The sequence below is a fragment of the Flavobacterium sp. B330r genome (genome assembly GCF_056824325.1).
The window spans coordinates 403,701-461,371 of sequence record NZ_CP124860.1 but is presented as its reverse complement, the minus strand read 5'-3'; the positions used below and the strand labels follow the sequence as shown (position 1 = coordinate 461,371).

Here is a 57,671-nt window from a genome sequence, read left to right as displayed (position 1 = left end):
CCTTTTGGTTCACGAGTTTGTTTAAAATCTCTTTTTTGATGGTATTTAGACAGTGACATAATCTTTCAAAAGAATTAAAGTGGTTAATGAAATAGAGTAAAGCGCCGTTGCCGTGACAGCAAAAATAATATGGGCAAAGAACAGCTGAATATAATAACCTTTAAAATCAATTGGGGGTTGATGATTGGTCATTTTAAATATAATAATCCAGCTGAATATGCCAATTACACCACTGATAACTCCTAATATAAGAGCATTTAGTGGAGAAATTGGTAAAATATTCTTTACCCATACTATATGATATCCCATAACAAATAGAAAACCAATAATGTAATGTATTAGCCATCCCCAAGTTTTCTGAGATTCTTCGGAAAGGCTTGTATTTGTTTTTTTTAGAGCAAAACTCAATAAAACAGGTTCTTTATACAATTCTTTAAAATTTTCCGACATAGCATAACTAAACCATGTCATAGCCGATGTTGCCACAATAGAAATTAAAATTACTTGTATAATGGTGTAAATCATATTGACCTTGTTTTTGAATTAAAAACTCTTTATCAAAGTTACTTTTAAAAAGGCTGTTTTATGTTATAGGATTAAAAAAAGCACTTATATAATTATCAGTAAAATATTGGTTTTCAAATATTTTAAGATTCGAATGTTATAACCGTTAAGTATAAAATTTAACTTGAAAACTAATCTAACTTTGGTTGTCTATTGTTTTGAAAAACCAAAACAATTTTGATATAATTATAAATTTATTTTGACAAGTGAAAATAGCGAAGACAATTATCACCATTTTGTTTATAAAAATATTAGGAAGACATCGTTTCTGGGAAATAGAAATAATACTGTAATAAATTGCAAAAATGGCTTTAGCAAAAGACATCCAATTTTTGTTTTATACGCATTTATATTCAAAAATAGCCCGTGGCTGAAACCACGGGTTATGTTTGAAATAGATATTCATTTTGTATCCTAATGGATGAAAAGATTAGAAACTATTTCTCTAAAATTATTTCAAGACATTCCCTCAAAATAGAAACTGCTTTTTCCATTTCATCTTTCTCTAAATGTCCAAATCCTAAACGGGTCGCGGTAAGATTTTTGGTCTGATATAAAATGGTCTTTGGCAGAAATAAACCCTGTTTGGAACATTCTTTTTGAAACTGAACCAGATTAAAATGATCCAGCCATTCGACCCAGATTGCCAGTCCTCTTGGCGGGATTTTAAACTTAATTCTATCTTTTAGTTTATCGTTAAGAATCGAAACAAAATGATCGCGTCGTTCTTTGTAGATTTTTTTATTTTTCTTAGAAAGACGATGCACTTCCCCCTCGGTAATCCATTCAGTAAGAACCTGTTCTTTTATGACATCTATTCTCGGTTCAAGAATATTTTGATGCTTTTCGAGTTCTTTGATAAATTCCGCAGGCGCGGCCACAAAACCATAACTGAATCCTGATGGCAATGATTTTCCGAAAGAACCGATATAAACCACTTTCTGATTGGAATCAAAAGCGGCTAAAGGCAAAACAGGATTATTATCGTAATGAAACTCAAAATCATAATCGTCTTCCAAAATCACAAATCCGTATTGGTTGGCCAATTCCAAAACTTCGATTCTTTTTTTAGCACTAAGCGAAATCGTGGTTGGATAATGATAATTGGATGTCAAGTATAAAACCCTAATTTTGGTTGTTTCGCAAATTTCTTTTAAACGTTTGGTGTCAATTCCGTCTTCATTTACCGGAATAGAAATTATCTGCGCTCCCGTATTGGTCAGCGTCATGTTTGACATATAATATCCCGGCGAAGCTACAACGACTTTATCGCCTGGAGCAATAAGTACTTTTGTTACCAAATACAAAGCAATTTCGTGACTGCTTGTCGTAAGAAGATTTGAAGTTGAAATACGAATTCCTCGAGTAAGATTCAAATAATTAGAAAAATGAGTTTTAAAATTCGAATGCGAACGCAATTCTATCTGCTCGTAGGTTTTAGATGTTTTTCGTCTTTTTAATTTCGAAACATATAGTCTCGCTAAAACATCGGTTTGGACTAATCTTAAATCAGGCATTCCGTCATTAAATTGATACGGCAGATTACTGATTTCTATTGGGCTTTCAAGAATAGTCGAACGCTGAAAACTAAAGCCAATATTATCTTGAGAGACATTTTGTTCTTTCGAAAGAATAAATTCAGCTTTGTTTTTTTGTTTTTGCTGAGATAAAATAAAAGTTCCTTTGTTCGGAAGTGTTTCAATCCAGCCTTGCGATTCTAAATCCTGAAAGGCTTTGATTAAAGTGTTTCGGTTAACAGAAAGCACTTTACATAAAATTCTGGTACCGGGAAGTTTGGTGCCTTCGGGAAGAAAACCCGTTTGTATGGCTTTGATAAACTCAAAAACAAGCTGCAGATAAATAGCAGTGCTCTCTTCTGGTTTAAGCTGAATAAAGCTTTTAAAAGGAATTTCAACCGGACTATCCATAATTTATAAACTGACACTTTTTATTAGTACGGCAAGATACTGCTTTTCTTAAAATTTTTAGAAAAAAAGAAAAGTGATCTTACCTAAATAAGTGCTAGAACGATGACCAAATCAAACTATTAAGTCCGGCTGAAATATTTTTTATTTAATAAATAAGATGCAATTAATCCGTTGACTGAAATTGAACAAGCATTTAACTACGTCATTTTTTTCTGCGAAGTTTATGCTAAATATTGTGATTATATATTCTCAAAAACAATTCATTCCGTAGGAATGTTTCATCGGTAGAATTTAATTTGGATTGCGGTTATACGTTCCGTAGGAACGTTTGATTGTAAAACAGAACGCTGTTATATAAAATCAGGTGTTCCTCTGGAACACAATGCAAAATGATATATTCTTTTTCTACCGACCAGATATTCCTACGGAATATTAAATTGTAACTCGTTGTGGTAATTCATTATAATATTAATTACACTTTAAAAATCAGTTTCTTTTTGTAGAAAATCCATAAGATAAACGACCAGAAAAGAGCATAAGATAAAGCATAAGCGAGTGATGCATTTAATGGGTTTTCAAAACAAGGAACAATTCCGTGGTTATATATATACGCTTGAAGTCCAATTTCTTCGCCAGCTTTTTCAGGATCGGCTACTTTTATGCCACTTAAAACTCTAGGAATTATTCCGGAAAAGAAAAATACGATCATCGGATTTACACCCCAGATCAGGAATAATTTCGTCCATTTTTTATGTCCTTTAATATCGATTATATAATACAAAAGCGTTAAACATAATGTTGCAATTCCGGCAGTATACAGAACATAAGAACTTGTCCAAAGCGATTTGTTAATAGGGAAGAAGATGTTCCAAATTAAACCTCCAATTACTAAAGCAGTTCCTGCAATGGCGGTCTTTTTTACGATTTCCATTTTATCAACAGACAAGTTTAATAGTTGACCAATGTACATTCCTAAAATTCCGGTTCCAATGGCTGGCAAAGTGCTCAAAATTCCTTCTGGATCCCAAGTTTTAGAAGATGCCCATAAATGTCCGTTCAAAAGCGTATCGTCTATCCAAGCGGCAAGATTGGTTCCTTTATCAAAATTGGCAGGACCAAATCCGGGAACGGGAACAAAAGCCATTACAAGCCAATATCCAACTAAAAGCCCTGCTAAAACCAAAAGCTGTGTCTTTAAATTAGTCTTTAAATACAAAATAGAAGTAAAGAAATACACAATGGCAATTCGCTGTAAAACACCTGGAATTCTCGTGTCTTCAAAATGTTCAAGTCCGCTAAATGATAATGAAATAAGGATTAGAAACATACCAATGGCAAGAATGGTTTTGACTTTCATTGAAAAGTTTCCTAAAAGGGTATACGCAACCGCAAAAGCAATTATTAATCGCAATCCTAATAACGGAATTCCTTCTAAACCAAATAAATGAATTCTGCTGAAAACACTTAAAAACAATCCTAAACAGAAAATACGAAGCGATCGAACTAAAATTTTATTGAAAACACTTCCGTCAAAATGTTTTACAGGCATTGCAAACGGAATAGCCGTTCCCATAATAAAAACAAAAAACGGGAAAACTAGATCAGTAGGCGTGCAACCATGCCATTCAGCATGTTCTAAAGGCGGGTAAATAGATGACCAGCTTCCCGGATTATTGACAATCGTCATTAAGAGAATGGTAAATCCTCTAAAGACATCGAGTGAGGTTAAACGTTCTTTTGTCATTGGGTTGATATTTTAGATAGGGTTAGAATTTTAGATTTTAGATTTTAGATTTTAGAATATAGAATATAGAATATAGATTTTAAGATTTTTTGGTTTTGGATTTTGGAATTTTTATTTCATTATCGCGTCTTGAATGATCTGTTGAATTTCTTCTCTGATTTTTCCTTTGGCTAATTTATTTTCGTCATTCACTACTTCTGGATAGGTTCTGTTGGATAGAAAAACATATACAATTTCGGTTTCTGGATCTGCCCAAGCCATGTTTCCTGTAAATCCTGTGTGGCCGAAACTTGCTTCAGAAACACAGTCGCAGGTTGGTCCGCCTTTGTGCACTCTTTTATCAAATCCTAAACCTCTTAGAACGCCTTGATCTTTGTAATAACACGTATTAAAAGCATCAAAAGTCTGTGGAGAAAAATATTGAATTCCGCCGTAATTTCCTTTTTGCAGATAAAGTTGCATCATTTTGGCAACATCCATCGCATTAGAAAAAATTCCTGCGTGACCTGCAACTCCGCCTTCCATTGCCGCGGCCATGTCGTGTACATAACCTTGAATGACTTGATGTCTGAAATAGTTATCAATTTCAGTTGGAGCAATATTACTTTTGTTAAATTTATCTAGCGGATTATAAAGCGTATTAGTCATTCCTAGAGTGCTGTAGAAATTTTCTTGACTCAGCTCTTCTAATTTTTTATGTGTTTTTCTTTCTAAATATTCTTTTAAAATGATAAAAGTAAAATCGCTGTATTTGTATTCTTTTTTCAGAGCTACAGGACTTTCAGCAATGATTTTCATAATCGTATCATGATAATCGTTTCGAATATAAAGATTGTCGGCAACTTTTGTTGTAAAACCGTTTTCGGCTGCTTTTCGATAGTATTTTTCAGAAGGCTGATTGTTGCTGTCTAACGTCGCTTTGTAAAACGGAATCCAAGCTTGAAGTCCTGCATAATGATTTAGGAGATCTTTGAAAGTGATGTTTTCTTTGTTTGTTTTAGCAAAAAAAGGCAACATATCTTTCAGTTTGGTATCCAGCTCTACTTTATTTTTATCATACAATTGCATCACATTTGGTAGTGTCGAAATCATTTTTGAAATCGAAGCCACGTCGTATAAATCTGAATCGGTTACTTTCTTGCCGTTATCATAAGTCTGGGCTCCGTACGATTTCTGAAAAATTACATTTCCTTTTCTAGCCACCAAAACCTGCATTCCAGGTGCCATTTTTCCATCAATTGCTTTTTGCGCTACGGCGTCAATTTTGGATAGAATTGCCGGATTCATATTTACATTTTCTGGAGCTGTAAAGGCCAGACGATTTAGCTTTTCGGTCGTTAAACCATCATTTACATGGAAAGCATCATTGATTGAAACAGGTAGTTTCCCTTTGGCTTCAATAGCACCAAAAAGCAATCCTGCCGAAACAACCTGACTAATATCTGAGTTTTGATACGAAACCACCAATCCTTCAATATCATCAAAATTGTTGATTGATAATAACGAATATGGTTTTGCAAATATGTCCAAAATCACTTTGTTGTGTTTTGCAATTTCTTTCAGCCAAAGCATTTCTTGTAATGTGAATTCTTGTTTTTCCCAAGCTTTATTTACTTTATGATAGCTGATAATTACCTTGTCAAATTTTCTCAATTCTTTATTTAGACTGTCAAGATTCGTGTCTTTCACTTCTGTAATTTCAGTATATTTTTTTAGCGTAGAAATAAAAGCGCTGTTCGTGTCTTCGCCTAGTTTTACGTAAGCAATTTTTTCACTTAAATCTTTTATCGGAAGAATTTCTTTTTCGTTTTTTAAAACCGTAATCGCATTTTCATACAACTTATAATGCAAAGCATCATTTTGCGACGGATTCAAATCATTGTATAAATTGTTTAAATCGATTGGTTTGTATTTGTTCAGTCCTGCTTTGTATTTAAAATGAAGAATTTTTTTAACCGAATGCGCCAATCGTTCTTCTGTAATTACTTTTTCATTGTAAGCAACTTCCAGTTTCTGAAAAGCAACAGGTACATTTTCTGGACAAAGCAAAATATCGTTTCCTGCTAAAATAACAGCGATTTCTAGATCTCCAGGACCTTTAAAATTGGCAGCGCCTTTCATCGCCAAACCATCTGTAAAAATTAATCCGTTGAAACCTAATTCTTTTTGAAGCAGATTGGTAACCACATTATAAGAAGCCGAAGAAGGACAATTTGGCTGCGATTCTAAACTCGGAATATTAAGGTGCGCCACCATAACAGAAGCCAGGCCTTCGTCAAACAGTTTCTTGTACGGATATAGTTCGACCAATTCCATACGTTCTTTAGAAAAATTAACGGTAGGCAAGGCGTGGTGCGAATCGGTTGAAGTATCGCCATGTCCAGGAAAGTGTTTTCCGGTGCAGAAAACGCCATTTCCTTGTATGCCTTTCATTAAAGCAAGAGCTTTTTCGGTTACATTGACTTTATCTTCGCCAAAAGAACGGTTTCCGATAATTGGATTTTTCGGATTGGTATTAATATCCAAAACAGGAGCAAAGTTAAAATGAACGCCGATTCGTTTGTTTTCGGCTGCCATATTTCTTCCCACATTTTCGATTAAACTTAAATCTTGAATAGCGCCCAGAGTCATATTCCAAGGATAACGATACGTTGAATCTAATCGCATGGCTAATCCCCATTCGGCATCAATTCCGATCATCAAAGGAACTTTAGCTTTCGATTGATATAAGTTGGTTAATTTCGCCTGACGAACTGGCCCGCCTTGAAAGAAAATAACGTTTCCTATTTTATAATCTTCAATTAATTTGCTGATCTGATTAACATGTACAGAATCTTTATTGGAATAGGCAGAAACCATAAACAATTGCCCGATTTTTTCCTGTACGGTCATTTTACTGTAAATGCTGTCAACCCAAGCCGTTTCTTTATCAGAATCTTTAAAGAAGGTTTTTTTCTCTGAAGTATTTTTGGGTACGTAAACAACAGTGTCTTGTAAAGGAATATTCTTTTTATCATCTGTTGCGCCATTATTTTTTTTGGATGCGCAATTGGTAATTAAAAATATAAAAGCGGCGTATAAACTGATTTTTATGAATGAATTTTTCATATAATTTTTTTTTAAAATCAATTTGAGTTTAATACACTCAGACTCAAATTGATTCATCAATATTGATGTACTGAATTAGAAACTTATTTCTTTCTCACTGCGCGTACTAGTAACAAATAAACCTAAATAAGTAATTAATCCGTTTAGTATAATTAATTCATTATCAAAAACATATCCTGCAAATAAAACTTTAGAATATTCATTGATAAAATAAGTAAACAATGGAGAAAGCAAACAGATAAACGGAACCAGTTTGTCGTTTACATGTCTTGATTTTTGGAATAAACCAAAAGCGTATAATCCTAATAATGGACCGTAAGTGTACGAAGCAACTTTAAAGATCATTCCTACGACTGAACTATCATTGATTGAGTTGAAAATTAGGATGATAAAAAAGATTAAAATAGAAAAACTGATATGCACTAAATGTCTAATTTTTACGGTGTTTTTCTTATGGCTGTTTTCCGCTTTGTCCATTCCTAAAAAGTCAACACAAAAAGAAGTCGTTAAGGCTGTTAGGGCAGAATCTGTAGTAGCAAATGTTGCTGCAATAATTCCTAATAAAAACACGATTGCAGGAATAAGTGCTAAATGATTTAAAGCAATTTCAGGGAAAAGCAAATCGGTTCTTGGTTTTCCGGTAACTAAATCGGTTGGAACTGCAATTCCGTTTTTGTTTGCATAGATGTATAAAAGTGCTCCGACGCTCAAAAAGAAAATATTGATTACAACAAAGATTCCTGTAAAAGTGAACATGTTTTTTTGTGCTTCGCCAATGTTTTTACAGCTTAAGTTTTTTTGCATTAAGTCCTGATCCAAACCTGTCATGGCAATGGTTACGAACATTCCGCCCAGAATTTGTTTTACAAAATGAAATTTACTTCCAAAGAAATCATCAAAGAAAAAGATCTTAGAATAATTACTGTTTTTCACTTCTTCAAAAGCGCTAATGGCACTCAAATCCATACGATCGCAAATGAAATAAATAGTAAGGAAAACAGAAGTTACAAGGAAAAACGTTTGTAAAGTATCGGTAATAATAATTGTTTTTAATCCGCCTTTATAGGTATAAGAAAAGATAAGCAGCAACGAAATTAAAACAGTAAAGGCAAAAGGAACATGATAAAAATCGAATACAAAACGTTGTAAAACAATTACCACCAAATACAATCTGAAAGCAGAACTTATTGTGCGGCTAATTAAGAAAATAGAAGCGGCTGTTTTATAGCTGAAAAAGCCCATTCTTTGCTCAATATACCCATAAATCGAAGTCAGATTCATTCTATAATACAAAGGCAGCAATAATTTGGTAATGACAATAAACCCAAGAGCATTTCCTAAAACAAACTGAAAATATTTAAATTGTTCACCGCTTGGTGCGCCAACTTCTCCAGGAACAGAAATAAAGGTTACTCCAGAAAGAGCCGTTCCGATCATTCCGAAAGCTACTAAATACCATTTTGAATTTTTATTGGCAGTAAAAAAAGCTTCATTTCCACTGTCTTTTCTGCTGACTCTGTGCGATATATAGAATAATGTTCCGAAATAAATGATAATAAGGAGAAGGATGGTACTTGGTGTCATTTTATAGTTTTGGTGTTTTTTTTGGTTTTTATAAATAATTCAAATCAGAAATTTTTTAATTGACCTAACAGATTTTACTCTGTTAGGTCGGTGTTAAAAACTCCAAAAAATGAATTTATTCAGCTTTTGAATTTGTATAAATCTATAAAAAGATTTTGATAGTGTGGTTTTAGTTTTCCTGATTTTTGTTGTGAGCTGAAAGTACAGCTCTAACGCTTTTATGTGTGTGCAGTAATTCTTCGGCAACATCGTATTCAATGCCAAGTTCTTCCATGATCATCTTGATACCGCGTTTAACCAATTTTTCGTTAGACAGCTGCATATCAACCATTTTATTGCCTTTTACTTTTCCTAATTTGATCATTACCGAAGTAGAAATCATATTCAAAGTTAATTTTTGAGCCGTTCCTGCTTTCATTCTTGTACTTCCTGTTAAGAATTCAGGCCCTACAATTAATTCAATCGGATAATCGGCTTCTTGAGCAATAAGTCCGTTACTGATGCAAGAAATACTTCCTGTTTTAATATTGTGTTCTTTAGCTTTTTTAAGAGCTCCTAAAACGTAAGGCGTATTACCAGACGCAGCAATTCCGATAATCATATCTAAGCTCGAAATTTCGAATTTTGCTAAATCCTTCCATGCTTGTTCGGTGTCGTCTTCAGCATTTTCTACCGCTTTTCTAATGGCAGTGTCCCCACCAGCAATGATTCCGATAATCATATCATGCGGAACACCAAAAGTTGGCGGACATTCAGATGCATCTAAAATTCCGATTCTCCCAGAAGTTCCAGCTCCAATATAAAATAATCTTCCGCCCAGCTGCATTTTTTTTACAATGGCCTTAACCAGTTTTTCTATTTTAGGAATCTGTTCTTCAATAATATGCGGAACTTTTTTGTCTTCTGTATTAATGTTTGTAAGAAGTTCTTTCACGCTCATTTGATCCAAGTCTTTGTACAAAGATTCTTGTTCAGTTTCAGGATTTTTATTTTTCATTTTTCTTTTTTTTGATTTTTGAAACCGAGATTTTTCTACTATCAGGCTTCTCTATTTTACATTAATAGTTTGATATTTTTATCTAGAATAGAATTTAATTTTAAAAACATAGAAACACAGGTTTTGATTTTTGTTTAAAAAGGTAACCAATCTTTAAAAAGCAAACCAAAGAGAACTACATTTCTGCATAGCAATATATATGTGTGTGTTTATGCTAATGAAACGCTTTTGTGTAAGTCTATCAAAGTCTATGTTTCTATTGTTTAAAAAATTAAGTCTAAAGGAACTGAATTAGAAATATTATTTATAAATCAGGTATTTTGTTCGCATTTTTTTGAAAGCTTCAAGATCTTTCTGCCAAGTCTTTCTTATCTGAACTTCAGAAACACCGCTTTCAATTTGCTGCTGTAGTTTTTTTGTTCCAGCCAGTTTGGTAAAAAATGCGTTGAAGAATTTTGTTTTGTCGCTGGTATTGTGGTACGCTTTAATAAGCCATTTCAATTCTAATTGCTTCAATTTTGGATATGCAGTTAAATCTTCACCAAAACATTCTTTTCCATTGTATAAAGGATCTTTTGCGCCAAAATTGGGTTTCGGAGTAAAACTGAAATTGCTTTTGGTTAAATATGGAGAACCGTAGATTTGAAATTGTTTCTCAGTTCCGCGTCCCATACTCACATTTGTTCCTTCAAAAAGACATAAACTTGCGTATAAATTTATAGACTGGTCATTTGGCAAATTCGGAGACGGTTTTACCAATAAACTATAAGGCATTGTTCTGTTGTAATCTACACAAGGAATTATGGTTAGTTTGCATTGAGCGCCATCTTTTAACCATTTTTCACCATTTACCATTTGCGCATATTCACCAATTGTCATTCCGTGAAGGAGCGGAATAGGGTGCATGCCGACAAAACTGGTAAATTCTTTTTCTAAAAGCGGTCCGTCAACAATAGAACCATTTGGATTTGGACGATCAAAAACAATAAGCTGAATATTGTTTTCTGCACAAGCTTCCATCACATAATGCAAAGAAGAAATATAGGTATAGAAGCGTGCGCCTACATCTTGCAAGTCAAAAATCATGACATCAATTCCAGATAACTGCGCTGGTTTTGGTTTTTTGTTGTCGCCGTAGAGTGAGATAATTGGCAGACCTGTTTTCGGATCTTTTCCGTCAACGATATGTTCGCCGGCATCGGCTGTTCCTCTAAATCCGTGCTCGGGAGCAAAAATATTCTGAACAGTAATTTTTTTCTCCAATAGAAAATCAACCACATGCGTTTTATCAGATAAAATTCCGGTTTGGTTGGTTACAATTCCAACTTTTTTATCTTTTAAAAGCGGTAAATATTTTTCGTAATTGTCTGCACCTGTTTTTATAACAGCGTTGTTAATTTCTGCTGAAATAACGTTTTTATCTGGCTGAATGGATGCAGAATATGACGGGCTATAAAACAGAAATGCTGTAACAAAAGCACTTTTTGCTATAAATTTTATCATTTTAATACAGTTATTAGTTAGAGACAAAATGGACTAATAAAATTAAGATTTTATCGGAGTATATGAATGTTTTAGGCAGATTTGGGGAATCTAAAAACTAACAAGATATAACCTGCATGAATCAGGATTAATTTTTTATTTGGCCTTTTTATTGGTCACAATGTGTTTAAGAGAGTATTTTAAAATACTGCCTCCGAAAAGTCTCACGTCGGAGGCAGTTGTATTAGATGTGGTTTTTCAGTTTTACCGAATTACCACCCTGGATTTTGTTTTAAATCGACACCTTGCGCTTTGTACAAATCAATGTCATTCGTTGGAATGTTCATTAAATAATGCTTAGGTTCGAAAGTTCTTGTGCTTGCTGGGTATATTTTCACATATCCATTTCCGTCCACAACAGTTTGCGATCCAACTGGAGTTCCAATTCTAGCTCCTAGGTTCACATCAGGGTTTTTGCTAGTGTCTAAGTAATCTCCTTTTTTCCAACGATAAATATCAGCTTGTCTTAAAGTAGTCCAGCTCATGAATTCGATTTGACGTTCACGACGAACTTCCCAGATTAACGGATTTACAACACCAGAAAGTTGTTCTAGAGACGAAGTTCTTCTTGGGTCATTAATCTGCACACCATTTGCAGAAGCATTTGTTCCATCTGTTGTTAGAGGAGCAATTCCTGCACGTGCACGAACTTTATTGATCGATAAATCAAGATCGCTGTTGGTTGCTGTTCCTAACTCAGCGCAAGCCTCAGCATAATTTAAATATACTTCGCTTAGAGTAAATAATGGAGCGTCTGTGTAGTTACGTCCTCCAGTAGTTACATCTGGACCAGTTGTAGCAGGGTTGTTGTACAATTCAAATACATATCCTGACATAGAAACCAAAGCTGCAGTACCAAAAGGTTTTCCTTTATAACCATAATTTGCTGGGTTTACTGTTTTTGCAAAACGAGGATCTCTGTTAGCAAATGTTTTAGCAGCCGTATCGTCACCAGTATATTGGCTGTTTCCAGCTTGCTGAATAGGCAATCCGTTTGTGGTTACGTAGCTATCAGCTGCCCATTTTGTTAAACCGTACTGAATCGTTGAAGTATTCGTGTAGTTTTGAAGTGAGTGCATTAATACGTTTGTTAAGTAACGTTTTGCCAATATCACTTCAGTATTTCCAAGTAATTCAACTGAATTGTAAAGTCCTTTCCAATCTGCATTCAATTTGTAGCTTGGATTGTTCATGATCATCAATGAAGCTGCTTTTGCTTTGTTTAAGTAAGCGCTTCCATCTTGACCTAAATGGTATTTTCTGTATGTACCTTCGTAAAGGCAAGCATTGCTTAAAGCAGCGTAAGCAGTATATTTATTTGCTGTAACGTTTTTATCATCGCTAACCAACATTAAATCTGCAGCTTCTTGTAATTCTGCAATTACTTTGTCCATAATTTCGGCTCTTGGTTTTGCAGGAGCGTATACTTCTGCATCAGCTTGAGCTAAATATTGATCAGTATACGGTACATCACCAAATTTTTGCACTAAACGGAAATACGTATAAGCTCTAAAAAATTTAGCAACTCCAATATAGTGGTTCTTTTTCTCCGTAGACATACTTACTGTTGGTACTTTTTCCAGCATCAAGTTACAACGACGGATAAGCGTGTAATACTCATTCCATGAATAAAGATTTGTAGTTGCAGCTGTAACTGGCATTTGATAGAAAGTAAAGGCAGACAAGTTATCATCTACTCTATAATCGCTTCCGTGGTAGTAGAAGAAAGAAAGTCCGATTGTTGTTCCGTTTCCATAACCATAAAAAGTATCGTAGTTAAGCCATGAAAAGGTTTTTACGTTATCTTCTGACTGCCAAAAGTTATCGTTTGTAAATTTATCTGCTGGATCATCAGTAAGATAATCTGAACAGCTAACAGCGCTTCCTGCAAGTAAAGCAGTAGCAAACATTAGCAGAAACTTAGATTTTATATTATATTTTTTCATTGTAAGAGTTTTGAATAGTTAGAGATTAGAAAGAGATATCAACACCAACTGACCATGTTTTTGTGTAAGGATAAGCTCTTCCCCAGAAAACTTCTGTTTCGTCGATTTCAGGATCTACAGGAAGACGTTTGTCTGCCCAGGTCGCAATATTTTCACCAGAAGTATATAATCTTACTTTTTCTAATCCTGCTTTTTTTACAAGAGCTACTGGCAAATTATATCCGATAGTAAAGTTTTTTAGACGGAAATAAGACATGTCTAACAAATATCTTGTTGAAGTAACAAAGTTGTTCTGACCTTGAGTACCTGACCCAAAAGTATTTGCTTCGTTACCATAGTATGGATTTGGAAAATAAGCATCTGTGTTTTCTGGAGTCCAGTAATCTGCTTGGTTGGCGTACATTTGCTGAGGCGCACGGAAGAAAGGCAATACAGCATCTGAAGCAGCCCAGTAATCACGTTTTCCAACTCCTTGGAAGAAAGTAGAAATATCAAATCCGCGGAATTTACCCCCTAATGTGATACCGTATCTGTAACGAGGAGTAGAGTTACCAATTTTTTTCAAATCTCCATGATCATCTGCAGTTCCAGCTCCACGAGTAATAGCTCCATCACCATCTACGTCTACATAATGAACGTCTCCAGCTCCGTACTTAAAGTTTCCACCCATTGTTTTAGAGTAGTCAACACCATTTACCGTTTTTCCGTTATTAGTAATTACGTCATCAGCCTGTAAAAGTCTATCACTAGTTAATCCCCAGATTTGACCAATTTCATAACCATCATAGTAAGGTTTCGTATCTGGAGTAACTAAAGCTAATAATTTAGAAGAGTTGTTCCATTTTGTAATAACCGATTTAGAATCAGATAAAGCAAGATCAACAAAAACAGAAGCCGTTTCGCTTAAATTTTTATTAAAGTTTAATGAAAGCTCCCAACCTTGAGTTCTCATGTTTCCAGAGTTAGTTTGTGCAGAAGTCTGTCCAAATGAACCCGGAAGTGTTATACCAGGAGCAAGCATTCCTTTTGTATCACGCTGATACCAATCAAAAGAAGCACCCAGCATATCAAATATTTTAACATCGATACCCACATCTTTGGTCATTACTTTTTCCCAAGTTAATGCAGGGTCTACGTTTGTTGGTAAGTTTGTAGAAGGAGGAAGAGTAGCACCGCTATTTACCCAAGAAGGATTTTTAGCTGTCATGATCGATAAGAAAGCATTGTTTCCAACGTTTTGGTTACCGATTGATCCGATAGAACCACGCAATTTAAGATCGTTTAACCATCCGCGAGTTCCTTCCATAAATTTCTCGTTCACAATTTTGTATCCTACCGAAGCAGAAGGGAAGAATCCCCATTGTTCGTTGGTTGGGAATCTTGATGAACCGTCATAACGAGCATTTAATTCAACTAAATAAATTCCGTTGTAATCGTAATTCACACGACCAAAGAAACCAGCAATTGAGTATTCTGTTTCCGTCGGATTTAAATCTGTGTTTGCAGCTCCAGAAACAAATTGTTCTCCTACTGCAAGGTTAAATTCTGGTTTAGATTTGTCTAAAAGTGTATTTCTTCTTGCATAGTTGCGAGATAAATTTTGCCATTCTGAGTTGAAACCAGCTAAGAATTTGAAATTATGCTTGTCAAATTGTTTTTTATAGTTACCATAAATGTTTACCACATTTGTAGTTGACTCTTGTTTTGATTGTCCAACAAAATCATTTCCTGTTTCAAGAGTTGCAGGAGTAGCAGTTTGAATCGTAGTTGCATCGTATGGCATTGCAGACCAGCTGTCCCATGCTAAGAATTTACCACCATTTTGTTTTCTGTTGTAGTAATCGTTTACACTGCTAATTTCAGTGATAAGGTTTAAATCTTTTGTAATATCTGCTGTAAATCTAGCGCTTAACCTTGTATTACGTTTATTGTTTTCGTTTCTAGAAGCATTAGATAAATATCCTCCAGCTGTACGGAAATTGTATCCTCTGTAAGTTCCAAAATTTGGGAAATATTGCCCCCAACGAAGCGCATAACCAAAGTAACCTCCGTAACCTGTGTCATCGGTTCCAGAACCTCCATAATAGTTAAAAGGTTGATCATAAGAACTATTGATTGTCATTACTTTGAAATCTCCAGTAAGCCAATCTGCTAATTTTGTTGTAAAACCTAAGTTGATGTTGATTCTTTGTCTTTTTTCCTGATTTACTCTTAACATACCATCTTGGTTGGTCAATCCGAACGAAGCAAAGAATGAACTTTTATCACCTAAATTTCCTTGTGCAGAAACATTATGCGTTGTTTGTAACGCATTACTAGCATACAATTCTTTATTTGCATCCCAAACTCTGTAAAAATAAGGAACACCATTTTTTATTTCCCAATCTTCTCCATAAACCATTTCATTACTGGTACGATTGTTTGCGTATTTTGCTTTCCAATTTTTAATTCCGTCTAATAAAATGCTGTAGTTCTGACCAAAAATCTCTGGAGTAGAACCATCCGTTCTTGTTCCTGCAGCGATCAATCCTGGAATTTCTTCTGTTGGATCTAAGAATTTAAGTGTAGAAATCGGATTTACAAAAGCAGTATTTGCTGAATACGAAAATCTCACTTTTCCTTCACCCGTTTTTCCGCTTTTTGTAGTAATAAGAACAACACCAAACGCAGCACGAGCACCATAAATAGATGCAGAAGCAGCATCTTTAAGTACAGACATCGTTGCGATATCATTTGGGTTAATCAATGATAAGTCGGTAGGAACACCGTCTACTAATATTAAAGGATCGTCTGAACCATTAATTGTACCCGCTCCACGAATGTTGATTTTTGCGGCACGGTTAATATTTCCTGAGTTAAAATTAATGTTTACACCCGGAGTAGTACCTTGTAAAGCTTTACTAACATCAGTTAAAGGTCTGCTTCCAATTGTTTTAGCAACATCAATATTGGCAACAGCTCCTGTTAAGTTCGTTTTTTTCTGAGAAGCAAAACCTACAACAACAACTTCGTCTAGTTTCGAAGTGCTTTCTATAAGACCAACATTTATTTTCTGTTGGCTTTCCACTTTAATTGATTGAGTTTCATAACCCATATAACTAAAGCTTAGAGTTCGTCCCGGCGCTACAGAAATGCTGTAGTTTCCATCAAAGTCAGTGGTTGTGCCATTATTTGTTCCTTGAATAACGACGCTGACTCCTGGAATTGGAATTCCGTCTGCTTTGCTTTTTACTGTTCCAGTAACTGTTTTTGCTTGTCCAAATGCTGCTTGAATGCACAAAAACAACACTGAAATAAAGAGTAACTTTTTCATGATTAATCTGGTTTTTTATGGTTGTTGTTGAAGCAAATATATTTATTTATTGCATATAAATGCGTTATTTTGGATTTTTTTTCTAAAAATAATTTAAAAAACGCAAAATAACGCAATTTTTGATAAAAATAATTATTGATTTTGTTTTTAAAATCTTACTAATGCATGATTTTGCAGTTTTTGGGCTCTTTTCTGATATAGAATGAAATATTTGATATATTTGTGATGAATTTTAACTTTTATAAAAAAATGCTGAAAGCCGAGAGACATAAATACATAATGACTAAACTTATTGAAGACCAAAAAGTTGTTACAACAGATTTAGCTTTGGCTCTCGATTTGTCTGAAGATACCATAAGAAGAGATTTGAATGAATTGGATAGTAGAAAGCAGTTAGAGAAAGTATACGGCGGTGCTGTTCAAGTTAAAGAAAAACCTGCAAATGTATTTGATATTGCCATAACGGCAGAAGAACAGAAAAAGCAAATCGTAACAAAAGCATTGTCTCTTCTTCATGATGATCAGGTTATTATAATGAGTGGAGGAAGCACTAATTTGGTTTTTGCAAAGTTAATTCCGGCCGATTTGAAAGCTACAATATATACTTATAGTTTACCAATCGCCATGCAGTTGTCTCAGCATCCTAATATTGATTTGATTTTTATTGGCGGGAAAATGCAGAAAAACGCAATGGTAACAATAGGTATGGATGTAATTCAGGTGGTTTCTAAAATTAAAGCCGATATTTGTTTCATTGGTGCCAGCAGTATTAATATCAAACAAGGACTTACAGAAGTAGGTTACGAAATCTCAATTGTAAAAAAAGCAATGATAGAAGCTTCTGATAGAGTGGTTTCGATGTTTGCTTCAAATAAATTAAATACCAAAATGCCTCATGGTGTTTGCGATCTTACCCAGCTGGATACTATTGTAACAGAATTAGATCCAGAAGATGAAAAACTAGATGAATATAGAAAATCTGGAGTCTTTATCTTATAACTTTTAAACTTATTTAGTATAGTTTTTGCGTTTTGTTGCGTTATTTGAATTTTATTATGTTAAAAAACGCAAAATAATGTATTTGTATGCTTTTTGTATCTATATTTGTTAAAACTAATTTTATTAGTCAGATATATTTATGAAAATCATTCCTTCGTTTGCTCGCCATTTCTGTGCTGTATTTGAAGAAGTTAGAAGCTTCTAAATAGGAACTTTAATAAATATTGAATTCTAATAAAATTTAGAATGTATTGTTTTTGCCGAATAGCTTTTTAGCAAAACAGGAACAAAACATTTATTAAAGAACCAAAAGCAACAGAACCAATTAAATGTCCGATTCTCTCCAATTACAAGAATTAGAAACTTCACTAGAAGGAACTCTTTTTTATGATGACCTTCATAAAAAAATATATGCCACAGATGCCTCTGCTTATAGAATTATGCCTCTTGCCGTGGCCATTCCAAAATCAGAAAATGATATTGTAAATATTATTCGGTTTGCTTCCAAAAATAAAATTTCCATAACGCCCAGAACAGCAGGAACATCTTTGGCGGGACAGACTATTGGAAGCGGAATCATTGTAGACGTCTCAAAACATTTTAATAAAATTGTTTCTTTTGATCCTAAAAAGAAAACCATAACGGTTCAGCCTGGAGTAATTCGTGATGAACTGAATTTATATTTAAAACCGCACGGACTCTTTTTTGCTCCAACTACATCCACAACCAATAGATGCATGATTGGTGGAATGGTCGGAAACAATTCGTCGGGAACAACTTCAATTCGTTATGGTGTTACCCGAGATAAAATTGTAGAAATAAAAGCCGTTTTAAGTGACGGAACTACTGCAGTATTTAGAGATTTAACTTCGGATGAATTTATCGAGAAAACAAAAGGAGATTCTTTAGAAAATAAAATTTATAAAACGATTTACGACGAACTTTCGAACAAAGAAAATCAGGAAGAAATCTTAAAAGAATTTCCAAAACCAGAAATTCACAGACGAAATACCGGTTATGCAATTGATGTTCTACTGAAATCGAAACTTTTTTCGGGAACTGAAGATACCATCAATTTAGGAAAACTCCTTTGCGGAAGTGAAGGAACTTTGGCCTTTACAACAGAAGTCACTTTGAAAGTGGACGATTTGCCGCCAGTACACAATATTATGGTTGTGGCACATTTTCATACCATTCAAGAAAGTTTAGAAGCCGTTGTCACTGCCATGAAACATCATTTGTACACTTGCGAAATGATGGATGACACGATTTTAGATTGTACAAAAACCAATAGAGAACAGGCTAAAAACCGATTTTTTATTGTAGGCGAACCAAAAGCAGTGATTATGCTCGAAGTTGGATCGCACATTAGTATGGAAGATGCCGAATTGCAAGCCGATGCTTTAATTAAAGATCTTCAAATTAATGGTTTTGGATATGCCTTGCCAAAAATTTACGGAACCGATATTGACAAAGTAAACGAGGTAAGAAAAGCAGGTCTTGGACTTTTAGGAAGTATTGTGGGCGATGATAAAGCAGCCGATTCTATTGAAGATACAGCAGTAGAATTAAGTGATCTTCCCAATTACATTGCCGATTTTGCAGCGATGATGGAAAGACACGGACAAAGTGCCATTTATTATGCGCATGCTGGAGCGGGAGAGCTGCATTTGCGTCCGAAGATAAACTTGAAGACAAAAGAAGGATTGCATCAATTCAGAAATTTATCTACTGAAGTAGCGCATCTGGTAAAAAAATATAGAGGTTCGTTAAGCGGTGAACATGGCGACGGAATCTTAAGAGGCGAGTTTCTGCCTTTTATGATTGGCGATAAAAACTATGAACTGCTAAAACGAGTAAAAAAAGCATTTGATCCCAATACCATTTTGAATGTTGGGAAAATTGTAAATGCTTCTAAAATGGATGAGAACCTTCGTTTTGAAGCAGGAAGAGAAGAACCGGAAATAAAAACAATTCAGGATTTCTCAGATAGTTTGGGGGTTTTACGCGCCGCAGAAAAATGCAACGGTTCGGGCGATTGCAGAAAAATGCCATCAGCAGGCGGAACTTTATGTCCAAGTTATCGTGCTACAAGAAATGAAAAAGATACAACGCGTGCACGTGCCAACGCTTTACGAGAATATCTAACGAATTCGGAAAAAGAAAATAAATTCGATCACGAAGAATTGTATAAGGTTTTTGAATTGTGTGTAAGCTGTAAAGCCTGTGCCAGCGAATGTCCGAGTAACGTAGATGTAGCAACTTTAAAAGCTGAATTTTTATACCAATACCAAAAAGCAAACGGGTTTTCTTTCCGAAATAAAATCTTTGCTTTCAATTCAAAATTGAATGAATTGGGAAGTATTGTGCCATCCGTTACCAATTGGGCATCCAACCATTCTTTCGTTAAAAAGCGTATGGGAATTGCGCCTGAAAGACAAGTGCCGTTACTGGCTCCAAAGACATTTAGAAAATGGTACGAAAAGAACAAAAAACGTAACACAAACAGCTCTTTTGAGAATGGGAATGTTTATCTTTTTTGTGATGAATTTACCAATTATTATGATGTTTCAGTCGGAATCGATGCGTACGAACTTTTAACAGAATTAGGTTACAGGGTAATTGTAATTGATCATGAAGAAAGCGGAAGAGCTTTTATATCAAAAGGTTTTCTGGAAGAAGCACAGGAAATTGCCAATAAAAACATCAATACGTTTAAAAATATAATTTCTGAAAACACGCCTTTAATCGGAATTGAACCTTCGGCAATATTGACTTTTAGAGACGAATATATCCGATTGGCTGCAGATAAGGAAAGCGCGGAGAAATTAGCTAAAAATACCTTTACAGTCGAAGAGTTTTTCAAAAGAGAAATTGGAAACGGAAAAATTCACGAAGATCAGTTTTCTGAAAAAGAGAAAAATATCAAAATTCATGGGCATTGCCATCAAAAGTCATTGAGCAGCGTAGAAGCTTCTTTTGCGATGCTGAATATTCCAAAAAATAATACGGTTACGATTTATAATTCTGGCTGTTGCGGAATGGCGGGTTCATTTGGATATGAAAAAGAACATTACGAAATCAGTATGAAGATGGGAGAAGATACTTTGTTTCCGAAAATCAGGGCAACAGAGTTATCTACAGAAATTGCAGCCGCAGGAACCAGTTGCCGCCATCAGATTTTTGACGGAACGAGCAGAAAGGCCATGCATCCCGTAACTATTTTAAAAGATTGTTTGAAATAATTTTTTGTATTTTCCCAGTGCTTTTCAAAAATATTATTTTATAAAAACATCAATTATGAAAAAAACAATTTACACTTTCTTTCTTCTTTTTATAGCCTTTGCAGTCCAAGCGGCGAAGGTTGACACTTTGCAAGTTTTTAGTCCTTCGATGCAGAAGAACATTAAAACTTGTGTAGTAGTTCCGGACAATTATAAAAAGAGCAAGAAAGCATTTCCAGTTGTTTATCTGCTTCACGGCTATAGCGGAAATTATGCTTCATGGGCAAAAGATTTTAAAGAGCTGGGAAAACAAGTGGATCAATACGGATTTATAGTGGTTGGAGTAGACGGAAATTACTCAAGCTGGTATTTTGACAGTCCAATAGACCCGAGTTTTAAGTATGAAACTTATGTGGTAAAAGAACTGGTTCCGTTTATTGATAAACAGTACAGAACAATTGCAGACCGTAAAGCAAGAGCCATTTCAGGTTTAAGCATGGGTGGGCATGGTGCTTTGTATCTTTCATTTAAACATCAAGATGTATTTGGCGCGGCAGGAAGTATGAGCGGAGGGGTAGATTTTCGTCCGTTTCCTGAAAATTGGGATATCAAAAAACGATTAGGTCCAATTACCGAATTCCCAGAAAACTGGAATCAGAATACCGTGACCAATATGTTAGACTTGGTAAAAGACAATAAACTAAAACTGATTATTGACTGCGGAGTTGATGATTTCTTTATGAAAGTAAACAGAGAACTGCATGCAAAAATGCTGGATCTAAAAATAAATCACGATTATATCGAACGTCCAGGCGAACATAATCTTAAATACTGGGAGAATTCTTTAAAATATCAGCTTTTATTTTTTCATGATTTCTTCAACGAAAACATAAAAACAAAGTAATGTTAAGTGCATTGCGAACTACCGATAATTCGTAATGCATAAATTTTGGTTGGTTATCCTAACAGGTTTTCAAAACCTGTTAGGTATTTTTTGCCACAGATTAAAAGATTAAAAAAGATTTTTTTGTCAAAAATTAAATCTATTAAATCTGCTAAATCTGCGAGAGAAAATAACCGACAAAGAATAAAAAAAGAAAAAACTTTGCGCCTCTGCGCCTTTGCGAGATTAAAAAAAAAAGAAAATAAAACTTTTGCGAACATAGCGTAAACCACTGCGCTCTTTGCGGTTAAAATTTTCTGCCAAAAATATTATACTAACTACCTAAAATAATAATTTATGAAAAGCCTAAAAATTATGATTTTGGTATTGCTGATTCAGACCAAAATTTTCAGTCAGCAGTCTCCAAAAAGAGAAATGCGAGCCGCTTGGATTTCTACCGTAGAAAACATTGACTGGCCTTCTAAACCAGGATTATCAGACAAAGAAATGAAGAACGAAATGATTGCCATTTTGGATAATCTGCGTTCTTATAATATGAATACTGTAATTTTTCAAATTCGCCCAACTGCCGATACGTTTTACAAATCGACAAAAGAACCAGCATCACATTGGATAACAGGAACTCAAGGCGTTGCGCCAGGTTTTGATCCTTTGCAGATGATGATTGACGAAGCAGGAAAACGCGGAATGAACGTTCATGTGTGGCTTAATCCGTATCGTGTTCAGAAAGATACGGTAAGAGATGCGCTTTCAAAAAATCACCTATATTTTAAAAGACCAGACCTTTTCCTGACGTACGGAAAAACCAGATATTTTAATCCAGGTTTGCAAGAAACCAGAAATTTTGTTGCTTCTGTTGTAGGCGAGATTGTTCGTAAATACGATATTCAGGCCGTGCATATGGATGATTATTTTTATCCCTATAAAATTGAAGGGCAGGAATTTCCAGATGAAAAAGCATTCGCTAAAGAACCGCACCAGTTTAAAGACAAAGACGATTGGAGAAGAGACAATGTCGATTTAATCATCAAACAAATCAGAGATACTATTATTGCCAATAAACCTGCAGTCGAATTCGGAATTTCGCCATTTGGAGTTTGGAGAAATATTGCCAAAGATTCGCAAGGTTCTAATACAAAAGCAGGAGCAACCAATTATGATGACTTGTATGCGAATATCTTAAAATGGCAAAAAGAGAATTGGATCGATTATGTAACGCCTCAAATCTATTGGCACATTGGTTTTGACAGAGCTAATTTTGAAGTTCTAGCAAAATGGTGGGCAGAACACAAATATGGAGCAAATGTTTACGTGGGTCATGGCGATTACAAAATTTCAACTACTGCTAAAGAACCGGAATGGAGAAGTCCTGATCAAATTGTAAAGCAGATTGAAATGATTCGCAAAATGCCTCAAATTGATGGTTCAATGCATTTTACTGCTTCGACTTTCCTAAAAAAAGGAGATACGCTTAGAAATCCTCTTCTTCAAAAAGAATACAAATACATCGCTTTAACTCCAGAAGCAAACAGAATTACGAGATTAAAACCAGAACCGCCAACAAATGCAGTAATAGTTAAAAAAGGTGATAAAGCAGTTTTAACTTGGAAAGCGGCTTTCAATGACAAAAAATATGTGATTTACAGATTTCCAAAAGGAAAAATTACCGATTTCTCAAATCCTCAGAATATTTATTATGTGACAACGGCTCTAAAACTAGAAGTGCCAAACCCAGATTTGGAAAACTATGTTTATGCGCTCACCGCTTTGAGTCAGACTCAGACAGAAAGCAGTCCGATTGAATTTTCAACAAAATAAAATATAAAAAGAAATGAGAAAAAGTATTCTTCTATTAGCCGTATTTCTAAGTTCGCTTAGTTTTGTACAAGCCCAAAAATTAGACCTAATTCCGAAACCTGTATCCGTTCAGCAAAGTGCGGGAGAGTTTGTTTTGCCTTCGCCATTAAAAATTGTTGTAGACAAAAAACTTAAAAATAGCGCCGATTATATCACAGCTGGTTTTTCAAAAAATACAGGAATTGCCCCAATTGTTTCCATTGGAAAAAAACACGGAAAAAATACTATTTCATTTCTAGTAGATAAGAAATTGGATCTTCCAGATGAAGGTTATCAATTAGAAATAAATGAAAAAGGAATTTTCGTAAAAGGAAAAACGGATAAAGGTATTCTAAACGGATTTCAGACTTTACTGCAAATTTGTTCTGCAAAAGAAGTTAAAAAAGGAACTGTTCCGTTTGTGAAAATTGAAGATTATCCTCGTTTTGATTGGCGCGGAATGATGCTCGATTGTTCAAGACAATTTTTCGATAAACAAACCGTAAAAAATTATATCGACTGGTTGGCCGCTCATAAAATGAATGTTTTTCATTGGCATTTAACAGATGATAACGGTTGGAGAATCGAAATCAAATCATTGCCAGATTTAACTTTAAAAGGTGCTTGGAGAGGACCAGGAGAAGTTCTATTGCCGTCTTATGGTTCGGGAGATAAACGTTATGGCGGTTTTTATACACAAGAAGATATTAGAGAAGTCGTAGCTTATGCTGCAGATCGTGGTATTTCGGTTATGCCAGAGATTGAAATTCCGGGACATTCGCGTGCGGTAACGGCTTCATATCCAGAAGTGGGTTGTGCGATAACGCAGGAACTTAAAAGTGTTCAGGGAGAAGTAAAAAATGTTTGGTGTGTAGGGCGTGAAGAAAATTATGATCTTTTGGATTCAATAATCAAAGAAGTTTCTGGACTATTTCCTTTTGAATATATCCATATTGCGGGAGACGAAGTGAATCGTGCCAATTGGGAACATTGCCCAAAATGTCAAGCTTTAATGGCAAAAGAAGGATTTACAGATAGTTTTCAGCTTCAGAATTATTTCTTTAGAAGAGTTCAAACGATTGTCGATAAATACCATAAAAAAACAGATGGATGGAATGAAATTCTGAAAGGCGGAGAAATCAATCCAAATACTCTTATTTCTGCTTGGCAGGGAATTAGTTACGGAATTGAATCGGCTAAAAAAGGATACAAAACCATCATGATGCCAGGACAATTTACGTATTATGATATGGCACAATCTGAAACAGAACGCGGCCATCGATGGGCGGCAATTACCGATACAAAAAGAGCGTATTCTTTTGAACCAATTCCTGATGCCGATTTAACACCCGAAGAACAAAAAAATATAATTGGAGTTCAAGGTGCTCTGTGGAGCGAATATCTGGATCGCCCAGCAAGAATCATGGAATACCAAAGTTATCCGAGAATCAGTGCGTTGTCTGAAATTGGATGGTCTAAAAAAGAAGATAAAAACTGGGATGATTTTTATGGAAGATTAACCAATAGCCATTTAAAAAGATTGGCTGATATGGGAATTGCATTTAGAGATTTTCCCCCAACAGCTATTTATAAAAACGGAACGATTACTGTAGCACCACCTTATGAAGGTGCTATTGTACGATTTGATAAAGACGGAAATGAGCCAACAAGACAATCGGCTTTGTACACTGGACCAATTCAGACCAAAGATTACGAGCAGTATATGTTTAGAGTTTTTTTCAATGAAACGTCGGCAAGTCCAGCGGTAAAAGTGGAGAAATTGCCTGTTGCTACTTGGAATACATCTAAAGCAGAAGTTCTGACTATTTCTGAAAATATCTCAGAACATGTGGATAAAAAGGGCATTTGGTATCTGACTTTTAATCCGACAGATGATGGAGCAAACGGAACAATCAAAAATGTTTCGCTTTTTGAAAATGATAAATTAGTTCAGACTCACGCAGACGAAAAAGCTTTAAAATCAAAACCTCGATTGAGATTTCTAATTGAAAATTATAACGAAAAAAATATCTATAGATTAGATTTTACGGTTGAAAATAAAGAAGAGAAAAAGTCTGCTGCAAATGTAAAATTCAATTGTTCGCCTTATCAGGAACCAGAAGTAAAAGTGACTTCGTCGATGGCAGAAAATCCGAAGTTTCCAATTGCGAATCTGCAGGATTATAATGAAGAAACGTACTTGCGTACCGATGTTGCGTGTAAAGACGGCGATTGGATTTTGTATACTTTTACTAATCCTGTAACTTCTTCTAAAATTGATGTTTTAACTGGAATTCCGCATCATCCGAGATTTATCATTAACAACGGTTTTGTTGAGTTTTCATATAATGGAACTGATTTTATAAAAGGCGATAATTTCGATTACGGAAATGCATCCATTTATCCGAAACAGCCTGTAAAAGCAGTTAGAATTCAAATTACAGGAACCAATAATGAGCCTTTGATGGCGGGGCAGGACTTAAAAATTAATCCGTAGTACTATGAAAAATATTGGTGTCAAAATTATAATGGTTTCCTTGATTTTCTTGGGAATAAATGGTTATTCACAGAAAAAGGCAAAGCAATCTTTTGATGTAAAAAGAAATGAAGTTTACATCGATTCGATGATGACAAATGCTCTTGAAAAAGGTTTTTTTCCAGGAGCACAAATTATCGTAGGAACAGGAGATTTTAACTTGATTTACAAAAATTACGGTTATCACGATTATTCCAAAAAGCAATTGGTAAAATCAGATGACGTTTTTGATCTAGCTTCAATGTCTAAAGTTTTAGGCGCAACGCTAGTTACAATGCGTTTGGTTGGAGATGGAAAAATTAAATTGACAGACCAAGTTGGTCAAATTGTTCCGATGTACAAAAATACAGCAATTTCGGATTTGACGCTTTTTGAACTCTTAACGCATACTTCAGGATTAACGCCAAGTATTACTTTTTATCAAGCATTGCTTTCCACGCCAGATAATTCGCCTTTGCTGAGCAATCAAAAATCAGAGCAATATCCTGAGCAGTTTGACAATATGTACGTAAACAAAAACATTGTTTACGATTCTAAATATTTGGTTTTTGAACCAAAAGAAAATTGGGTTCAGATTTATAAAAATATGTGGCTGAATCCAGAATTTTATCCATCAGTTTATGAAAGGATTGCGAAGGCGAATACAAATCCGAGAGGGAAATATTTGTACAGCGATTTAAACTTGCTTTTGGTAAAGCAAATGATTGAAACCAAAACAGGCAAAAAACTTGATCAGTTCACAAATGAAATTTATACCGAATTGGGAATTTCAAAAATTGGATACAATCCGTTAAAATGGACTTCGATAGATAATGTCATGCCAACTGAAGTGGATAATTTTTTCAGAAAAGATACTATTAAAGGTTATGTGCACGATGAAGCAGCGGCAATTTTTGGCGGTGTTTCTGGAAATGCAGGTTTGTTCGCCAACGCAGAATCGATTGCCGTAATCTGCAAAATGCTCATGAACAACGGAAATTATAAAGGCAAACAGATTTTAAAAGCAAATGTTGTCAAAGAGTTTACCGATTCTCCGCTTGCGAAAGAAGGAATTTAGAGGTTTAGGTTTTGATAAAAGAAAACCAGACGAGTTTTTTACAAAAGACGATTTTGGACATACGGGTTTTACAGGAACTTTTTTCTTTATGAATAGAAATACCAATAGATTTTTAATTATTCTTACGAATCGAGTTAATCCAACAAGAACAAACCGATTAATGTACAAAGACGATTTTAGTGCTAAAATCTGGAGGCAAATTAATAATTAAAATTTAGCCCCAGATTAAAAAAATTAAAAAGATTTCTTGTTTCACGCAGATTTTACAGATTTAAACAGATCAAGACAGATTATAAGATTTAAACAAATCTGCTAGAATCTGCAAAATCTGCGTGAAAAACTAAGCACAGCCAAATAAAAAAATCCTTTTTAATTCTTTTATCCCGATAGCTATCGGGAGTGGCAAAAAAACATAAACATTATGAAAAATATAATAATCTGCATACTAATTTCAGCAGTTTCTTTTGCGCAGCAAATAAAAACCGGCGCTGAGAATTCTGAAAAATACTTGCCTTTATTGAAAGGCAAAACCGTAGGAATCGTTACCAATCAAACGGGAATTATCACTAAAGAAAAACACTTAGTCGATTTTTTAGTAGAACAAAAAGTAAAAATCAAAACCATTTTTGCACCAGAACACGGTTTTAGAGGAACGGCGGATGCGGGCGAACATGTATCTGACGAAATCGATTCTAAAACAGGGTTATCCATTACTTCATTATACGGAAAAAACAATAAACCAACACCAGAGCAATTAAAAGGAATCGATATTATGATTTTTGATTTGCAGGATGTTGGAACGCGATTATACACGTATGTTTCTACAATGCACCGCATTATGGAAGCTTGCGCTGAGAACAATGTTCCACTGATTGTACTGGATCGTCCCAATCCGAATATCGCGATTGTTGACGGTCCGGTTTTGGACATTGCTTTTAAAAGCGGTATCGGAATGCACCCAACGCCTTTATTGCACGGAATGACTTTGGGCGAAGAAGCAAAAATGATCAACGGACAGAAATGGCTGAAAGATGGAATTCAATGTAAATTGACCGTAATTCCGTGTTTAAATTATACTAGAAAAAGCACCTATAGTCTTCCCGTTAGGCCTTCGCCAAATTTACCAAACGATCAATCGATTAATTTATATGTGAGTTTATGTCTTTTTGAAGGAACCAATGTGAGCATGGGACGCGGAACCGAAAAGCAATTTCAGATTTATGGTTCACCTTATCTTCCTAAAAGTGATTTTGCTTTTACTCCAAAACCTAATTTTGGCGATAAAGATCCTTTGTATAAAGGCGTGGAATGTAACGGAGAAGATTTATCTGCAATTCCAAAAATAAACAGATTAGAAATAAAATGGTTAATTAAAGCCTATCAGACCACTTCTGATAAATCGAAGTTTTTTGATAAAAGAAAATTTGCCATTCGTGCTGGCAACGAAAAACTGCAACAGCAAATTGAAGCCGGAATTTCGGAAGAAGAAATTAGAAACAGCTGGAAAGAAGGTGTGGCAACATTTAAAAAAATGCGTGCTAAATATTTGATTTATAAGTAATATCTCTCAGATTTGCTTAGATTGTAGCAAAATAGATCATTTATTCATCCGGACTAGTTATAATTATAAAACTGGTATGCTTTATTGGTACGGTAAGAAACTACTTTTGCAAAAAAAATAGTAAACCAAAATGAAAAAGATCTATTTTGCTGTCTTTACAGTAATTTGTACCAATTTTTACGCACAGACAAAGAACGATTCCATCAACCAAATGGATGAAGTTATTATTAATGAAGGCCGTTTTAATACACCAATTTCTAAACAAAACAGAAATGTATATGTTATCTCGAGCGAAACCATTAAAAAACTGCCAGGAAGAACGTTGCAAGAAGTATTGCAATATGCAAACGGTGTAGACATCAGACAAAGAGGACCATTTGGAACTCAAGCCGACATTAGTGTTGACGGTGGAAGTTTTGAGCAAACCGTTGTTTTGCTAAACGGAGCAAAAGTAATCGACTCGCAAACTGCCCATAATATGTTGAATCTGCCTCTTCCGGTTGAAGCAATTGAAAGAATAGAAGTAGTTCGTGGTCCAGCTGCGAGAATTTACGGAATTAACAGTTTAACAGGAGCAATTAATATTATTACCAAAAAACCAACCGATTCTGGTTTTATGGTAAGCACTTATGCAAGTTCTAATTTCGAAAAAGATACGCAAGATACAGGCGATACTTTTTACGGAACAGGAATTCAGGCTGGAGCTGTTTTAGGCAAAGAAAAACAGCAGCATTTACTTTTTGCTTCGCATGATAAAAGCAACGGATACCGCTATAATACAGCATTCGAAAACAACAAAATTTTCTATCAAGGAAATGTTCAGATCAATGATAAAAACGAAATTTTAGGTTCTGCAGGTTATATCAATAACGGATTTGGTGCAAACGGATTTTACGCTGCGCCTGGAGATAAAAACTCAACCGAAATTGTTCAGACTACATTTGCCAACATTCAGTCCAATCATCAAATTACGGACAGTTGGAAAATTATGCCGAGAGTGACGTACAGATACAATTATGATGATTACCGTTATTTAGGAAACTCAAATTTGGCTGTTGGAAGAAGTCAGCACTATACGAATTCCATTGCGGGAGAATTGAACTCTACGGTTAAATTATCTAAAGGAGAAATTGGTTTTGGAGCGGAGTTTAGAAACGAAAACATTCACTCTTCAAACATTGGAGATCACGATCGTGAAAATGTTGGATTGTATGCAGAATACAGAACGAGTTTTACTGAAAAACTAGATGTAAATATCGGAACATATTTAAACTATAATTCCGATTACAAATGGCAGATTTATCCAGGAATCGATGCTAGTTATGCCATTACCGATGCATTTAAGATTATTGGTAATGTAGGAACAAGCCAAAGAATTCCTTCGTTTACCGATTTATACTTGAAACAGACGGGAAATATCGGAAATCCAGAATTAGATTCAGAAAACGCGTTTCAGAGCGAAATCGGGTTTAAGTACAACAAAAGAGCTTTGAGCTTTAATGCGAATTATTTCTACAGAAAAATAGACAACTATATCGACTGGATGCGTAATCTTACAACGCAGCCGTGGCAAAGTCAAAACACAGGAGATTTGAACACCAACGGTATCAATTTGCGTGGAACTTACAGATTCGATTTCTCTAAAGATTCTAGACTGAACATCCTTTTAGGATACACCTATTTAGATTCTGAATTTAAAACAGCGCGTACAGAAACGTATTCGAAGTATTCCATTTCTTCATTAAAACATCAAATCACCAACACGATAGATTATCAGTTTAAAAACTTATCTGTGATGTTTGCAACTCGTTTTAACGAAAGAATTACAGGACCTTCTTACTGGGTAAATGATTTTAGAGTAAGTCAGTCAATTAATAAATTCACCATTTTCTTAGATGGACAAAATATCTTTAATGCAACGTATTATGAAGTAGGAGCAGTGCCGCTGCCTTCTAGATGGTTTACATTGGGAGTGAAATTAGTTACTTTTTAAATTACTTGATTTAGGAAATTAGTTTTTTGTAAAAAAGCCTGTAAATATTACGTTTACAGGCTTTTTTTTATTAAAGGTTATTCTTCTTTAGCCAAAGATTGACATCATCAAACATCTGTTTATTTACGGTATGGCCTTCTTCGTAAGAATGAAAATTTGGATTTAAGTTTTTTGTTTTTAGAAAATCAGAAGCATCTAAGGCATATTGATAATTTAAAACGGCATCTTGTTTTCCGTGCGAAATGAAGATTTTAAGATTTTCAAGACGTTTTTCATCTGCCATAAACGGTTGTATTTCTGGTAAAAGTCTTCCGCTCATTACAGCAATTCCCTTTACTTTTTCTGGAGCAGTAAGCGCAACACTGTAACTCATAATTCCGCCTTGGCTAAATCCCATTAAATAAACTTCATCTGGATTAAAGTTGATTTCAGATTTTAAATCAGTAACAAAATCAATCAGCATTACTCTTGATTTTTCTGCTTGTTCAGCATTTATTTGAGGTTTTCCAGTAGAAAAATCTACCTGAAACCAAGCAAAACTATTTGGGCCGAAAGTTAGCGGGCCACGCGCAGAAACTACGACAAAGTTATCTGGCAATTCGGGAGCAAACGAAAAGAGATTTTGTTCGTTTCCGCCAACGCCATGAAGCAAAATCACCAAAGGCGGATTTGCCGTTTTTATTTTTGGTTCTCTAATTAAATAATGCAGTTTAGTTTTTTCTTTGGTTGAATTCATAATCGTAAAACTGAAAATTGATAAGGTAATAAGGACAGCAAATGCTATCCAAAAAGGCTTTTTTATACTCATGCTTTGTCTATTTTTACAGACATCATATTGAGTGATCCGGCAACAAGTTCGTCATTAAAAACAGTCGCTTTTTCGTCTTTTTCTTGAAGCGATAAAATGTACAATAATGGAAGATAATGTTCTGGTGTTGGAACCGCCAATTCAAATTCTCGTCCTTGTTTATCAAACTGAATAAGCGATTTATGGTCATTGTCCAAAATCATGCTTTTCATTTTTTCATTTGCAATATGCGCCCATTCGAAGGCATAACCAGGAACCATCATTTTGTCCCATGCCGCTAGACGCAAGTTGTGAACCGTATTTCCGCTTCCAACAATAAGAACACCTTTTCGGCGCAAGGCAGCCAATTCTTTCCCCAATTCATAATGATATGAGGCAGGTTGCGTATAATCAATACTCATTTCGATAACTGGAATATCGGCGTTTGGATAAAGAAATTTTACCACCGTCCAGCATCCGTGATCCAATCCCCAGCTATTGTCTAAACCAACCGAAGTTGAAGTAATCAGTTTTTGTGTTTCCAAAGCCAATTCGGGACTTCCAGGCGCAGGATATTGCACATCGAAAAGTGCCTGCGGAAAACCTCCAAAATCATGAATAGTGGGTGGTTTTTGCATCGCTGTTACAAAAGTTCCTTTGGTTTCCCAATGCGCCGAAATACAAAGTATGGCTCTTGGCTTTGGCAATGTTTTGGCTACTTGCTGAAAACCTTGCGTGAAATTATTATCTGCCAATGCATTCATGGGATTTCCGTGTCCAAGAAAAAGTACTGGCATTCGTTCTGTTGGGCCAAAAGTATCTACGGCCGTTTTGAGTGAGCTCAGTTTCATTGCTGCAGCTCCGATAGGTAAAATTGCCATGGTTTTTAGAAAATCTTTACGATTCATTTTTTATAATTAATTGCTTAAAAAGTATCTTTTATTTGTGATACAAAATTGCATTTAATTATAACCAAAGAGGTAACGATTTTCGGAAGAAAGGTTGTGTTTTTAAGAAAGAAGCTTCTTCATTTCTTCTCTAAATTCGGTTGGAGTCATTCCTGCTTTTCGTTTGAAAGCGTGCGTAAAATAGGTTTTTTCATTAAAACCGAGTTCATAACCTATTTCGGCAATGTTTTTATCGGTGGTCATTAATAAGTTTTTGGCTTCAGTCAATTTTCGGGTTTCAATAATTTCCGAAACGCTTTGCTGTAGAATATTCTGGCAGATATTATTTAAGTTGCGCGAAGTCATAAAGAGCTTTTCTGCATAGAAATTAACGTCTTTAGATTCTTTGTAATGCTCTTCTAGTAATCTCAGAAAGTTTTTAAACGTAGAACTTTGAATTTTTTTCGATTCATCATTATTCAAATTCAATTTGCGTCTTTCCGATTCAATAATAGTAAAAAGGGCGCTCAATAATTGTTTGATAACGGCAAGATCAGGAGCTTCTTGTTGGTATTCATCAAAAATAATTTTGCAGATCGTATCTAGTTTTTCAAAACACTGATTGCTCTGCAAACTAATATTTGCTTTGTCATGAAAGGAAGCATAAAGGCTAAAAGTAGTTTCGGCAATAAATTCACTTTTAAATCGTAAAACCCACATATCACAATTACCATCTTTTACAAGAGGTTTTGCGCGATGAATTTTTCCTTGAGTGACAAAACTGATAAAAGGCGCTTCGATTAATTTGGATTGAAAATCTATAAAATGTTCCAGCTGACCTTTATTTCCAATAATAAGTTCTTCAAAATCATGTGCATGAGGTTCGTTTACCGATTGCATAATTTTTTCAGATTCGGCAGTTGTAATTTTAAACATTTTGAAAATCTCAGTCATAGATCAATTTTATAGAATTTTAAAGGTAATTATTATTCTTAGAACATTCTGCTGAAGATAAAAAACAAAGAGGGAAAAAATAATTAAAGCCTTGAAATAGAATCATATAAATTTTATACAAAATCATGTAACAAATTTTCGAGCTATTTTTTTCAATTTTACGAGTCTATGAAAACAAAGTAATAATCATACTTTCAGTTTTTGATGGTATAAAAAGAATTAGAAATGGATACACGAGATGAAAAAAACGATTTATTCCAAGATGGAATTGATCGTACGCAAGAAACCAATTGGGATCCTATTTTAGGATATCAGATGTATTTTCCGAATGATGAAAATAAGCACGAACACCTAAACGAAACAGATTATCCTCTGCACCAGCAAAACACGGGAGATTGGGGAGATGATGCCGATTACGAAGAACTTAGGCATAAAAATAATTTAAATAGAGACATTGCTGAAAATGAAGCAACAAAAACAGACTAAAAATAGAAATAAAGAGCGGAAATTTTCTGCTCTTTTTTTTACTTATCGCAAATTATAAGAAATTAAAAAGTTTGTTATATAATAAGTTAATGAAATTGTGTAAAAAGCGCAAAGGCGGAAATGAGTATTTTTATAGTATTAAAGAAGAAAATATTTATTTAAAAATATTAGGATTATGAAAAGGCAAATAAAAATGAAACTTGCTTTCTTAATTCTTCTTACGGGACTAGCATTTTCTTGTAAAAAGAACGAAAGCACTACAATAGACTCATCCGAAAATGATTCTATTCAAAACACTATTGATACCGTTGGACCAGAAGTGGATACGATTAATATGGATACAACTGTAACAGTTAAAGCCGATACAATTACGAAATAATTATTCGGCAAAAAAATAGTAGAAAGCTGAATCTTAATGATTCAGCTTTTTTGATTTTAGAATCAGATAAAAGAATTGAACGAATGTTAAAAATAAAAACGTTTTTCTCTATATTTGAGAAACAGTTTAACCGTTTCAATGCCTTTTTTTTATTAAACAACTTTAGAAATTACCTTTATTTAGTACGATAATGGAGCTAATAAATAATTTAGACCTTTTTCAAACCGTCTTTAATTCTGCGCCAAATGGAATAGCAGTTTTAAAGTCTTTGTACGATAATAAAGGCAAAATAGAAGATTTTTCAATATTATTGTTTAATACTTATATCATCAACTGGATTGATGATAAAGAATACAAAGAAAAACCATTCAGTAAAGTTTTTTCTAAAATAAATAAAACCAATATTTTAGAACAGTTTATTGAAACTGCAGAAACTGGAGTTACAGCCAATTTTGAACAATGGTATGGAGAAGAAACCAACAAACAATGTTTCAGATTTACTGCTGTAAAACAAGACGATGTTTTGGTGGTAACCATGGAAGATATCACAGAGAAGAAACATGCCGAAACAGCGCTTCATAATGCATTGCTTGATGCAGAAAAACAAAAAAGGCTATACAATTCTATCTTAAACGGAACTCCTGATCTGGTTTACGTATTTAGTCTCGATTATAAATTTACTTACGCAAACAAAGCTTTATTGACGATGTGGGGCAAGTCTGAAGAAGACGCAATCGGACGCGGATTAATTGAAAATGGTTATGAGGACTGGCATGCCGAAATGCATGAAGAAGAAATAGATACTGTAGTGGCTACGAAAAAACCACTTCGAGGAACAGTTTCTTTTCCGCATGCAGAACTGGGAAGAAGAATTTACGATTATATTTTTGTTCCCGTTTTTAATGAAAATGGAGAAGTAGAGTTTGTTGCTGGAACAACACGTGATATTACAGAAAGCAAGCAAGCACAGGAAAAATTGCAGCAAAGTGAGAATCGTTTTCGCAAAATGATTCATCAAACGCCAGCTCCGACTTTAGTGCTTAAAGGTGATGATCTTATTATTGAGCAGATCAATAAGCATATGCTGCAAATGATTGGACGAGGAGAAGAAATTATTGGCATGCGACTGATTGATGTTTTGCCAGAACTCGAAGGACAATATGTGTGGGAACAAGTTTTAAAGGTTTATAATGAAGGAATTCCTTTTGATCAAAGTGAAGTTTTGGTACCGCACAATCGTACAGGTGAATTAAAAAACTATTATTATAATTTGGCTTATCGTCCGTTGATTGAAGATGGAGAGATAACAGGAATGATACAAGTGGCGGTTGAAGTTACGCAACAAGTTGTAGCACGTCAAAAAATGGAAGAAAGTGAAAGCCGTTTCCGAGCTTTAATCAACGCATCATCTGATTTGGTTTATAGAATGGATGCCGATTGGATGATTATGCAAGATCTAGAAGGAGACGGACGCTTGGCCACTCAAAGAGAACGTGGTGTCAATTGGTTGGATAAATTTATTCATTCAAGCGATTTGCAGATGGCTGTACATCTTATTTCTAAATCGATAGTAGAAAAATCCATTTTTGAAATGGAGCACAGGGTTATAAATAAAGACGATTCTGTTAGCTGGGTTTTCTCTAGAGTAGTACCGATATTAGACGATCAAGAAAAAATTATTGAATGGTTTGGTGCATCGAGTGATATTACTTCGCAGAAAGAACTTCAAAATGTTATTGCAGAAAGTGGGGAACGATTTAGACAGCTTGCAGATTTGGTTCCTCAAATTATTTGGACAGCCAATTCAGAAGGTTTTGTTGATTATTACAATAGCCGCTGGTACGAATATACGGGTTACATAGAAGATGAATTTGGAGATCCAAGCTGGATTTCAAAATTACATGCAGATGATGTTTATTTAGTGTCAAAAATGTGGTACGAAAGTGTTCATGCCGGAGTTCCTTATCAGACGGAATTTCGTTTAAAAAATGCCAATACAGGAGAATACCGCTGGTTTTTAAGTAAAGCGCTTCCTATTAGAGATAAAGAAGGCATCATTACCAATTGGTTTGGTACCTGTACAGATATTCATGAACAAAAATCGATTACTGAAAAACTTGAAATTTTGGTAAAAGATCGTACTAAAGAACTGCAAAGATCTAACGACGATTTACAGCAGTTTGCGCATGTTGCTTCGCATGATTTAAAAGAACCGGTTCGAAAGATAAAAACTTTTTTAAGCCGTCTAGAAGATCATATGGCAGGACAGTTTGACGAATCTTCATCAAAATATATTGAACGAATTCATGTCGCGGCAGATCGAATGTTTAATATGATTGATGGTGTATTAGCGTATTCGAAAATGAATGCCGATTCGCAAAAAACGACAATAGTCGATTTAAATGAAGTTATTAAAAATATAGAAACAGATCTTGAAATTGCGCTTCAAAATACAAATGGGACCATTTATTTTGAAGAACTTCCTATTATAGAAGGTGCTTCAGTATTGTTGTATCAGCTGTTTTATAATCTTATTAATAATTCTATTAAATTTGCTAAAGAAGATACTCCGCCAGAAATAAGTATTACAGCAACAGAACAAATTGAAGAAGGGAACAGAATTGCGATAATTACAGTAGAAGATAACGGAATTGGTTTTGATCTTGATCAAACAGGACGAATTTTTGAAACCTTTACACGCTTAAATTCTAAGGATCGTTATGAAGGAACGGGGTTAGGGTTATCGCTTTGCAAAAAAATAGCCGAACGTCACGGCGGAAGTATTACAGCCACAGGAATTGCTAATAAAGGAGCCATTTTTATTATAACATTGCCATTTGAGCAAAAAGTAAAAGACATTTAAGTATGCAAGAAAAGATGATTTTATTGGCAGATGACGATCAGGATGATGCAGAAATGTTTTGCGAAGCATTGGCAGAAATAGATGAAAGTATTGTTTGTCATTGTTCAGAAAATGGTAGCGGTGTGCTAAATACGCTGAAAAATCAGGAGAAGATTCCAGAAATTGTTTTTCTAGATTTAAATATGCCAGTTATGAACGGCTGGGAATGTCTGAAGCAATTAAAATCAGAAGAACGATATAGAGATATTCCTGTAATTATGATTTCTACTTCTTCATACATAAATGATATGGATACGGCTGCCAATCTTGGAGCGCTCTGCTATTTTGTGAAACCAAATAATTTTGACGACTTAAAACAGGTCTTGAGATTAATTACTTCAAACCTTGAAAATGGAGTAAAAGAAACTTTTTCAAATCTTGAAAAGAATAAATATTTGCATGTTTTTCTTGCAGAATAAAACGATGTTTTCTTTTCTTGAAAAGCAAAACGTATGAATTTCTTTTATAAAAAAAGGGCTTGCTAAAAAGTGTTTTTTATTTTAAGATGTTGATTTTTAAAATCTTGAATTGTATTGAAAGGTTATTTTAATAAAAAAAAATAAAAAAAAATAAAAAAAATGATTTTAAACTTGACTAATTCGGTAGAATTAATATATATTTGTATCACAGAAAATTTATATAATGATACTTATCCAGAAAGACTGAGGGAATAGGCCCATTGAAGTCTTAGCAACCTGTTGCCGAATAAGGTGCTAAATCCTTCCGCTGTGTGCGGGTAGATAAGAAAGATTTCTCCGTAAATCTGTTTAAGATCATCCAATTTAAAATCTTTATTATGAAAGCAGAATCCATTTTGTACGCCAGTTATGAACTCTTGAATTCCATTTTTGAAGAAAACAGTTTTGCTTTTTTCTGAAAGCGAAAAGACTAGTTTCTCTCCAATTTCTTTTATAAACAACAATATCGCTAATGACTTTTTTCATTGGCCTAAAATTCTTTTGTCTAATCTTAAAACTAAAAATAAAATGAAAAAAATACTATTCGGTTTTGCTTTGCTTTTTGGAGCTTTTCAAACTCAAGCGCAGGAAAATAATTTACAATTAAAAGGGACTGTTGTCGATACCGTAGCGCAATACGTTTACCTGCAAAAGTTTCACAATAAAATGTTTACTACAATCGATTCGGTAAAAGTAAAAGATGGAAATTTTAGTTTTAAAACAAAAGTAAAAACACCAGAATTATACGGATTAAGTGTCAATACAGAAAGTTCGCCTTTGTATATTTTTCTTGAAAAAGACCCGATTGCAGTAAAACTGAGTCCGAAGAAATATTATACTGCTTCTGTAGTTGAAGGTTCGGCTTCTCAAGATTTGTTCGAAATCTATAAAAAGAGCAAAGATGTAGAAATCAGTAAATTCATAACCGAACATCCAAAATCTATTGTTTCGGCTTATGTATTGTACAGAAACTGGTCTTATAGATTAACGCCGGAGCAGATTACACAAAATATTGCTTTGCTGGATAAAAGTCTTCAAAATACCACTTACGTGAAAGAATTAAAAGAACTGGCTATTGTTTTAGACGGATTAGCAGTTGGTAAAAAAGCCCCTGATTTTACAGCCAATGATCCTGACGGAAAGCCAGTTCGACTTTATGACAATTTAAAGGGAGGTTATACTCTAGTTGATTTTTGGGCTTCATGGTGCGGGCCATGCCGAAGAGAGAATCCGAATATTGTAGCCGCTTACAAAGAATTTCATGATAAAGGATTCAACATTGTAGGGATTTCTCTAGATAAAAAGAAAGAAAACTGGATTAAAGGAATCCAAGATGATAATTTAACCTGGACACATGTTTCAGATTTGCTTTTCTGGAACAGTGCTGTTGCTAAATTATACGGTGTAAGAGCTATTCCAGGAAATTATTTAGTGGATTCTAAGGGAATAATCGTCGCTAAAAATCTGCACGGAGAAGAATTACAAGCTACACTAAAAACGCTTTTAGAAAATAAAATTTAATAAAGAAATACGCAATTTTGTCATTCCTCGAAATGACAAAAATTGAGAAGGAATACATATTAGTTAATTTAAAATGATAAGGAAATGAATGCGATTGAGCCAACAACAAAACCAACAGAGCCTGAATGTTACTTTTCTAAGTTTAGAGAAAATACAGTAGGAATTGATCATACTTTCGAATCGGTTTACGGAGAACAAAATCTGGTTTACGCAGACTGGGTTGCCAGCGGAAGATTATACCATCCGATCGAAGATATAATGCTCAATAAAATTGGTCCAATGATTGCCAATACGCATTCACTTTCAAGTCAGACAGGAAAAACCTCTACTTATGCTTATCAGCATGCGAGAGATATTATTAAAAAATCGGTTAATGCCAACGAATCAGATGTTTTGGTAACTACTGGAAGCGGTATGACGGCAGCTTTATCAAAACTGCAGCGTATTATGGCACTTCGAACAAAATCGGAAGAAGACAGACCTGTGGTTTTTATTACGCACATGGAGCACCATTCTAATCAGGTTTCGTGGTATGAAACCAATGCCGAAGTAGTTATTCTTCCTCCTGATGAGAACAATTTGGTTGATCCAAAAGTTCTTGTTGAAGTAATTGAAAAATATGCAGACAGAAGCTTAAAAATAGGTTCGTTTACGGCTTGTTCGAACGTTACAGGAATTATTACGCCTTATCACGAACTAGCCAAAATCATGCACCAAAACGGCGGACTTTGTTTTGTAGATTTTGCAGCTTCGGCGCCGTATGTCAAAATCGATATGCATCCAAAAGATCCAGAAGAACAATTGGACGCTATTTTCTTTTCTCCGCATAAATTTTTAGGAGGACCTGGAACTTGTGGTATTTTGGTTTTCAATGAAAAATTATACCAATCTGATTTTCCGGATAATCCGGGCGGAGGAAATGTAAAATGGACCAATCCGCTAGGAAAATATTGTTACAGCGATGTAATAGAAGTGAGAGAAGATGGTGGAACGCCTGGATTTCTTCAAGTTATTAGAACAGCATTGGCTTTAGAATTAAAAGAGCAAATGGGCGTGGAGAAAATTAAAGAAAGAGAAAAAGAACTGCTTGATCTTTGTTTTTCAAGACTTCAAAAAATAGAAGGTTTATCTATTTTAGGAGATTTAACTACAGAAAGAATTGGTTGTGTTTCTTTTGTGATCGAAGACATTCATTATAATTTGATCGTAAGGCTTTTAAATGACCGTTTCGGAATTCAGGTTCGTGGCGGCTGGTCCTGTGCGAGTACTTATGCACATTATCTGTTCAATATTAACGAAAAGAAATCGGCAGAAATTACCAATGAATTATTGCAGCGAAATCAAACCAATAAACCAGGTTGGGTGCGTTTGTCACTGCATCCGATTATGAGCAATGAAGAGCTTTTTTATACCTGCGATGCAATTGAAAAAGTAGCTCTGAATTATAAAAAATGGAAAAAAGATTATGAATATAATCCGGTTTCAAATGAATTTGAAAATCCGGAAATTAAAGATACGATCGCAAGAGAAGTAAACGAATGGTTTAAGTTAGTTTAAGTATAGTTAGTTAAGTTCTAAACCTGACAGGTTTTTAAAACCTGTCAGGTTTCCAATGAGATAATATTCCGTAGGAATATCTCGTCGGTAGAAAAAAAATGGTTGTGTTTTACGTTGTGTCCTGTAGGGACACCTGTATAATTGAATTATGTATCTGCGCTCTTAATCAGACGTTCCTACGGAACGTGCAAATGTGCGTTGAAATCTGATTCTACCAACCAGACATTCCTAACGGAATGTTTTTTAGAATTATTTATGCGACTCGATAATCTTCTCTCTATGCGCCAATCCCCAATTGACTAAGGTTTCTGTAACAGGAAGCACGGATTTTCCATATTCGGTAATGGCGTAAACGACAGTTGCAGGTTTGGTATTTTGTTCGGCTCTGGTAATAAGTAAATTGGTTTCCAGTTCTTTGAGTTCTTTGCTGAGCATTTTAGCCGAAATACCATCAATTTCACGCTGCATTTTTTTAAAATGAATCACCTGATGCGTTCTATTGGTTAAAAACCTTAGAATCATCAATTTCCATTTACCGCCCAAAACATCAAGACTGTCACGCATTGCCATCAGTTCTTCAGAACAATTGGCCTCGCGAAGTACTCCGTTATCGTTAATTTTTGCCATACTAGTTTCTCTTTGGTAACCGGTTACCTTGGGTTAACCCATAACAAAAATAAGGCATTACGGCGATACTTTTGTAAACTAAAATGATAAAAATGAAAGCAATTGTATTACAGGAAAACCGCGAATTTAAACTGGAAACAGTGGTAATTCCACAACCAGAATCACATCAGATTCAGGTAAAGATTGTGGCTTCAGGATTTAATCCGATAGATTATCAAATGACCGAAAACGGTTCTGAAAGGAAGCTGATACATTCGCCAATTTTAGGAAGAGAATTTTCTGGAATTATAACAGCAATTGGTGATGAGGTAACGGAGCTTAAAATTGGAGACGCTGTTTTCTGCGGCTCTGGAAGTATGGGATCAAACGGTACTTATGCCGAATATATTTGTGTCCCAGCAGGAATTGCAGTAAAGAAACCACAGAATATTTCTTTTGAAGAAGCGGCAGGAATTCCATCAGCTGGACTCACGGCTTTGCAATCTTTTAAGCGAATGAACGCTTCTTTAACCGATTCGATATTAATTACGGGCGGTGCTGGTGGAGTAGGGAATGTTTTTATGAAACTGCTTATTGCTAAAGGTTTTACCAATTTTGTGGTTACAGCTGGAAACGAAGAAAGTATCGCTTCTTTGATAAATCTTGGCGTTAAACAAGAACAAATCATTAATTATCGAAAAGAAGAAATTTACGAAGCCGCTTTTTCTTTAAACGGAAATAAAAAATTTGATATCGCCGTTGATTTAGTTGGAAATCATGTTGCAGAAATTGCTGCAAAACTTTTAAAAATAAACGGAAAGTATATTGATGTCACAAATTTTTCTACCCCAGAATCGCGTGGAATTCTCTTTTCGAGAGGTGCTACAATTCATAATATTTCAAATTATGCGTATGGAGTTGAAAAACAATACGATTACTATAAAAACGGATTAACAGAGTTGAGTGATTTATTAGAAAATGAAATAATTACACCGCCAAATATTAATGTAATTGGAGGGTTGAGCCAAGAAACAGTAGATAAAGCACTTACTATTTTGAGAGAAAACAAAACCAGTGGCAGAAAATTAATAATGCAGATTAATCAAGAATGAGAACAATACCAAGAAGAATCGTAACAGGTTTACGAGACGGAAAATCGATTATAGAACAAGATGAAATCGTTTCGAATGTGTCGGAACATTTTCCAGGATTAATCATTTCAGATATCTGGTCGACAGATACGACGCCAGCAAGATTTGAGGAGAAAATTATTGAAAATACCGCTTTTCCAAATACGCCTAAAAACGGAAGTTATTTTCGTTATGTCCAGATTCCGCCCGACAAAGATTTAGGAATTGTTGCTCTCGAAGGAGAGCCACATCCGTTAATGCATCAGACTGATACTTTAGATTACATTATCATTATTTCGGGTGAAATTTATTTGATTGTAGACGAAGAAGAGACTTTACTGCAAGCTGGAGATATTGTAATTCAGCGCGGAACCAATCACGCTTGGAGCAATCGATCGGATTCGCCTTGTATTCAATTGGCGATTTTATTGGACGCCGCAAAAGCAGAATAATATAAATTATACGCCGATAACTACATTTTGATTTATTTGTAAAATTGCAATAATCTCATTTGATTGTTGCATTTTTTTGGTTTAAAATAGGCTTAGAAACCTTCGAAGTTGTTCCATTTTATAAAATGAAACAATTTTGAGTGTTTATACTATAAAGTATTGAATAAGAATTGTTTAAATTTATACGAAAATCATAATGTTGGAATAGCAGAATCCAAATTAACCATCGTAATTTTTCCGCCTAGCTAAAATTTAATTCTCTCGAAAGTTCTGCTAATGTTGATTGCAAATTTCCCAAAAGTGCAAAATTAAATCAATATCATCTCATGAGCTATTGGCGGTTTAAAGTTTTTCGTTTAAAGCATTTAGCTCTTTTTTTATTGAGCTGCAGCCTCAATGTAAGTTTTGCGCAGCAGGATACGATCAGTCTGGCGTCTGCTAAAAAAATAAGATTGGATGAAGCCATTTTATTGGGCATTAAAAACAACCGGCAATTAAAATTGGCCAATGCAGATTTGGCTATTGCAAATGAAAATGTCAGTCAGGCCAAAATTGCCAAAGCGCCAAGAATAAGTTTAAACGGTGGATACAATTATATTGGTGATCCTAAAATCTATGAAGGATTTTATGCCAGAAATGTTACCGTAGATTATTACGATCATCAAGGTTTTGCCAATATTGTTTCTTCACTCCCAATTTACGCTGGAAATGCCATAAACACTAGAATTAATCAGCAGGAATTAATCAGTGAAATGCAGGAATCTGCTGTAAAAATGACAGAAGCCGATGTCAAGAATGCGATTACAGAACAATATTTTACACTTGAGAAATTATATCGTCAGATTGAGGTTACCAAACAGAATATTATTAATACCGATATTCGAATAAATCAGCTAAAATCACGTGTAAAAAATGGTCAGAACCTTACGAGTGATCTCTTGAGAACCGAGTTGCAGCAATCTAATTTTAAGGTTTCGGTTTTTAGAAGCACCAATACGATTGAGCTGATTAGCAATTATCTGGATATTTTAATCGGTTTTCCAACCAATACGATTCTGAAGCCAGAAGTAACGGAAAGCATGATTCCGACAGAAAATATGAACCTGCAGCAAAGTTTGGAAGAAGCTTTTCTGAACAGGGAAGAGATGAAACGGGCAGATATAAGAATCAAGTTGTCTGAATCGTCACTAAGTCTCACCAAAAGCGGATTTAAGCCAAGCTTAAATGCAAATGTTATTCTGAATACCGAATATCCAGCGCAGTGGCCCAATTATGTAAACATTCTCAATTATTGGGCGGCGGGACTTTCTTTGAATTGGGATATTTCGAGTTTCTATAATCTGAAACATCGCATTAGCGGCGATAAACTGGAAATCGATAAAAGTAATATAGCCCTAGAAGTTACCAAAGACCAGATTACGACCGAAGTTAAAAATGCTTATGTGAGATATGCAGAAAGCAAAGAAAATATCAAAACCTACAAAAAAGATGTGGAGTTGTCGATGAGCAATTATAAAATTGTAAAAAGCCGTTACGACAACGATTTTGCTTTAATCAGCGAGATTGTTGATGCAGAATTACAGCTGAACAACTCTCGAATTTCACTTGTAAACGCCAATTTAGATTTAATCATTCAATATTACTCACTTCAATATGCAATGGGTAAACTTTAATACATCTTGTTATGAGCGAAACAGATACACAAAACGGAGCAGTTCAGAAAAATGAAAAAAGAAGAAACACAATTCTAACGGTATTGTCATTTGTTTTTTTGATTGCGGGCGGATTGTGGATTTTAAGTTTATTCTTTGATTTTAGTTCTTATGAAACCACCAATAATGCTCAGGTTGAAGCTTACATCAATAATGTTGTGGCAAGAGCGACTGGACATATAAAAGAAATACGATTTGAAGCCAATCAGAAGGTGCAGAAAGGAGATACATTGGTTGTTTTAGACGATTCCGAATATATCATTAAGGTCAAACAAGCAGAAGCGGATCTGGCTATAGCCGAAGGAAATCTGCATTCGCTACAGCAGAATATAACGACTTCTATTTCTAATCAGGCTTCGGGAAAAGAGAAATTGGCTGGGGATTTGGCGAGTTTAGACAAAGCGCAAAAAGATTATCAGCGTTTCAAAAATATGTACGCCGATTCGGCCGTAACGCTGAATCAGTACGATCAGGTTATTTCTAAATTAAAATCAGAAGAAGCTTATGTCAAGGCAGGAAAAAAAGGTTTGGATGCCAGCAGTTCTATTACCAAACAAAGTTCGATTAATCTTGAAGCAGCCACAGCCACAGTTGCCAGAAAGAAAGCAGATCTTGATGCGGCAAAACTTCAGTTATCATATACTATTATTACCGCTCCTACGAGTGGTTTTGTTGGCGAACGAAATTTGTCTATTGGAGAATTAATCAATGCCAATCAAACCATTGCGACAATTGTACTGAATGAAAAATTATGGATTTCGGCCAATTTTAAAGAAACTCAAATCGAAAAAATAAAACAGGGACAAGAAGTAACCATTACAATTGATGCCTTGGATGGAAAAGAGTTTAAAGGAAAAGTAGCTGGATTTTCTCCTGCTACGGGAGCTAAATTCTCAATGGTAGAACCTGATAATTCGACTGGAAATTTTGTCAAAATCACCCAACGAATCCCAGTTAAAATTGAATTTGAAACTCCCACAAAAGAGCTTCAGGAAGTTAGACCCGGAATGAATGTAACAGTTGATGTAAAAAAATAAGAGATGTTTGCAGGAAAAAAAGGAAGCGTTTTTACACTGACAGGATTGTATATCCTGACGATTCCTTTTTTTAACGGACTCAATGTTACGACTTATGATAATTCGCAGATATTAGGACATTTTGGATCTTCTACGACTGCTTTTAGTTATACGGTTTACGTTCCGATTTTTGTCATGCTGGCTTTTCTGCCTTTAGGTTTGAAATTAGGAAAACAAATCAAGGTTAGAACCATGATTTTATCGGTTTCATTTTTATCGTTAATCTTCAATACCGCTTCATTGTTTGCACCAACAATTGCTTGGTTTGTTGTATGTCGTTCTCTTTTGGCAATGGTTTCAGTCATTGGAATATTTGCTTCGATGGTGCCTATTTTATTAAAATACAATCCCGCTTTAAATATGGCTTTGCTGTACGGCATTTTTCAGTTTATACAAAAAGGAAGCCAGCATTTGTATCAATATTTAGGAGCGCATTTTGTGAGTTTTCATAACTGGACGTTTGGAATTTATTTCCTGAATGTCAATTTTTTGATTTGCATTCTTTTGGCTTGGTATTTTTACAAAGCCGATGTGGCACCCATGAAAACCAAATTCCAATTTGATTGGCGAGGTTGGATTATCCTGATTTTGTTTTTTGCAATTATTCTTTTTTTATGTGCCGAAGGGCAGACCCGAAATTGGTTCAGTGATCCAAAAATAACGCTGGCTTTTGCAGTTTTATTTATTGTGGCAGGAATCTATCTGCTTCACGTTCGTTTTACCACTGAACCTTTAATTAATCTAGACGTTTACAAGTTTAAAAACGTTATTCCAGGTGCGTTTTTAATGTTTTATATCGGAATAATAAACGGAACTGGAAGTGTCGTAACAGGATATATGACCAATATTCTAGGCTTTGATTCTGTTTTGGGAGCAGTAACACATCTTTCACTTTTGATTGGGTTGTGCATTTCGATTCCGCTTTCGACTTATCTTTTATACAAACGCATTTATCTGGCTACGATTTGGGTAATTGGTTTTGCCTGCTACGGAATGTATCATATTATACTTTTTTTCAGATTCTATCCCGGAATAGATGCATCGGATTTTTATTTGCCCTTAATTTTTAAAGGATTAGGAATGGGGTTTCTTTTCCCTGTTTCGCTATTATACATTTCAGAAGGAATTCCTCCTTTTTTAAGCACATCGCGCATGATGACTGGAATCATCGCTCAGGCTGTTTTTGCCTCTTTACTTGGAGGCGCTGTTCTCGGGACTTTTATTTCGAATATGAATGTACAGCATAAAACAGGTTTAAGTCAGCAGTTGAGTCCGCTAAATAAACAAGCCGAACAACAGTTGGAAAACTCAAAAAGGCAATTTTTATTTATGGGATTATCAGATGCTGAAGCGCAGAAAAAAGCCGAGAAAAGTCTTTCGAATCAAACCTCTCAAACTTCTATGTTATTGGCATACAAAGATATTTATCTGGTAATGTCGGCAGTTTGTTTTCTGCCCATTTTTATTATTCTGCTTTTCAAACTTTGGCGAAGACCAATTGGAAGGGTAGAAGTAGAGCCGATACCGATTTGAGGGTGGAGAGGAAAGAAGCAAGCAAGAGTAAAGAATATAGAATATAGAATTTGTCCTTAGGCTTGATATTGGAATTTGGAATTTAGAATTTAGTTTTTGGAATTTGCCCTTAGGCTTAGGCTTCAGGATTGGAATTTGGAATTTAGTTTTTGGAATTTATCCTTAGGCTTCGGGATTGGAATTTGGAATTTGGAATTTAATATTTAGAATTTTGTATTATGATAGTTAAAAAAAGCCGTTTTTTATATCGCTTTTGGACACAAGAAAGCGGACTGAGTGGTATGCTGATACTTCTGTTTATGATGCATTTTATTGTCATTCCGTTTTTTGGCAGTTATTCGCGTTTTATGGTAGCAGTCAATATATTTTGGATGCTATTTCTCTTTGCCGGAATTATTGCGTTATCCAAGCATAAAAAGCAAGCTGTTCTGATCTCGATAATTCCCTTTTTATTTATTATAACACAATGGATTAATTACTTTGAACATAATATTTTTATCCTATTTGCCGATCTCATTCTTTCGGTTGCGATTATGCTACTTTTGATCACTTTGGTTTTAATGAAAGTTTTAGAACCTGGACCAGTAACTACTTATCGAATTGTGGGTTCAATTGTGGTATATATGATTCTAGTTCACTTTTGGTCTACACTTTATTTATTTCTATTTCAGCATATTGAAGGCGCTTTCCAAATAACCGAATCTAAATTTTCAAGTAATAGCGATCTGGCTAGTTTTATGTATTTCAGTTATGTCTGTATCACATCGACGGGTTTTGGCGAAATCGTACCTCTACATCCTTTGGCTCGTTCGCTAGTTCAGATTGAAGTGCTTACAGGTGTTCTGTATCCCGTAATCTTAATCGGAAGACTGGTTTCAGATGCCAATTTTGCTGTTAATAAGACGGGGAAGAATAAAGAGTAAAGAATATAGAATATAGAGTAAAGACACAAGAGTCAAGATTTATAGAGGAGAATTGATTTATCATTTACAATTCACAACTCACAATTTACCATTCACCATTAAAAACAATAACCATGAAAACAACCAATTCGAATAAAAAGAAAGAGCTTTTCGATACTATTTTGCAGTTATTTTTCATTTTTCTCCTTGTGGGATTTTGTCTTAAGTTGCTACTGCCTTTTTTTATGCCTATTCTTTGGGCGGTAATACTTTCGGTTGTGTTTTATCCGTTGTTTAATTCGCTGCAGCGAATATTAAAAGGACGCAAAGCACTGGCATCGGTTGTTATTACTATTTTGCTTATTGCCATAATGGTGGTGCCTCTAATCTATTTCTTGAAAGCGGCAGCTGGTAATTTTATAGAACTAAAAAACAGTTTTGAAGCAGGAACATTAAAAATTACTCCGCCAGGAGCTTCTATAAAAGAGTGGCCGATAATTGGTAAACCGCTCTACGAATTTTTACTTTCGTTATCAACAGATTTGGAACAGAGCGTTGTGAAGTATCAAGATCAGATACGAGAATTGTCGTCTAAAATCATGGCCAGTATTTTGAGTTCTGGTGCGGCATTTCTTCAGTTTATTTTATCGGTTATTATTGCGGGAGTTTTATTAGTATCCCCAGGTGGTAAAACTTTCTTTATGAAATTCCTTAGAAAAATTGCAGGAAGTGAAGCCGAAGAAATTATGACCATTTCGGTTTCAACTATTTACCAAGTGGTTAAAGGTATTTTGGGAGTTGCCGTTATTCAGACCATTATTCAGGCAATTGGATTGTTTTGGGCCGATATTCCATACGCTGGAATTTTGACGTTGATCTGTCTGATATTTTCTATTTTACAGATCGGACCAATTATAATTAATATTGGTGTTATTATTTACCTTTTTTCAACAGGAGATTCTGGTTATGCTATTTTTTGGACGGTGTTTTTCATTATCAGCGGATTATCAGATAATGTTCTAAAACCATTATTACTAGGAAAAGGCGCTCTTGTGCCTATGCTTGTTATTTTTCTAGGTGTAATTGGCGGATTTATCATGTCGGGCTTTATCGGATTGTTTGTTGGACCCATTGTGTTTTCAATAGGCTACAAACTCTTTGTTGCTTGGCTGGATGATAATTCAGAACCCATTGAAAAACCTGTAGAAGATGTTGAAATTAGTTAATTGTTAATTGTAAGATGTGATAGGTGCTATGCAAGTATTTTCTAATTTTCACTTTGTACCCTTTCACATCTAACATTTCACATCTCAAAACTTTTTACATTTGAATTAACAATTCACAATTTATAATTCACAATTAAATAAAGTATTTTTGCAGGATTATAATTTTATCAAATGAAACGTTCAGGCACGGCAGATCTTCCTTTACATTATGGACATGTTCCATTATGGCTTGCTGAGCGAATGTCTAAACTTGGTTTTGCGATTGTAGAAACCATTGCAATGGAATTTTCGACTGCCGAAGTTATAAGTAAATTGAGTAATCCGTTTTGGTTTCAGAGTTTTGGAGCCGTTATGGGAATGGACTGGCATTCGTCTGGAATTACAACTTCGGTGCTTGGAGCACTGAAAAAATCGGTTAATCCGCACTCCAAAGAACTCGGAATTTATATCTGCGGAGGCAAAGGAAAACACTCGATGGCAACGCCGCAAGAGCTTTTATTTGTTGGCGAAAAAACAGGCTTGGACGGAATTAATCTGGCCAACTGTAGCCGACTTACCGCAAAAGTAGACAATACCGCCATTCAGGACGGATTTCAATTATACCAGCATAATTTTATTGTCGATAATAAAGGACAATGGGCTGTAATTCAGCAGGGAATGAATCGTGATTCTAGAACTGCCAGAAGATACCATTGGCATTCGCAAGATTTAAAGTCTTTTATAAACGAACCGCACACTTTTATTTATGGCGAAAATCAAGGTGCAATTTTAAATCTTACGGCCAATGCGGCCACAAAATCTCGTGAAGGTATTTTAGAATTGGTAAAAGAATCACCCGTTAAAATTATAAAAGAAATGCAGCATCTTTCTATGCCCGCGCATCACGATGTGAGAATGGAAGATGTGAATATGAAAAGATTGGGCGGAATGCTTTGGGCAACCCATGAAAATAAACCCGAAGATTTTGAAGAATTACTGCTTTTAAAAGGAATGGGACCAAGAGCTTTGCAGTCTTTGGCTTTGGTAAGCGAAATAATCTACGGAACTCCAACACGATTTGATGATCCAGCCCGTTTTTCTTTTGCACATGGCGGAAAAGACGGACATCCGTTTCCTGTTCCCGTTAAAATCTACGATGAAACAATAGACACGTTGCAAAGAGCTATTAATCGTGCTAAAATCGGGAATAGCGATAAATTGAGCGCTATTCAGAAACTATCTGAAATTTCAAGAAAAGCAGAAGAAAGTTTTACGCCAAATTCCAATTTTGATGCTCTTGTTCAAAGAGAAAGAGAGGAGTCGCATAAATATGGCGGAAGAACCATTTTTGGAGATGCGAAACCTCCAAAAAAGAAGCCTATAAACCCAAGCAATCAGCTGGAATTATTTTAAAGAATCATAATTATCTATCTGCCTTTAGTTATATAAAAATCTAATAATGTCACAAAACGAAAAATCAATCTATACCTTACAATTCATTTTACTTTGCTTGAGTTCCTTGTTGTTTTCATCAAGTTTTAATATGATGATACCTGAGCTTCCAAATTACTTAAGCAGTTTGGGAGGAGCAGAATACAAAGGACTTATTATTTCCTTATTTACCTTGACGGCTGCAATTTCTCGTCCGTTTAGCGGTAAACTTACCGATAAATGGGGACGCGTTCCAGTTATGGCAATAGGTTCTTCGGTATGTGTAATCTGCGGATTTCTGTATCCAATTTTGAGTTCTGTTTCAGGATTTTTATTGTTGCGTTTGGTACATGGTTTTTCAACTGGATTTAAACCAACATCAACTTCGGCTTATGTGGCCGATATTATTCCGCAACACAGATGGGGAGAAGCACTCGGAATGCACGGATTATGTTTTAGTATTGGCGGGGCGCTAGGACCAGCGTTGGGCAGTATGATTGTGAATTCGTACGGAATCAATATTATGTTTTATACTTCGTCGTTTTTGGCTTTCTTTTCCATTATTATCGTAATGAACATGAAAGAAACTCTTTTGACAAAAGAAAAATTGAACCGATCAATGTTCATTATAGGCAAAAATGATATTGTAGATAGAAATGTATTTCCAGCAGGAATTATCACTTTTCTTTCCTACACCGCTTTCGGACTTATTTTAACCTTAATTCCGGATTGGAGTGAGCATCTGGGAGCAACCAATAAAGGAATATTTTTTACTGCTTTTACGGTAGCTTCCGTTATGGTTCGTTTTGGCGCGGGAAAAGTTTCCGATAGGCATGGCCGTCCAAAAGTAATCATGGCTGGATTAATCATCACTTCGATTGCTCTTTTTGTAATAAGTGCAGGAAGAGATATCAATATGTTATTAATCGGAGCCGGAATTTACGGAGTCGGCACCGGTATTTTGTCACCAGCTATTAGTGCTTGGACTATTGATATGAGTAATCCTGAGCATAGAGGAAAAGCGGTCGCAACGATGTATATTTCAATGGAACTCGGAATTGGTTTAGGCGCTCTTTTAGGAGGAACTTATTATAATGATCAAATCCACCGTATACCGCAAATCATTAGATTTGATATCTTGGTGCTAATTCTCGGTATTGCATATCTTACCTATTGGGCAAGAAATAAAAGGAAAATTAAAGCGTAAGTTTATAGCGCCTTATTCTTTTTGCGCCTTATTCTTTTTGAATATTTAACTGCACTTTAAAATGACCATAATACGGATTGTCGGCCATTAAAGAATGTCCGATGACTAAAATATGCGTTCCTTTTTGTTGAAGCTGCATTTTCATGTCCATTCCAAAAGGGCCGTCTGATGTTTTATCCGGAAAAATAATTTGATTAAAACGAATGTTTCCTTTTCCTGCATCTGGAATTATTTGAGCGTTTAATTTGCCCAAATCTTCATTTTTGAATTTGACATATATTTTTGAATTTAGAGAATCTAAACGTCCTTCGGCTGAAAACACATTTTCTTCATTCTTAAAATTCATAGAAATAGTGTCGCCAACTTGTTTATTCTCCTGCTTTTTTTCTTCTTGAACAACTGGCATCGGGGAGTCCGCAGAAGTTTTTTTGTTTTCCTTTTGCTGACATGAAAATAAGAAGACTGAGATTAGAAATAGAAACCAATTTTTCATAGCAGTATTTTTTAGCCTAACATTTCAAAACTTCCAGGTTTTTCCTCATTCTTATCGTATTCTCCTTCAATATCATTTAGCTCTTCTTCTTCCCAATCATTTTCATCATATTCTGAATCGAAATCATATTCAAGATTATCTTCCAATTCTCCAAGCTCTAGATTATAATGATTAGAGGCTGTCAGTCTATTGGTGTAGTCACCGTCTAAAAAGTCGTCATAATTTAGTAGTAGTTGTTCCTCGTAAGAATTCATTTCAAATTCTTCAGATGCGTAATTTTCATATGTCATAATAATCGGTTTTAAAGGATGAATAATAATTATCTCTATCTTTTAGATTATTCTAAAATTACTGTCTTAAACTGCTAACTGTTTTATATAATTTTTTTATAGTATTGTCAAATTTTCATTTACCCTTAAATTTAGCCATAAAAAAGCAAAAGTTTGAAAATGCGACTACTTTTTTCACTATAATACTGCTGTTCAATATTATTAAGATTAATCATATTGAATTTTATTCAAAAATGTTTACGAAATCCTTTGCGCTTTTTTAAACTTAATAATCTTTTGGCTTTTAACATTAAAATTGTTTAATATTGCGTTTTTGATCCTCACTTTTTATTAATTAATGTCTGTTTATAGCAAATATGCTGATCATATCTTATTAAATCTCCTTAAGGATGATGATCAATTGGCCTATACAGAAATTTTCGAAAGATATTCTAGACTTTTAGTAAATCATGCCTACAAAATGACAGGAAATCATGATGAAGCCAATGATGTTGTTCAGGAAGTTTTCTTATTTATCTGGAACAAACGTCGGGAGTTGGAAATCACAGGATCGTTATCTTCTTATTTATATAAAGCAACCAAAAACAGAATCTTGAATCATATTGCTCACGAGAAAGTAGTTTCTCGTTACGCAGATTCTTTTTCGAACTTTATTGAAAATGATTATGTTTTTGCAGATTCTAAACTCAGAGAAAAAGAATTGGAAGCTATTATTGAAAGCGAAATTGCTTTGCTGCCAGAAAAAATGCGTGAAGTTTTTCTTTTAAGAAAAGTAGAAGAACTTTCATACGACGAAATTGCACTTCGATTAAACATAACAGACAAAACAGCTAAACAGCAAGTTTATAATTCGCTAAAAATTCTTCGCGGAAAGCTAAAATCGGCGTTGAATGTTTTTGTCTGGTAAATTTTTCTTGTTCTTTTTGTTAAATTTTAAAATAAAATCTACTCATAAAAGCCTCATTAATAAAGAGAAACTAACGTTTCGATGAATTTATTAATGATAAATTAATATTTTTTTGATTTTCATCTATGACAAAACCCCTTTCTAACTGTCTTATTATAAAACAAGACAAAATTTCGTGTTGTAATTATGAATGAAACTGAATTTTTAGAACTGCTTAAAAAACATCAAAATGGCACTTTATCTGATGAAGATAAAGACAAACTTGATGCGTGGTATTTGCATAAAGCGGTAAATAGCAATAAACAGCTTAGCGAATACGAACTAGCAGATAGTTACGAACATTTGAAATCGAGACTTCCTTTAGCACAGCAAACAAAAGTGATTTCTCTTTGGCCGCGTATTGCCGCCGCTGCATCTATCGTGTTATTATTTGGTGCTGGAATATTCTATTTTACAAAATCGGAAGTAGGAGTAGAACAAGAAAATATTCAGGTTGTCGAAAAACCAAAAGAAATTGCCCCAGGCGGAAATAGAGGAATTTTAACGCTTTCGAACGGAAAGCAGATTGTTCTTTCTGATGTTTCTTCCAAAGATATTATTGCTAAAGAAGATCAGGATGAGGTAACCATTAAAATGGATGCCAATGGAGTGATTACTTATGTAATAAACCCAAATGCTGATGCTTCAGAAGAAGATGCAGATTCATTTAATACCCTTTCGACACCAACAGGCGGACAATATAATATTGTTTTGGCAGATGGAACAAAAGTATTTTTGAATGCTGTTTCGTCTATCAAATATCCAACTCAATTTAATGGAGATCAAAGAATTGTTGAGCTAGAAGGAGAAGCTTATTTTGAAGTTGCTAAAAATAAAAGCAAGCCTTTCTTGGTAAAATCAGATAATCAAACAATCGAAGTTTTAGGAACACATTTTAATGTCCATGCGTACAATAATGAATCTGTAGTAAAAACTACATTATTAGAAGGTAGTGTTGCCGTTTCTTCTAAAAACCAGAAAGCGATTTTAAAGCCAGGTCAGCAATCCAATATATCTGAAAGTTCTAGTAAGATTGCCGTTAAAGAAGTCGATACCGAAGCTGCAATTGCTTGGAAAAACGGCCGATTTAAATTTGATAATGCCGATTTAAAATCTGTAATGAAACAGTTGGAGCGCTGGTACGGAATTAAAGTCGAATACCGCGGCGATGTCTCGGATGTGAAATTTAACGGAGGTACATTTAGAAATAAAAATTTGTCTGAGGTATTAAAAGTACTTGAGCTTAGTAATATAAAATTTAAGGTTGAAGGAAAAACGATTATTGTCTATCCGTAAGATCTTATTTAACCGATTATATTGAGTCTATAAACTAAAAAACCAGAGGCAGTTGCGATGCTTCTGGTTGTTTAAAAAGTTTATAGCCAATATAAGTTGTCCACTATTGTTTAACTATAACCAATGTAAATGTATGAAATTAAATTTACAACCAAAAAAACCTTACAAAAAACTAAAAAAAAAGATCCCTAAAGTTCATTTTTCGGCTCATTTATGGGCGCTATGCACTGTTTTTATGGTGTTGTGCAGTTTTACTGGACAAGCCCAAAACATCACCATTAATTTTAAAGGTGCATCGCTTGAAACAGTTTTAAAAGAAGTAGCTAAACAGGCTAATCATGAAGTTTTATACACTCAAAAACTGCTTAAAGATTCTAAACCTGTAAGTATTAATGTTAAGAATGCGAGTTTGAACGAAACTTTAAATCAAATTTTTAAAACTCAAAATTTAAAATACAATATTACCAATCAAACCATTGTAGTAACTGCTGCAAAAGAGAAAGGGGAGAGCTTGGGAAACGAATTAATCAACATTCGCGGAAAAGTACTAAACAATAAAAACGAACCTTTTCCGGGAGTAACGGTTTCTCTTTCAGGAACCAACAGAGTCAGCATTACTGATTTTGATGGAGGTTTTTCTTTTGACGGTGTTCCTGCGGATGGTATTATTGAATGTACAGGATTAACGATCGAGAAAAAAACTTTTGGAATTGGCGGAAGAACACAGTTAAGTCTTATTGTGGAAGACAAAGTTGCTGCAATGAAAGAAGTAGTAATTACAGGGTATCAGACTTTAGAAAGAAGCCATTCAACCGGTTCTATTTCAACAGTAAGCGAGAAAACTTTAAATGAAAATATCAATACTGATTTAGCAAGTGCGCTAGAAGGTCGTGTGGCAGGTTTAGTATTTCAAAAAAATCCAACAGGAGGCGGTGCAGATACACCTATATTAAGAGGTATGGGAACTTTTTCGGTATCAGAAGTTGGATTCAGTCCGCTTTTGGTAGTGGATGGTCTTCCGACTGAATTGACTCTGGAAGATATTAATCCGTACGATGTTGAAAGTATAAATGTTCTTAAAGATGCGGCGGCGGCTTCTATTTATGGCTCCAGAGCGGCAAACGGAATTATCGTTATCGTTACTAAAAAAGGAAACGGTAAATTAAAAGTAAACATCAACTCGGATTTCTTTGTTTCAACCAAGCCCAATTTAAGAGATATGAATTACGCTTCAACAAGCGATTTAATCGATTTTGAACAGGCAGTTTATAACAGAGAAAGAGGCAGATTTGCAGATACAGCTACCATGTTTAGCAATTATGGAGATATTGGGAACAGTAGTATGAAATATTACAGTCCGCTTTATCAGTTGAACAGAAATTTAGAAGAAGGAAAAATCAACAGTGCAGATTACGAAAGTACTATTGCCCAGTGGAGAAAGAATGATTATGCCAAAGATTACCGCGATAATGTGTGGCAGAATGAATTTAGACAGCGTTACAATGTGTCGTTTTCTGGAAGTACAAGCAGACAGAATACGTACGTGTCATTGAATTATGACGAGGCAAAAAATCGTATAAAATTCAATGACAGCAGATCATTTAATTTATATGCCAAAAGCAGTTTTCAGGTAAACAACTGGTTAAATGCTACATTTGGAATTAATGGAACGTACAGTAATGATAATGTTACAGATAATGATTTCAACAATTATGATATCCAAAAAAGATACGAACGCATTACAGACGATAATGGTAATTTAGTAGTATCACCTTTTGTTGGAATTAAAGACGGGTTTACTTCCAGCGGTGTTATTAATCCTGCTGCTGCAGAAAAATTGGCTGCTTTAAGCGGATTTAAACCTATGACTTTTAATGTTCTGGATGCACTTCAGGAAGGAATTTTAAAAGAAAAATCATTAAGCTTAAGAGCATTTGGAAATCTTAAAGCGAAATTATGGAGAGGTTTAAGCCTTAGTACGCAATTTCAATACGAAGTTAGAAGAAATGATAACGAACAGTTTTATGATGTTAACTCATATAAAATGCGTTACGCCATTAATGCTTTAACAGCTTATAATCCTGCAACAAATGCGTATACCTATTTAGAAGGTTTTTCTACTGGAGGCAGATACAAACAAATAAGCAACCAGTCAACTAATTATTCTTTTAGAAACCAATTAGATTATACTCAGGATTTCAGTGAAGGAAAACATTCTATTAACGCACTGGCTGGTTTTGAAATGCGTGAAACTTTTCTTCCAAGAACGATTGAACAGTTACGATACGGTTACGATCCTGTAACGCTTTCTTCGGCTGTAATCAATAATCTTGCATTAAGCCAGACTGGAACGCCAAGTTATATGTACGGAAATAACCGAACTTTATCTGCATTGTCACGAACACAAACTGAGATTCTTCACCGTTACTTTTCGGTTTTTAGCAGTTTGGGTTACACTTTCTTATCAAAATATAACATAACTGGAAGTTATCGAGTAGACCGAGCAGATTTATTTGGAGTTGATCCAAAATATAAAAACCGCCCTTTGTGGTCAACAGGTTTTGGATGGAATGCGAGTAATGAAGAATTCATGAAAGAAATAAAATGGGTTACGGCGCTTAAAGT

General features: G+C 34.8%; 45 protein-coding genes and 1 riboswitch (2 of these 46 cut by a window edge). Of the genes, 28 read left to right on the top strand and 17 right to left on the bottom strand.

The features are described 5' to 3' along the window. The 10 genes from ligD to QLQ95_RS01985 all read right to left on the bottom strand — a co-directional run. Positions 1-59 carry the 5' portion of a DNA ligase D gene (gene ligD / locus QLQ95_RS02030; RefSeq protein ID WP_482502418.1) on the bottom strand. The gene continues 2,530 nt to the left of window position 1, outside the view, so 59 of the gene's 2,589 nt are visible here — the first part of the coding sequence; the start codon lies at positions 57-59; its stop codon lies off the left edge, out of view. Then, positions 46-525: a hypothetical protein gene (locus tag QLQ95_RS02025; RefSeq protein WP_095929001.1), complete on the bottom strand. Its 480-nt coding sequence runs from the start codon at positions 523-525 to the stop codon at positions 46-48. Before QLQ95_RS02025 ends, ligD begins: the two co-directional genes overlap by 14 nt. A gap of 476 nt (positions 526-1,001) precedes the next feature. After that, positions 1,002-2,492 carry an aminotransferase-like domain-containing protein gene (locus QLQ95_RS02020; RefSeq protein WP_095929000.1) on the bottom strand — a complete coding sequence of 497 codons (1,491 nt, stop codon included), beginning with the start codon at positions 2,490-2,492 and terminating at the stop codon, positions 1,002-1,004. A 472-nt stretch (positions 2,493-2,964) separates the two neighbouring features. Then, positions 2,965-4,236 carry an acyltransferase family protein gene (locus QLQ95_RS02015; protein ID WP_482502416.1) on the bottom strand — a complete coding sequence of 424 codons (1,272 nt, stop codon included), beginning with the start codon at positions 4,234-4,236 and terminating at the stop codon, positions 2,965-2,967. A 111-nt stretch (positions 4,237-4,347) separates the two neighbouring features. Beyond that, positions 4,348-7,344, bottom strand: a complete 2,997-nt coding sequence (locus QLQ95_RS02010) for a serine hydrolase domain-containing protein (RefSeq protein ID WP_482502414.1) — start codon at positions 7,342-7,344, stop codon at positions 4,348-4,350. Positions 7,345-7,419: 75 nt separating this feature from the next. Beyond that, positions 7,420-8,928, bottom strand: a complete 1,509-nt coding sequence (locus QLQ95_RS02005) for a sodium:solute symporter (protein ID WP_320492210.1) — start codon at positions 8,926-8,928, stop codon at positions 7,420-7,422. Between the two features lie 169 nt (positions 8,929-9,097). Beyond that, complete coding sequence (gene murQ / locus QLQ95_RS02000) at positions 9,098-9,925, bottom strand: N-acetylmuramic acid 6-phosphate etherase (protein ID WP_250836957.1); 828 nt, start codon at positions 9,923-9,925, stop codon at positions 9,098-9,100. A gap of 300 nt (positions 9,926-10,225) precedes the next feature. After that, entirely contained in the window at positions 10,226-11,428 is a 1,203-nt protein-coding gene (locus QLQ95_RS01995; protein ID WP_482502411.1) for an exo-beta-N-acetylmuramidase NamZ family protein, read from the bottom strand. A 251-nt stretch (positions 11,429-11,679) separates the two neighbouring features. After that, positions 11,680-13,413, bottom strand: a complete 1,734-nt coding sequence (locus QLQ95_RS01990) for a RagB/SusD family nutrient uptake outer membrane protein (protein WP_320492208.1) — start codon at positions 13,411-13,413, stop codon at positions 11,680-11,682. 25 nt (positions 13,414-13,438) lie between these two features. Beyond that, positions 13,439-16,726: a SusC/RagA family TonB-linked outer membrane protein gene (locus QLQ95_RS01985; protein WP_320492207.1), complete on the bottom strand. Its 3,288-nt coding sequence runs from the start codon at positions 16,724-16,726 to the stop codon at positions 13,439-13,441. Positions 16,727-16,951: 225 nt separating this feature from the next. On the opposite strand from QLQ95_RS01985, the gene QLQ95_RS01980 reads away from it, so the two are divergent. From QLQ95_RS01980 to QLQ95_RS01935, 10 genes are all read left to right on the top strand, one after another. Further along, positions 16,952-17,725 (top strand): DeoR/GlpR family DNA-binding transcription regulator, encoded by a 774-nt coding sequence (locus QLQ95_RS01980; RefSeq protein ID WP_320492206.1) that lies wholly within the window; start codon positions 16,952-16,954, stop codon positions 17,723-17,725. Between the two features lie 329 nt (positions 17,726-18,054). Continuing rightward, a complete protein-coding gene (locus QLQ95_RS01975) occupies positions 18,055-20,970 on the top strand; it encodes an FAD-binding and (Fe-S)-binding domain-containing protein (protein WP_482502409.1) in 2,916 nt (971 codons plus the stop codon). 55 nt (positions 20,971-21,025) lie between these two features. Further along, complete coding sequence (locus tag QLQ95_RS01970) at positions 21,026-21,853, top strand: alpha/beta hydrolase (protein WP_428237828.1); 828 nt, start codon at positions 21,026-21,028, stop codon at positions 21,851-21,853. Positions 21,854-21,976: 123 nt separating this feature from the next. Further along, positions 21,977-22,120: a hypothetical protein gene (locus QLQ95_RS01965; protein ID WP_172426867.1), complete on the top strand. Its 144-nt coding sequence runs from the start codon at positions 21,977-21,979 to the stop codon at positions 22,118-22,120. A 69-nt stretch (positions 22,121-22,189) separates the two neighbouring features. After that, positions 22,190-23,671, top strand: a complete 1,482-nt coding sequence (locus tag QLQ95_RS01960) for a glycoside hydrolase family 10-like protein (protein ID WP_482502406.1) — start codon at positions 22,190-22,192, stop codon at positions 23,669-23,671. 13 nt (positions 23,672-23,684) lie between these two features. Next, the gene (locus QLQ95_RS01955) at positions 23,685-26,186 is read left to right on the top strand and encodes a beta-N-acetylhexosaminidase (RefSeq protein WP_482502404.1); all 2,502 of its coding nucleotides are present in this window, start codon (positions 23,685-23,687) and stop codon (positions 26,184-26,186) included. Between the two features lie 4 nt (positions 26,187-26,190). Then, complete coding sequence (locus QLQ95_RS01950; RefSeq protein ID WP_482502402.1) at positions 26,191-27,282, top strand: serine hydrolase domain-containing protein; 1,092 nt, start codon at positions 26,191-26,193, stop codon at positions 27,280-27,282. After that, entirely contained in the window at positions 27,263-27,493 is a 231-nt protein-coding gene (locus QLQ95_RS01945; RefSeq protein WP_482502400.1) for a hypothetical protein, read from the top strand. The genes QLQ95_RS01950 and QLQ95_RS01945 overlap by 20 nt, the downstream gene beginning before the upstream one ends. 210 nt (positions 27,494-27,703) lie before the next feature. Then, positions 27,704-28,843 (top strand): exo-beta-N-acetylmuramidase NamZ family protein, encoded by a 1,140-nt coding sequence (locus QLQ95_RS01940; RefSeq protein ID WP_095928987.1) that lies wholly within the window; start codon positions 27,704-27,706, stop codon positions 28,841-28,843. 130 nt (positions 28,844-28,973) lie between these two features. Next, positions 28,974-30,836 (top strand): TonB-dependent receptor plug domain-containing protein, encoded by a 1,863-nt coding sequence (locus tag QLQ95_RS01935; RefSeq protein ID WP_320492201.1) that lies wholly within the window; start codon positions 28,974-28,976, stop codon positions 30,834-30,836. Between the two features lie 70 nt (positions 30,837-30,906). Here QLQ95_RS01935 and QLQ95_RS01930 read toward each other — a convergent pair whose 3' ends face one another. The 3 genes from QLQ95_RS01930 to QLQ95_RS01920 all read right to left on the bottom strand — a co-directional run bounded on the left by QLQ95_RS01930 (position 30,907) and on the right by QLQ95_RS01920 (position 33,464). Next, positions 30,907-31,644, bottom strand: coding sequence for an alpha/beta hydrolase (locus tag QLQ95_RS01930; protein WP_095928985.1), 738 nt, complete (start codon positions 31,642-31,644; stop codon positions 30,907-30,909). Beyond that, positions 31,641-32,474 carry a 4,5-DOPA-extradiol-dioxygenase gene (gene ygiD / locus QLQ95_RS01925; RefSeq protein ID WP_482504052.1) on the bottom strand — a complete coding sequence of 278 codons (834 nt, stop codon included), beginning with the start codon at positions 32,472-32,474 and terminating at the stop codon, positions 31,641-31,643. Before ygiD ends, QLQ95_RS01930 begins: the two co-directional genes overlap by 4 nt. Before the next feature lie 159 nt (positions 32,475-32,633). Beyond that, positions 32,634-33,464 (bottom strand): helix-turn-helix domain-containing protein, encoded by an 831-nt coding sequence (locus QLQ95_RS01920; RefSeq protein ID WP_482502398.1) that lies wholly within the window; start codon positions 33,462-33,464, stop codon positions 32,634-32,636. A gap of 225 nt (positions 33,465-33,689) precedes the next feature. Here QLQ95_RS01920 and QLQ95_RS01915 point away from each other — a divergent pair, with 225 nt between their 5' ends. From QLQ95_RS01915 to QLQ95_RS01900, 4 genes are all read left to right on the top strand, one after another. Then, positions 33,690-33,950, top strand: a complete 261-nt coding sequence (locus tag QLQ95_RS01915; RefSeq protein ID WP_320492199.1) for a hypothetical protein — start codon at positions 33,690-33,692, stop codon at positions 33,948-33,950. Positions 33,951-34,125: 175 nt separating this feature from the next. Further along, positions 34,126-34,329 (top strand): hypothetical protein, encoded by a 204-nt coding sequence (locus QLQ95_RS01910; RefSeq protein WP_428237823.1) that lies wholly within the window; start codon positions 34,126-34,128, stop codon positions 34,327-34,329. Positions 34,330-34,519: 190 nt separating this feature from the next. Further along, complete coding sequence (locus QLQ95_RS01905) at positions 34,520-37,192, top strand: PAS domain-containing sensor histidine kinase (RefSeq protein WP_482502397.1); 2,673 nt, start codon at positions 34,520-34,522, stop codon at positions 37,190-37,192. A 2-nt stretch (positions 37,193-37,194) separates the two neighbouring features. After that, on the top strand, positions 37,195-37,650 hold the full coding sequence (locus tag QLQ95_RS01900) for a response regulator (RefSeq protein WP_320492197.1): 456 nt from the start codon (positions 37,195-37,197) through the stop codon (positions 37,648-37,650). A gap of 227 nt (positions 37,651-37,877) precedes the next feature. Next, a riboswitch (SAM riboswitch) is annotated at positions 37,878-37,978 on the top strand. Positions 37,979-38,025: 47 nt separating this feature from the next. On the opposite strand, the gene QLQ95_RS01895 is transcribed toward QLQ95_RS01900, so the two are convergent. Beyond that, positions 38,026-38,175 (bottom strand): hypothetical protein, encoded by a 150-nt coding sequence (locus tag QLQ95_RS01895; protein WP_482502395.1) that lies wholly within the window; start codon positions 38,173-38,175, stop codon positions 38,026-38,028. Between the two features lie 42 nt (positions 38,176-38,217). On the opposite strand from QLQ95_RS01895, the gene QLQ95_RS01890 reads away from it, so the two are divergent. Together QLQ95_RS01890 and QLQ95_RS01885 are read left to right on the top strand one after the other, a co-directional pair. Continuing rightward, positions 38,218-39,210 carry a redoxin domain-containing protein gene (locus QLQ95_RS01890; protein WP_482502393.1) on the top strand — a complete coding sequence of 331 codons (993 nt, stop codon included), beginning with the start codon at positions 38,218-38,220 and terminating at the stop codon, positions 39,208-39,210. A gap of 84 nt (positions 39,211-39,294) precedes the next feature. Next, entirely contained in the window at positions 39,295-40,767 is a 1,473-nt protein-coding gene (locus tag QLQ95_RS01885) for an aminotransferase class V-fold PLP-dependent enzyme (RefSeq protein WP_482502391.1), read from the top strand. Positions 40,768-41,016: 249 nt separating this feature from the next. Here the strand turns inward: QLQ95_RS01885 and QLQ95_RS01880 are convergent, their stop codons facing one another. Then, a complete protein-coding gene (locus QLQ95_RS01880) occupies positions 41,017-41,394 on the bottom strand; it encodes a winged helix-turn-helix transcriptional regulator (protein ID WP_320492194.1) in 378 nt (125 codons plus the stop codon). A gap of 92 nt (positions 41,395-41,486) precedes the next feature. On the opposite strand from QLQ95_RS01880, the gene QLQ95_RS01875 reads away from it, so the two are divergent. From QLQ95_RS01875 to QLQ95_RS01835, 9 genes are all read left to right on the top strand, one after another. Then, complete coding sequence (locus QLQ95_RS01875) at positions 41,487-42,485, top strand: NADP-dependent oxidoreductase (protein WP_095928976.1); 999 nt, start codon at positions 41,487-41,489, stop codon at positions 42,483-42,485. Then, positions 42,482-42,955, top strand: coding sequence for a cupin domain-containing protein (locus QLQ95_RS01870; RefSeq protein WP_482502389.1), 474 nt, complete (start codon positions 42,482-42,484; stop codon positions 42,953-42,955). The genes QLQ95_RS01875 and QLQ95_RS01870 overlap by 4 nt, the downstream gene beginning before the upstream one ends. Positions 42,956-43,281: 326 nt before the next feature. Next, the gene (locus QLQ95_RS01865) at positions 43,282-44,628 is read left to right on the top strand and encodes a TolC family protein (protein WP_095928974.1); all 1,347 of its coding nucleotides are present in this window, start codon (positions 43,282-43,284) and stop codon (positions 44,626-44,628) included. A gap of 11 nt (positions 44,629-44,639) precedes the next feature. After that, entirely contained in the window at positions 44,640-45,704 is a 1,065-nt protein-coding gene (locus tag QLQ95_RS01860; protein WP_095928973.1) for an HlyD family secretion protein, read from the top strand. Positions 45,705-45,707: 3 nt separating this feature from the next. Next, positions 45,708-47,276, top strand: a complete 1,569-nt coding sequence (locus QLQ95_RS01855) for an efflux MFS transporter permease (protein WP_482502387.1) — start codon at positions 45,708-45,710, stop codon at positions 47,274-47,276. 218 nt (positions 47,277-47,494) lie between these two features. Further along, positions 47,495-48,199 (top strand): ion channel, encoded by a 705-nt coding sequence (locus QLQ95_RS01850; protein ID WP_095928971.1) that lies wholly within the window; start codon positions 47,495-47,497, stop codon positions 48,197-48,199. Positions 48,200-48,312: 113 nt separating this feature from the next. Next, positions 48,313-49,404 (top strand): AI-2E family transporter, encoded by a 1,092-nt coding sequence (locus tag QLQ95_RS01845; protein ID WP_320492190.1) that lies wholly within the window; start codon positions 48,313-48,315, stop codon positions 49,402-49,404. Between the two features lie 171 nt (positions 49,405-49,575). After that, entirely contained in the window at positions 49,576-50,796 is a 1,221-nt protein-coding gene (locus QLQ95_RS01840; RefSeq protein WP_482502385.1) for a DUF763 domain-containing protein, read from the top strand. A gap of 46 nt (positions 50,797-50,842) precedes the next feature. Continuing rightward, the gene (locus tag QLQ95_RS01835) at positions 50,843-52,021 is read left to right on the top strand and encodes an MFS transporter (RefSeq protein WP_482502383.1); all 1,179 of its coding nucleotides are present in this window, start codon (positions 50,843-50,845) and stop codon (positions 52,019-52,021) included. A gap of 28 nt (positions 52,022-52,049) precedes the next feature. Here the strand turns inward: QLQ95_RS01835 and QLQ95_RS01830 are convergent, their stop codons facing one another. After that, the gene (locus tag QLQ95_RS01830) at positions 52,050-52,514 is read right to left on the bottom strand and encodes a hypothetical protein (RefSeq protein WP_482502381.1); all 465 of its coding nucleotides are present in this window, start codon (positions 52,512-52,514) and stop codon (positions 52,050-52,052) included. 11 nt (positions 52,515-52,525) lie between these two features. Beyond that, positions 52,526-52,804 carry a hypothetical protein gene (locus QLQ95_RS01825; protein WP_095928966.1) on the bottom strand — a complete coding sequence of 93 codons (279 nt, stop codon included), beginning with the start codon at positions 52,802-52,804 and terminating at the stop codon, positions 52,526-52,528. A 337-nt stretch (positions 52,805-53,141) separates the two neighbouring features. On the opposite strand from QLQ95_RS01825, the gene QLQ95_RS01820 reads away from it, so the two are divergent. From QLQ95_RS01820 to QLQ95_RS01810, 3 genes are all read left to right on the top strand, one after another. Beyond that, positions 53,142-53,711: an RNA polymerase sigma factor gene (locus QLQ95_RS01820; RefSeq protein ID WP_482502379.1), complete on the top strand. Its 570-nt coding sequence runs from the start codon at positions 53,142-53,144 to the stop codon at positions 53,709-53,711. A 186-nt stretch (positions 53,712-53,897) separates the two neighbouring features. Further along, positions 53,898-55,046, top strand: coding sequence for a FecR family protein (locus tag QLQ95_RS01815; RefSeq protein ID WP_428237815.1), 1,149 nt, complete (start codon positions 53,898-53,900; stop codon positions 55,044-55,046). Positions 55,047-55,179: 133 nt separating this feature from the next. Then, on the top strand, positions 55,180-57,671 hold the 5' portion of the coding sequence (locus QLQ95_RS01810; protein ID WP_482502377.1) for a SusC/RagA family TonB-linked outer membrane protein. 1,153 nt of this gene lie beyond the right edge of the window; only the first 2,492 of its 3,645 coding nucleotides appear in the window; it begins with the start codon at positions 55,180-55,182; its stop codon lies off the right edge, out of view.

What these genes read in the sequence shown, in the direction of transcription:
- QLQ95_RS01955 (WP_482502404.1), top strand. Translation starts at nt 23,685, where the DNA reads ATGAGAAAAAGTATTCTTCTATTAGCCGTATTTCTAAGTTCGCTTAGT.
- QLQ95_RS01840 (WP_482502385.1), top strand. Translation starts at nt 49,576, where the DNA reads ATGAAACGTTCAGGCACGGCAGATCTTCCTTTACATTATGGACATGTT.
- QLQ95_RS01980 (WP_320492206.1), top strand. Translation starts at nt 16,952, where the DNA reads ATGAATTTTAACTTTTATAAAAAAATGCTGAAAGCCGAGAGACATAAA.
- QLQ95_RS01835 (WP_482502383.1), top strand. Translation starts at nt 50,843, where the DNA reads ATGTCACAAAACGAAAAATCAATCTATACCTTACAATTCATTTTACTT.
- QLQ95_RS01865 (WP_095928974.1), top strand. Translation starts at nt 43,282, where the DNA reads ATGAGCTATTGGCGGTTTAAAGTTTTTCGTTTAAAGCATTTAGCTCTT.
- QLQ95_RS01885 (WP_482502391.1), top strand. Translation starts at nt 39,295, where the DNA reads ATGAATGCGATTGAGCCAACAACAAAACCAACAGAGCCTGAATGTTAC.
- QLQ95_RS01970 (WP_428237828.1), top strand. Translation starts at nt 21,026, where the DNA reads ATGAAAAAAACAATTTACACTTTCTTTCTTCTTTTTATAGCCTTTGCA.
- ygiD (WP_482504052.1), bottom strand. Translation starts at nt 32,474, where the DNA reads ATGAAACTGAGCTCACTCAAAACGGCCGTAGATACTTTTGGCCCAACA.
- QLQ95_RS01905 (WP_482502397.1), top strand. Translation starts at nt 34,520, where the DNA reads ATGGAGCTAATAAATAATTTAGACCTTTTTCAAACCGTCTTTAATTCT.
- QLQ95_RS01820 (WP_482502379.1), top strand. Translation starts at nt 53,142, where the DNA reads ATGTCTGTTTATAGCAAATATGCTGATCATATCTTATTAAATCTCCTT.
- QLQ95_RS01860 (WP_095928973.1), top strand. Translation starts at nt 44,640, where the DNA reads ATGAGCGAAACAGATACACAAAACGGAGCAGTTCAGAAAAATGAAAAA.
- QLQ95_RS01825 (WP_095928966.1), bottom strand. Translation starts at nt 52,804, where the DNA reads ATGACATATGAAAATTACGCATCTGAAGAATTTGAAATGAATTCTTAC.
- QLQ95_RS01880 (WP_320492194.1), bottom strand. Translation starts at nt 41,394, where the DNA reads ATGGCAAAAATTAACGATAACGGAGTACTTCGCGAGGCCAATTGTTCT.
- QLQ95_RS01940 (WP_095928987.1), top strand. Translation starts at nt 27,704, where the DNA reads ATGAAAAATATAATAATCTGCATACTAATTTCAGCAGTTTCTTTTGCG.
- QLQ95_RS01895 (WP_482502395.1), bottom strand. Translation starts at nt 38,175, where the DNA reads ATGAAAAAAGTCATTAGCGATATTGTTGTTTATAAAAGAAATTGGAGA.
- QLQ95_RS01920 (WP_482502398.1), bottom strand. Translation starts at nt 33,464, where the DNA reads ATGACTGAGATTTTCAAAATGTTTAAAATTACAACTGCCGAATCTGAA.
- QLQ95_RS01870 (WP_482502389.1), top strand. Translation starts at nt 42,482, where the DNA reads ATGAGAACAATACCAAGAAGAATCGTAACAGGTTTACGAGACGGAAAA.
- QLQ95_RS01930 (WP_095928985.1), bottom strand. Translation starts at nt 31,644, where the DNA reads ATGAGTATAAAAAAGCCTTTTTGGATAGCATTTGCTGTCCTTATTACC.
- QLQ95_RS01975 (WP_482502409.1), top strand. Translation starts at nt 18,055, where the DNA reads ATGTCCGATTCTCTCCAATTACAAGAATTAGAAACTTCACTAGAAGGA.
- QLQ95_RS02005 (WP_320492210.1), bottom strand. Translation starts at nt 8,928, where the DNA reads ATGACACCAAGTACCATCCTTCTCCTTATTATCATTTATTTCGGAACA.
- QLQ95_RS02020 (WP_095929000.1), bottom strand. Translation starts at nt 2,492, where the DNA reads ATGGATAGTCCGGTTGAAATTCCTTTTAAAAGCTTTATTCAGCTTAAA.
- QLQ95_RS01815 (WP_428237815.1), top strand. Translation starts at nt 53,898, where the DNA reads ATGAATGAAACTGAATTTTTAGAACTGCTTAAAAAACATCAAAATGGC.
- QLQ95_RS01950 (WP_482502402.1), top strand. Translation starts at nt 26,191, where the DNA reads ATGAAAAATATTGGTGTCAAAATTATAATGGTTTCCTTGATTTTCTTG.
- QLQ95_RS02025 (WP_095929001.1), bottom strand. Translation starts at nt 525, where the DNA reads ATGATTTACACCATTATACAAGTAATTTTAATTTCTATTGTGGCAACA.
- QLQ95_RS01935 (WP_320492201.1), top strand. Translation starts at nt 28,974, where the DNA reads ATGAAAAAGATCTATTTTGCTGTCTTTACAGTAATTTGTACCAATTTT.
- QLQ95_RS01855 (WP_482502387.1), top strand. Translation starts at nt 45,708, where the DNA reads ATGTTTGCAGGAAAAAAAGGAAGCGTTTTTACACTGACAGGATTGTAT.
- QLQ95_RS01985 (WP_320492207.1), bottom strand. Translation starts at nt 16,726, where the DNA reads ATGAAAAAGTTACTCTTTATTTCAGTGTTGTTTTTGTGCATTCAAGCA.
- QLQ95_RS01890 (WP_482502393.1), top strand. Translation starts at nt 38,218, where the DNA reads ATGAAAAAAATACTATTCGGTTTTGCTTTGCTTTTTGGAGCTTTTCAA.
- QLQ95_RS01990 (WP_320492208.1), bottom strand. Translation starts at nt 13,413, where the DNA reads ATGAAAAAATATAATATAAAATCTAAGTTTCTGCTAATGTTTGCTACT.
- QLQ95_RS01875 (WP_095928976.1), top strand. Translation starts at nt 41,487, where the DNA reads ATGAAAGCAATTGTATTACAGGAAAACCGCGAATTTAAACTGGAAACA.
- murQ (WP_250836957.1), bottom strand. Translation starts at nt 9,925, where the DNA reads ATGAAAAATAAAAATCCTGAAACTGAACAAGAATCTTTGTACAAAGAC.
- QLQ95_RS01900 (WP_320492197.1), top strand. Translation starts at nt 37,195, where the DNA reads ATGCAAGAAAAGATGATTTTATTGGCAGATGACGATCAGGATGATGCA.
- QLQ95_RS01960 (WP_482502406.1), top strand. Translation starts at nt 22,190, where the DNA reads ATGAAAAGCCTAAAAATTATGATTTTGGTATTGCTGATTCAGACCAAA.
- QLQ95_RS02015 (WP_482502416.1), bottom strand. Translation starts at nt 4,236, where the DNA reads ATGACAAAAGAACGTTTAACCTCACTCGATGTCTTTAGAGGATTTACC.
- QLQ95_RS01915 (WP_320492199.1), top strand. Translation starts at nt 33,690, where the DNA reads ATGGATACACGAGATGAAAAAAACGATTTATTCCAAGATGGAATTGAT.
- QLQ95_RS01850 (WP_095928971.1), top strand. Translation starts at nt 47,495, where the DNA reads ATGATAGTTAAAAAAAGCCGTTTTTTATATCGCTTTTGGACACAAGAA.
- QLQ95_RS01830 (WP_482502381.1), bottom strand. Translation starts at nt 52,514, where the DNA reads ATGAAAAATTGGTTTCTATTTCTAATCTCAGTCTTCTTATTTTCATGT.
- QLQ95_RS01995 (WP_482502411.1), bottom strand. Translation starts at nt 11,428, where the DNA reads ATGATAAAATTTATAGCAAAAAGTGCTTTTGTTACAGCATTTCTGTTT.
- QLQ95_RS02010 (WP_482502414.1), bottom strand. Translation starts at nt 7,344, where the DNA reads ATGAAAAATTCATTCATAAAAATCAGTTTATACGCCGCTTTTATATTT.
- QLQ95_RS01910 (WP_428237823.1), top strand. Translation starts at nt 34,126, where the DNA reads ATGAAAAGGCAAATAAAAATGAAACTTGCTTTCTTAATTCTTCTTACG.
- QLQ95_RS01845 (WP_320492190.1), top strand. Translation starts at nt 48,313, where the DNA reads ATGAAAACAACCAATTCGAATAAAAAGAAAGAGCTTTTCGATACTATT.